52 protein-coding genes and 7 tRNA genes (1 of these 59 only partly in view) are annotated in these 56,350 nt (G+C 45.0%); 20 read left to right on the top strand and 39 right to left on the bottom strand.

The window, feature by feature from the left end; genetic code table 11:
* Nucleotides 1–5: 5 nt before the first annotated feature.
* The 7 genes from E5672_RS11200 to E5672_RS11170 all read right to left on the bottom strand — a co-directional run bounded on the left by E5672_RS11200 (nt 6) and on the right by E5672_RS11170 (nt 899).
* Nucleotides 6–90 (bottom strand) — tRNA-Leu (locus tag E5672_RS11200).
* Nucleotides 91–97: 7 nt separating this feature from the next.
* A tRNA-His gene (locus E5672_RS11195) sits at nt 98–173 on the bottom strand.
* 173 nt (nt 174–346) lie between these two features.
* Nucleotides 347–423, bottom strand: a tRNA-Pro gene (locus E5672_RS11190).
* A 42-nt stretch (nt 424–465) separates the two neighbouring features.
* Nucleotides 466–550: transfer RNA gene (locus tag E5672_RS11185), tRNA-Leu, on the bottom strand.
* 7 nt (nt 551–557) lie between these two features.
* A tRNA-His gene (locus E5672_RS11180) sits at nt 558–633 on the bottom strand.
* Nucleotides 634–721: 88 nt separating this feature from the next.
* Nucleotides 722–798 (bottom strand) — tRNA-Arg (locus E5672_RS11175).
* 24 nt (nt 799–822) lie between these two features.
* Nucleotides 823–899, bottom strand: a tRNA-Pro gene (locus tag E5672_RS11170).
* Nucleotides 900–1,416: 517 nt separating this feature from the next.
* On the opposite strand from E5672_RS11170, the gene folD reads away from it, so the two are divergent.
* From folD to E5672_RS11140, 6 genes are all read left to right on the top strand, one after another.
* Complete coding sequence (gene folD, locus E5672_RS11165) at nt 1,417–2,271, top strand: bifunctional methylenetetrahydrofolate dehydrogenase/methenyltetrahydrofolate cyclohydrolase FolD (protein ID WP_136782260.1); 855 nt, start codon at nt 1,417–1,419, stop codon at nt 2,269–2,271.
* A gap of 105 nt (nt 2,272–2,376) precedes the next feature.
* The gene (locus E5672_RS11160; RefSeq protein ID WP_136782259.1) at nt 2,377–2,955 is read left to right on the top strand and encodes a DUF1415 domain-containing protein; all 579 of its coding nucleotides are present in this window, start codon (nt 2,377–2,379) and stop codon (nt 2,953–2,955) included.
* A 235-nt stretch (nt 2,956–3,190) separates the two neighbouring features.
* Nucleotides 3,191–3,910 carry a tRNA (N6-threonylcarbamoyladenosine(37)-N6)-methyltransferase TrmO gene (tsaA, locus tag E5672_RS11155; protein ID WP_136782258.1) on the top strand — a complete coding sequence of 240 codons (720 nt, stop codon included), beginning with the start codon at nt 3,191–3,193 and terminating at the stop codon, nt 3,908–3,910.
* A 182-nt stretch (nt 3,911–4,092) separates the two neighbouring features.
* A complete protein-coding gene (locus E5672_RS11150) occupies nt 4,093–5,811 on the top strand; it encodes a proline--tRNA ligase (RefSeq protein WP_136782257.1) in 1,719 nt (572 codons plus the stop codon).
* Between the two features lie 38 nt (nt 5,812–5,849).
* Complete coding sequence (locus E5672_RS11145; RefSeq protein WP_136782256.1) at nt 5,850–6,692, top strand: MBL fold metallo-hydrolase; 843 nt, start codon at nt 5,850–5,852, stop codon at nt 6,690–6,692.
* 35 nt (nt 6,693–6,727) lie between these two features.
* A complete protein-coding gene (locus E5672_RS11140) occupies nt 6,728–7,744 on the top strand; it encodes a phospholipase A (protein WP_136782255.1) in 1,017 nt (338 codons plus the stop codon).
* Nucleotides 7,745–7,823: 79 nt separating this feature from the next.
* On the opposite strand, the gene E5672_RS11135 is transcribed toward E5672_RS11140, so the two are convergent.
* From E5672_RS11135 to guaB, 4 genes are all read right to left on the bottom strand, one after another.
* Nucleotides 7,824–8,726: a histone deacetylase family protein gene (locus tag E5672_RS11135; RefSeq protein ID WP_136782254.1), complete on the bottom strand. Its 903-nt coding sequence runs from the start codon at nt 8,724–8,726 to the stop codon at nt 7,824–7,826.
* A gap of 131 nt (nt 8,727–8,857) precedes the next feature.
* Nucleotides 8,858–10,480: a methyl-accepting chemotaxis protein gene (locus E5672_RS11130; protein ID WP_136782253.1), complete on the bottom strand. Its 1,623-nt coding sequence runs from the start codon at nt 10,478–10,480 to the stop codon at nt 8,858–8,860.
* A gap of 203 nt (nt 10,481–10,683) precedes the next feature.
* Nucleotides 10,684–12,261 carry a glutamine-hydrolyzing GMP synthase gene (gene guaA, locus E5672_RS11125; RefSeq protein WP_014950157.1) on the bottom strand — a complete coding sequence of 526 codons (1,578 nt, stop codon included), beginning with the start codon at nt 12,259–12,261 and terminating at the stop codon, nt 10,684–10,686.
* Nucleotides 12,262–12,331: 70 nt separating this feature from the next.
* A complete protein-coding gene (guaB, locus tag E5672_RS11120) occupies nt 12,332–13,801 on the bottom strand; it encodes an IMP dehydrogenase (protein ID WP_136782252.1) in 1,470 nt (489 codons plus the stop codon).
* A gap of 100 nt (nt 13,802–13,901) precedes the next feature.
* On the opposite strand from guaB, the gene xseA reads away from it, so the two are divergent.
* Both xseA and E5672_RS11110 read left to right on the top strand, forming a co-directional pair.
* Nucleotides 13,902–15,254, top strand: a complete 1,353-nt coding sequence (gene xseA / locus E5672_RS11115) for an exodeoxyribonuclease VII large subunit (protein ID WP_136782251.1) — start codon at nt 13,902–13,904, stop codon at nt 15,252–15,254.
* A gap of 16 nt (nt 15,255–15,270) precedes the next feature.
* Nucleotides 15,271–16,419 carry a hypothetical protein gene (locus E5672_RS11110; RefSeq protein ID WP_136782250.1) on the top strand — a complete coding sequence of 383 codons (1,149 nt, stop codon included), beginning with the start codon at nt 15,271–15,273 and terminating at the stop codon, nt 16,417–16,419.
* Between the two features lie 489 nt (nt 16,420–16,908).
* Here E5672_RS11110 and der read toward each other — a convergent pair whose 3' ends face one another.
* The 22 genes from der to trmJ form a co-directional block, all read right to left on the bottom strand.
* On the bottom strand, nt 16,909–18,354 hold the full coding sequence (gene der / locus E5672_RS11100) for a ribosome biogenesis GTPase Der (RefSeq protein WP_136782248.1): 1,446 nt from the start codon (nt 18,352–18,354) through the stop codon (nt 16,909–16,911).
* Nucleotides 18,355–18,642: 288 nt separating this feature from the next.
* Nucleotides 18,643–19,902: an outer membrane protein assembly factor BamB gene (gene bamB / locus E5672_RS11095; protein WP_136782247.1), complete on the bottom strand. Its 1,260-nt coding sequence runs from the start codon at nt 19,900–19,902 to the stop codon at nt 18,643–18,645.
* A 44-nt stretch (nt 19,903–19,946) separates the two neighbouring features.
* Nucleotides 19,947–20,567: a YfgM family protein gene (locus E5672_RS11090; protein WP_136782246.1), complete on the bottom strand. Its 621-nt coding sequence runs from the start codon at nt 20,565–20,567 to the stop codon at nt 19,947–19,949.
* A 12-nt stretch (nt 20,568–20,579) separates the two neighbouring features.
* Nucleotides 20,580–21,863 (bottom strand): histidine--tRNA ligase, encoded by a 1,284-nt coding sequence (gene hisS, locus E5672_RS11085; RefSeq protein ID WP_136782245.1) that lies wholly within the window; start codon nt 21,861–21,863, stop codon nt 20,580–20,582.
* Between the two features lie 82 nt (nt 21,864–21,945).
* The gene (gene ispG, locus E5672_RS11080) at nt 21,946–23,064 is read right to left on the bottom strand and encodes a flavodoxin-dependent (E)-4-hydroxy-3-methylbut-2-enyl-diphosphate synthase (RefSeq protein ID WP_136782244.1); all 1,119 of its coding nucleotides are present in this window, start codon (nt 23,062–23,064) and stop codon (nt 21,946–21,948) included.
* A gap of 8 nt (nt 23,065–23,072) precedes the next feature.
* Nucleotides 23,073–24,104: a RodZ domain-containing protein gene (locus tag E5672_RS11075; RefSeq protein ID WP_136782243.1), complete on the bottom strand. Its 1,032-nt coding sequence runs from the start codon at nt 24,102–24,104 to the stop codon at nt 23,073–23,075.
* A 6-nt stretch (nt 24,105–24,110) separates the two neighbouring features.
* Complete coding sequence (gene pilW, locus E5672_RS11070) at nt 24,111–25,295, bottom strand: type IV pilus biogenesis/stability protein PilW (RefSeq protein ID WP_136782242.1); 1,185 nt, start codon at nt 25,293–25,295, stop codon at nt 24,111–24,113.
* A 24-nt stretch (nt 25,296–25,319) separates the two neighbouring features.
* Nucleotides 25,320–26,438, bottom strand: a complete 1,119-nt coding sequence (gene rlmN, locus E5672_RS11065; RefSeq protein ID WP_014977032.1) for a dual-specificity RNA methyltransferase RlmN — start codon at nt 26,436–26,438, stop codon at nt 25,320–25,322.
* A 324-nt stretch (nt 26,439–26,762) separates the two neighbouring features.
* Complete coding sequence (gene ndk / locus E5672_RS11060; protein WP_012519000.1) at nt 26,763–27,194, bottom strand: nucleoside-diphosphate kinase; 432 nt, start codon at nt 27,192–27,194, stop codon at nt 26,763–26,765.
* Between the two features lie 239 nt (nt 27,195–27,433).
* The gene (locus E5672_RS11055) at nt 27,434–27,787 is read right to left on the bottom strand and encodes a DUF4870 family protein (RefSeq protein WP_136782241.1); all 354 of its coding nucleotides are present in this window, start codon (nt 27,785–27,787) and stop codon (nt 27,434–27,436) included.
* A gap of 230 nt (nt 27,788–28,017) precedes the next feature.
* The gene (locus tag E5672_RS11050; RefSeq protein WP_136782240.1) at nt 28,018–28,428 is read right to left on the bottom strand and encodes a SufE family protein; all 411 of its coding nucleotides are present in this window, start codon (nt 28,426–28,428) and stop codon (nt 28,018–28,020) included.
* Nucleotides 28,429–28,487: 59 nt separating this feature from the next.
* Nucleotides 28,488–29,021 (bottom strand): putative Fe-S cluster assembly protein SufT, encoded by a 534-nt coding sequence (sufT, locus tag E5672_RS11045; protein WP_014999056.1) that lies wholly within the window; start codon nt 29,019–29,021, stop codon nt 28,488–28,490.
* 50 nt (nt 29,022–29,071) lie between these two features.
* On the bottom strand, nt 29,072–29,428 hold the full coding sequence (locus tag E5672_RS11040) for a HesB/IscA family protein (RefSeq protein WP_014979828.1): 357 nt from the start codon (nt 29,426–29,428) through the stop codon (nt 29,072–29,074).
* A 9-nt stretch (nt 29,429–29,437) separates the two neighbouring features.
* Nucleotides 29,438–30,655: an aminotransferase class V-fold PLP-dependent enzyme gene (locus E5672_RS11035; RefSeq protein WP_136782239.1), complete on the bottom strand. Its 1,218-nt coding sequence runs from the start codon at nt 30,653–30,655 to the stop codon at nt 29,438–29,440.
* The gene (gene sufD / locus E5672_RS11030; RefSeq protein ID WP_039228366.1) at nt 30,652–31,908 is read right to left on the bottom strand and encodes a Fe-S cluster assembly protein SufD; all 1,257 of its coding nucleotides are present in this window, start codon (nt 31,906–31,908) and stop codon (nt 30,652–30,654) included. Before sufD ends, E5672_RS11035 begins: the two co-directional genes overlap by 4 nt.
* On the bottom strand, nt 31,905–32,666 hold the full coding sequence (gene sufC, locus E5672_RS11025) for a Fe-S cluster assembly ATPase SufC (RefSeq protein WP_136782238.1): 762 nt from the start codon (nt 32,664–32,666) through the stop codon (nt 31,905–31,907). Before sufC ends, sufD begins: the two co-directional genes overlap by 4 nt.
* Before the next feature lie 3 nt (nt 32,667–32,669).
* Nucleotides 32,670–34,106, bottom strand: a complete 1,437-nt coding sequence (gene sufB / locus E5672_RS11020; RefSeq protein WP_014950176.1) for a Fe-S cluster assembly protein SufB — start codon at nt 34,104–34,106, stop codon at nt 32,670–32,672.
* A gap of 479 nt (nt 34,107–34,585) precedes the next feature.
* Nucleotides 34,586–35,752: an IscS subfamily cysteine desulfurase gene (locus E5672_RS11015; RefSeq protein WP_136782237.1), complete on the bottom strand. Its 1,167-nt coding sequence runs from the start codon at nt 35,750–35,752 to the stop codon at nt 34,586–34,588.
* Between the two features lie 18 nt (nt 35,753–35,770).
* Nucleotides 35,771–36,256: a Fe-S cluster assembly transcriptional regulator IscR gene (iscR, locus tag E5672_RS11010; RefSeq protein ID WP_014950178.1), complete on the bottom strand. Its 486-nt coding sequence runs from the start codon at nt 36,254–36,256 to the stop codon at nt 35,771–35,773.
* Between the two features lie 249 nt (nt 36,257–36,505).
* Nucleotides 36,506–37,417, bottom strand: a complete 912-nt coding sequence (locus E5672_RS11005; RefSeq protein ID WP_136782236.1) for an alpha/beta fold hydrolase — start codon at nt 37,415–37,417, stop codon at nt 36,506–36,508.
* Between the two features lie 102 nt (nt 37,418–37,519).
* Nucleotides 37,520–38,344, bottom strand: coding sequence for a serine O-acetyltransferase (gene cysE, locus E5672_RS11000; protein ID WP_136782235.1), 825 nt, complete (start codon nt 38,342–38,344; stop codon nt 37,520–37,522).
* Nucleotides 38,345–38,349: 5 nt separating this feature from the next.
* Nucleotides 38,350–39,114 carry a tRNA (cytosine(32)/uridine(32)-2'-O)-methyltransferase TrmJ gene (gene trmJ, locus E5672_RS10995; RefSeq protein ID WP_014999064.1) on the bottom strand — a complete coding sequence of 255 codons (765 nt, stop codon included), beginning with the start codon at nt 39,112–39,114 and terminating at the stop codon, nt 38,350–38,352.
* A gap of 255 nt (nt 39,115–39,369) precedes the next feature.
* On the opposite strand from trmJ, the gene suhB reads away from it, so the two are divergent.
* Nucleotides 39,370–40,146, top strand: a complete 777-nt coding sequence (gene suhB, locus E5672_RS10990) for an inositol-1-monophosphatase (protein ID WP_014950183.1) — start codon at nt 39,370–39,372, stop codon at nt 40,144–40,146.
* 138 nt (nt 40,147–40,284) lie between these two features.
* On the opposite strand, the gene secF is transcribed toward suhB, so the two are convergent.
* The 6 genes from secF to E5672_RS10960 all read right to left on the bottom strand — a co-directional run bounded on the left by secF (nt 40,285) and on the right by E5672_RS10960 (nt 46,530).
* Nucleotides 40,285–41,226, bottom strand: a complete 942-nt coding sequence (gene secF / locus E5672_RS10985; protein WP_131136686.1) for a protein translocase subunit SecF — start codon at nt 41,224–41,226, stop codon at nt 40,285–40,287.
* Nucleotides 41,227–41,235: 9 nt separating this feature from the next.
* Nucleotides 41,236–43,080 carry a protein translocase subunit SecD gene (secD, locus tag E5672_RS10980; protein ID WP_136782234.1) on the bottom strand — a complete coding sequence of 615 codons (1,845 nt, stop codon included), beginning with the start codon at nt 43,078–43,080 and terminating at the stop codon, nt 41,236–41,238.
* A gap of 55 nt (nt 43,081–43,135) precedes the next feature.
* Entirely contained in the window at nt 43,136–43,471 is a 336-nt protein-coding gene (yajC, locus tag E5672_RS10975) for a preprotein translocase subunit YajC (protein ID WP_014999069.1), read from the bottom strand.
* A gap of 24 nt (nt 43,472–43,495) precedes the next feature.
* Nucleotides 43,496–44,608 carry a tRNA guanosine(34) transglycosylase Tgt gene (gene tgt / locus E5672_RS10970; protein ID WP_136782233.1) on the bottom strand — a complete coding sequence of 371 codons (1,113 nt, stop codon included), beginning with the start codon at nt 44,606–44,608 and terminating at the stop codon, nt 43,496–43,498.
* 172 nt (nt 44,609–44,780) lie between these two features.
* Nucleotides 44,781–45,827 carry a tRNA preQ1(34) S-adenosylmethionine ribosyltransferase-isomerase QueA gene (queA, locus tag E5672_RS10965; RefSeq protein ID WP_136782232.1) on the bottom strand — a complete coding sequence of 349 codons (1,047 nt, stop codon included), beginning with the start codon at nt 45,825–45,827 and terminating at the stop codon, nt 44,781–44,783.
* 430 nt (nt 45,828–46,257) lie between these two features.
* On the bottom strand, nt 46,258–46,530 hold the full coding sequence (locus tag E5672_RS10960) for a DUF6471 domain-containing protein (protein ID WP_136782231.1): 273 nt from the start codon (nt 46,528–46,530) through the stop codon (nt 46,258–46,260).
* A gap of 268 nt (nt 46,531–46,798) precedes the next feature.
* Between E5672_RS10960 and E5672_RS10955 the strand changes: the two genes are divergently transcribed.
* From E5672_RS10955 to E5672_RS10905, 11 genes are all read left to right on the top strand, one after another.
* Entirely contained in the window at nt 46,799–47,188 is a 390-nt protein-coding gene (locus tag E5672_RS10955; protein WP_014950192.1) for a DUF2170 family protein, read from the top strand.
* Between the two features lie 24 nt (nt 47,189–47,212).
* Nucleotides 47,213–47,893 carry a PspA/IM30 family protein gene (locus E5672_RS10950; RefSeq protein ID WP_136782230.1) on the top strand — a complete coding sequence of 227 codons (681 nt, stop codon included), beginning with the start codon at nt 47,213–47,215 and terminating at the stop codon, nt 47,891–47,893.
* A 148-nt stretch (nt 47,894–48,041) separates the two neighbouring features.
* Nucleotides 48,042–49,097 carry a potassium channel family protein gene (locus E5672_RS10945; protein ID WP_205676487.1) on the top strand — a complete coding sequence of 352 codons (1,056 nt, stop codon included), beginning with the start codon at nt 48,042–48,044 and terminating at the stop codon, nt 49,095–49,097.
* Nucleotides 49,098–49,108: 11 nt separating this feature from the next.
* Nucleotides 49,109–49,753: a YjfK family protein gene (locus tag E5672_RS10940; protein ID WP_014979843.1), complete on the top strand. Its 645-nt coding sequence runs from the start codon at nt 49,109–49,111 to the stop codon at nt 49,751–49,753.
* 16 nt (nt 49,754–49,769) lie between these two features.
* The gene (locus E5672_RS10935; protein ID WP_014950196.1) at nt 49,770–50,186 is read left to right on the top strand and encodes a DUF350 domain-containing protein; all 417 of its coding nucleotides are present in this window, start codon (nt 49,770–49,772) and stop codon (nt 50,184–50,186) included.
* 10 nt (nt 50,187–50,196) lie between these two features.
* Entirely contained in the window at nt 50,197–50,865 is a 669-nt protein-coding gene (locus tag E5672_RS10930) for a DUF1190 family protein (RefSeq protein WP_136782229.1), read from the top strand.
* Nucleotides 50,866–50,867: 2 nt separating this feature from the next.
* Entirely contained in the window at nt 50,868–52,034 is a 1,167-nt protein-coding gene (locus tag E5672_RS10925) for a glutathionylspermidine synthase family protein (RefSeq protein ID WP_136782228.1), read from the top strand.
* Between the two features lie 21 nt (nt 52,035–52,055).
* Entirely contained in the window at nt 52,056–52,595 is a 540-nt protein-coding gene (locus E5672_RS10920) for a rhomboid family intramembrane serine protease (RefSeq protein ID WP_014950199.1), read from the top strand.
* A gap of 46 nt (nt 52,596–52,641) precedes the next feature.
* Nucleotides 52,642–53,343, top strand: a complete 702-nt coding sequence (locus E5672_RS10915) for a VC0807 family protein (protein WP_039218203.1) — start codon at nt 52,642–52,644, stop codon at nt 53,341–53,343.
* Nucleotides 53,344–53,700: 357 nt separating this feature from the next.
* Nucleotides 53,701–54,423, top strand: coding sequence for an ABC transporter ATP-binding protein (locus E5672_RS10910; RefSeq protein ID WP_136782227.1), 723 nt, complete (start codon nt 53,701–53,703; stop codon nt 54,421–54,423).
* A 71-nt stretch (nt 54,424–54,494) separates the two neighbouring features.
* Nucleotides 54,495–56,350, top strand: partial view of an FtsX-like permease family protein gene (locus tag E5672_RS10905; protein ID WP_136782226.1) — the 5' portion only. It continues 1,060 nt past the right edge of the window; 1,856 of the gene's 2,916 nt are visible here — the first part of the coding sequence; its start codon is at nt 54,495–54,497; its stop codon lies beyond the right edge, outside the window.

Genomic DNA, 56,350 nt, shown 5'->3' with positions numbered 1-56,350 from the left:
AAATATGGTGCGGAAGGAGAGACTTGAACTCTCACGCCGTGAAGCACTGGAACCTAAATCCAGCGTGTCTACCAATTCCACCACTTCCGCAAAAAAGTGGGGTGGACGATGGGACTTGAACCCACGACAACCGGAATCACAATCCGGGGCTCTACCAACTGAGCTACGCCCACCACTGTAGTCCTGCATCTGTTTATGTGTGAATTGAAAACACATAAACGCCTATCAAGCGGTCAGGACCTAGCTAGGTCGCTTGATAGTGCTCTTTATTTCAATTCGCAAGCCGAACGTTCGAGACATTAAATCGCTGAACTAGGAGTGACCGCGAAATCGAAAAAAGCATAAATGGTCGGTGAGACAGGATTTGAACCTGCGACCCCTTGTACCCAAAACAAGTGCGCTACCAAGCTGCGCCACTCACCGACAGGAATGCTTACATTAAGCTTTTGATAAAGCTTGAAAATATGGTGCGGAAGGAGAGACTTGAACTCTCACGCCGTGAAGCACTGGAACCTAAATCCAGCGTGTCTACCAATTCCACCACTTCCGCAAAAAAGTGGGGTGGACGATGGGACTTGAACCCACGACAACCGGAATCACAATCCGGGGCTCTACCAACTGAGCTACGCCCACCATAGGGTGTGTTTGCAATTTACACGCTATATTTTAGCAGTGTAAATGTAAAAATTCAGCCTTGCTATCAGGACCTACCTGACTCGCATGGCGCGCCCGGCAGGATTCGAACCTGCGACCCACGGCTTAGAAGGCCGTTGCTCTATCCAGCTGAGCTACGGGCGCTTGGCGAATCTTCGCTGCAAAAAGTGGTCGGTGAGACAGGATTTGAACCTGCGACCCCTTGTACCCAAAACAAGTGCGCTACCAAGCTGCGCCACTCACCGACTGTTGTAGCGACCTAGAAGCATCAGCCTCTGTGCCGTTACGGGGTGCGAATATTACTGACATCCCCCCACCTCGTCAAACACTTTTTTAAATAAAATCATCAACCGCTCACAAAGCATCCATTATCACGTTTTTTTGAACAATCTCCCACATATATACCTATTTTTAGCCAAGGTATTATCGGTTTTAAGGTTGTTTCAGGGTTTTAAGTAAACTATGAAAATTAACGTATAGATAAGCCATAGATCATTTATATACTTGCTAGTTCATTTTATCGGTATTTCTTCTGCCACACACATTTATTGTCTTGCAGTTCTATTTATCAACAGCCAGGTTTTCGTACCTAAGTAGTCACCACAAAGTAACTTTTCTAAAAGACGTTTATATAAGGTGGCTCACTTTGAACATCTGCACGGAATAATTGTTAGGCAATAACTACTAGAGTATTAGCCCTGTTTTATGAAACAATATAGGGCACTTGTTGACCACCCAACCACATAAGAATCGTATAAGACTATGACCGCCCATCTTATTGACGGCAAATTAATTGCCAAACAAGTCCGCCAACACGTCACGTCCTATGTTGAATCGCTTACACAAGCGGGTAAAAGACAGCCAGGTCTTGCCGTTGTGTTAGTAGGCAGCGACGCAGCTTCGCAAGTCTATGTTTCTAACAAACGTAAAGCATGCGAAGAAGTGGGTTTCATCTCTCGCTCTTTCGACCTGCCTGCTGATACAACAGAAGAAACCTTGCTGAGTTTAGTGGACGAGCTAAACGATGATAAAGAGATAGACGGTATTCTGGTCCAGCTTCCCCTTCCTGCTGGATTAAACGCAGAAAAAGTACTAGAGCGTATTCACCCGCATAAAGATGTAGACGGATTCCATCCGTACAATATTGGCCGCCTTGCTCAACGTATACCTGCATTACGTCCGTGTACGCCAAAGGGTATTATGACAATGATTGAGTCAACCAAGCGCCCTGTTAAGGGTTTGGATGCAGTGATTGTCGGTGCGTCGAATATCGTGGGTCGTCCTATGAGCCTTGAACTGCTATTAGCAGGTTGCACCGTAACAACTTGTCATAAGTTTACGCAAGACCTTAAAAGTCATGTCCAACGCGCAGATTTACTCGTAGTCGCAGTGGGTAAACCTAACTTTATACCTGGCGACTGGGTAAAACAGGGGGCAATTGTGATTGATGTGGGTATTAACCGTTTGAGCGATGGTTCATTGGTGGGTGACGTAGATTTCGAGAAAGCGAAAGAGCGCGCTGGCTGGATAACTCCCGTACCTGGCGGTGTTGGCCCGATGACGGTAGCCAGTTTGATAGAAAATACGCTGGAAGCATACGTAAAATATCATTCTTGAAACACTAGTGCTTAACCAAATCCTGAAGGCAGAAATTTAATTTCTGCCTTTTTGCTTTATACTCCCCTTACTTTGAACAAAGACTTACGTAAATCAACACCTTTTATGACAGAATCAACATTTCCGTTGTGCAAACAGCATGTAATTGATGCAACGCTCAAGTGGGTTGATGATATTGTGATAAAACACAATTTCTGCCCCTTTGCACGCTATGTAAGGACCCCCAACCAAATTCGGTGTGTGGTAGTTTCAGGCGATGCAGGAAATGTTATCCAGTCGCTTTACGATGAGTTGCGATATTTAGAAGAGAACGATACCACCGCCACAACGCTAATCGCACTAACCCACTCATCCATTGCTGATTTCAATGAATACCTCGATGTATTAGCAATTAGTGACAATATGCTTCATGACTGGGGATACAGCGGCACTTACCAACTCGCCAGTTTCCATCCCAATTATGTGTTCGACGGAATTGACGAGGATGACGCTGAAAACTATACCAACCGTTCACCCTACCCGCTTTTACATTTAATTCGTGAAGCGGATATCACACGCTATATGAAGAAAGAAGAAGATGCTGAGAAGATATTCAGCCATAACATTGAAAAAGCACAAAGACTTGGCTGCCCTTATTTTGAGGATGTATTAAACGCGCTTAAAAAAGATAAGCCCACTCGCTAGCACACGTGAAGCTTCCTTTCTAAGCCAAGTAAAAAAACTTACACTAAAAACAGAATAGTCACGTGAACAGAGCAGGCCCAAAGGTTTGGATCACTCCAGGGAAACCAATATAAAAACTCTGCTACTAGCAGAATGTTTATTCGGTTCAAGCTTTCACTTGCGACGCCACTTTACTTGTAAATTGTGTGAGTTATATGACACCTTTACCTATTTTTTATTACGTTAAGGCTAAAACGTGAATACCCACAATTCATTTTCTCTCGAGGCTATAGCGACCGTTGCTACACCTTTTAAGCAAAAGTTTGCTATTCCAAGACAGCCCAACTTGGCTAACGCCCAAGGCATTATCACCTTTGAAGATGGCTTTAACGATATCAACATGCTTAAAGGGATAGAAAATTACAGTCACCTATGGCTGCTTTTTATCTTTCACCAGAATATCGAACGCGGTTGGAAAAATACGGTGAAAGCCCCTCGCCTAGGTGGCAATGCTACTATGGGCGTGTTGGCAAGTCGCAGTACTCACCGACCTAATGGAATTGGCATGTCTGTGGTGAAAAACAAAGGCGTAGTTAGTAGTAATGGAAAAACACAATTAGTGGTAGAAGGGGTAGATTTAGTCGACGGTACACCGCTTGTCGATATCAAACCCTATATCGCATACGCTGATAGTGTGCCTAGCGCCAGCGATAACCTTGACGACATTAACCCCATCCCTAATCGCGATGTTTCATTCGCTGATACAATCCAGCCGATGCTTGCTGAAATTGAGAAAAAACACCGTAATTTTTCTGCCTTAGTGATCGCGGTACTATCTCAAGACCCCCGCCCCGCCTATAAACAGCAGCTTGAAAATGACGAAAAAACCTACCGCGTGACGCTATACGACATTGATGTGGGTTTTGAAATAAAAGATGCAATTGTTAAGGTCACGGAACTAGTTCATTTAAGTTAATTGCATTATTAGTGGTAACAGTCTGTGGCGAAATAGCTCACAGTTAATTAGAATACGCCCAAACGTGTGACACCTCGTCTTGGTTCAAGCATTCCGCTATGTTTTGTTTAGCGAATTGCCTTTTGCGAAAGACCATCACACTAACCGTCATAAATACATTTATAACAGGATACCTGCTTTACATGCGCACTAGTCAATATTTGCTCGCCACGCAGAAAGAAACACCTGCAGATGCAGAGGTTATCAGCCACCAGCTAATGCTAAGAGCTGGTATGATCAGAAAGCTTGCCTCGGGTCTATACACGTGGTTGCCATCTGGTCTTCGTGTACTCAACAAAGTAGCCAATATTGTTCGTGAAGAAATGAACAAAGCAGGCGCAATAGAAGTGCTAATGCCCGTTGTTCAGCCTGCAGACCTGTGGGAAGAATCTGGACGTTGGGAAGAATACGGCCCAGAGTTACTTCGCATTAAAGACCGCCACCAGCGTGATTTCGTATTAGGCCCAACGCACGAAGAAGTTATTACTGCACTTGTGCGTAATGAAATTAGCAGCTACAAGCAGCTTCCACTGAACCTGTACCAAATTCAGACCAAATTCCGAGACGAAGTACGCCCTCGTTTCGGCATTATGCGCGGTCGTGAATTTACCATGAAAGATGCGTACAGCTTCCACTTGGAAGATAGCTGTTTAGAAGAAACGTATCAAAAAATGTACGACGCTTACTGCAACATATTCTCGCGTATGGGCTTAGACTTCAGGGCGGTAATTGCTGATTCTGGCTCTATTGGTGGTAATCATTCGCACGAGTTCCACGTACTTGCCGCATCAGGTGAAGACGATATCGCTTTCTCAAGCGAAAGTGACTACGCGGCAAACGTTGAAATGGCTGAAGCTGTGGCGCCTGAAAAGGCAGTTGCTTCGGGTGCGGCCGTTGAGACTAAAGATGCCAAAGGTAAAGATTTCAATGCCATTTTAAAAAGCGTAGAAGCCGAAGTGACAAACGCGGTTAAACTTGTAGTTGTAAAAGCCGCTAATGAAGTAGACAGTAAAGGCGAAGAAGTAATTTCTGATAAATGGGTTGCTCTTGTACTTCGCGCTGATCATGAGCTTAATGATGTAAAAGCAGAGAAGTTAGACGGCGTTGCAAGCCCGCTTGTTGAAGCATCGTTTGAACAAGCAAAAGATATCCTTGGGGTTTCACCATTATTTGCTGACGCCACCAACCTACCTATACCAGCGTTTATTGATGCCAGCGCAGCAGCCCTTGCCGATTTCACTACAGGCGCGGGCGCAGGCGGTAAGGTAAATATCAACGTAAACTGGGCTGACAATATCAATGGCGTTGATATTCGCAACGTTGTGGCAGGCGATGCATCACCAGATGGTAAAGGCACACTTGATATTAAACGCGGCATAGAAGTGGGTCATATCTTCCAGCTTGGCAGCAAATATTCAGAAGCCATGAACTGCGGTGTACTAAGCGAGACTGGTAAACACCAAACCCTTACTATGGGTTGTTACGGAATTGGTGTGTCTCGAATTGTTGCAGCAGCTATCGAGCAAAACCACGATAAATTTGGCATAAAGTGGCCAGATCCAATTGCACCGTTTAAAATTGCATTAATACCTATGAATATGCATAAGTCTCACCGCATAAAAGAAGCAGCAGAGGCGCTGTACGAAGAGCTTGTTGCTCTAGGCGTAGAAGTGTTGTTTGACGACAGGAAAGAGCGCCCGGGTGTAATGTTCAATGACATGGAATTAATTGGCATACCTCACAGCATTGTCATTGGTGAAAGAAATCTGGATAATCAACAGGTTGAATATAAAAATAGACGTACTGGCGAGAAACAGTTATTAGATCTCAGCGCAGCAAAAGATTTTGTAGCCGCACTCTAACACCTGAACTCGCCCATTAGATAATAAAAAGAGGGCGTATGCGGTTAACATTTTATGGCGTAAGAGGGTCAATTCCTACTCCGGGAGCAGCTTACGTCCGTTATGGCGGCAACACCGCATGCGTTCATATTGAGCTTGAGGATGGTACTGATATCATCCTCGACTCAGGCACAGGTATTCGCTTGCTTGGCGATCGCCTTGTAAAAAAAACCTCTCCTATCTACCTCTTATTAAGTCACAATCATTGGGACCATATTCAAGGCTTCCCATTTTTTGCACCTATTTACCAAGAATCACGGGAAATAAACATTTATCCGGGCCAAACATCCCTCAATGAACCGGCACAAATTTTAAACCAAATGGAAGGGTCTTTATTTCCTGTGCCTAAAAGCGCGTTGAAGTCGACGATTACGCTCGTTGAGCTTCCACCTGCGCAAAGTACGTTTACCGTGGGCAGCGCCACTATCACCCGGTTAGCCATGAATCACCCAGGCAGCGGTAGCGCTTACTGTATTGAAGCTGACGGTGCCAAAGTTGCTTACATTACCGACAACGAACTCTATCCTCCCTACAAAAAAGAAACAGACTTTATCGATTTTGCCAAGTTTGCGCAGGGTGCCGACCTACTTATTCATGATGCACAGTACATGCTATCTGACATGCCGGCAAAAAATGGCTGGGGTCACTCTGTTGCGGAAGAGGCCGTAAAACTCGCTATGGCATGTGATGCTAAGCAATTAGCGTTATATAGTCATGATCCAGAACGCACCGATAACGATATAGATGATGTTGTAGACCATTGTAATGAATATGTCACAGTGGCAGAGTCTACTTTATCAATATTTGCATCTTCAGAAGGCCAAACACTGGACTTCAGTTAAGCATAATAACAACCCCTTGCTACGGAGAATTAAAGGTGTCTGTGTTTAAGCCTTTTGTATTTTTGGCAGCGTTTGCTGCTTGTACGTCTGTGTACGCACAACAATCACAAGAAGTGAAAAGCGAACAAACGTCAAAACTCGACAACAGTGAATCAATGGACACTGTTAAACATGGAAACGATCAAACATCTGAGGATGAAAGCGGTATTGAAGTGATTGATATCATAAAACGTGATACGACTACCGAGAGTGCGCTTGATGATCGTTTAGAGGGTGATAAAGAAGCCCTAGACAATGTTTTTGCCATCACTCAGCATAGACAAAACTATTTACTTCCTATCACTTATGTCTCAAACCCAAACACTTTCGGAAATGAAGAATTAACGGAAGAGAATGTTGATAACAAAGAAGCTAAGTTTCAGGTAAGTGCTAAACTACCGCTTTATTTGGAAGATACCGGCTTTGACGGTTTGTATTTTGGTTTTACATTAACATCGTTCTGGCAGTTGTATAATAACGAAGCCTCTAAGCCTTTCCGAGAAACGAATTACGAGCCAGAAGTTTTTTGGCAGGAAACGGCTGATTATTCCATACTGGGCTATAAGTTTAATACCTTTCAAGTAGGTTTTAATCACATGTCTAATGGTCAAAGCGGTCTGCGCTCTCGAAGCTGGAACCGACTTTTTGCGTCCATTGTCTTTAGTGACAACGACGATATTTATTACCTAAAGACCTGGTATCGTATTCCTGAAGATGAAAAAGAAGACCCGCTTGATCCAACCGGTGATGATAATCCTGACATACAAGACTACTACGGCAGAATGGAATTTGGCTACGGTAGAAAAATTGGTGCTTTTAAGGTATTAGCGCTGCTGAGAAATAACCTTGATTTCGACGAAAATCGAGGCAGTATTCAACTTGATTTCACCTACCCTATTTCAGACCGCTACGAAGTGCTTCTGCAATACTTTAACGGCTATGGCGATTCGTTAATTGACTATAACCGCTCGCAAGAGCGTATTGGTATTGGTTTTCAGCTGCACTTTTTGTAATAAATACGTAGACGCAGGATATGCACGCCAGACAGCTTTTGTATAGCGTGCATTTTCCTTTCTGGACTCTACTGTTTTTTTAATCAATTACGCCTGCAGCTCGATATAGCTGAATATGCACATCCACAAGCGCCGCAATATCTCTTTGATAGCCTCCACCGATTACCGCAGCAATCGGAACGCCTAAACGCTCGGCTAACGCAAAAACTTGCGTATCTCTTTCGTACACGCCTTGCGTAGAAATATGCAAATGACCAAGGTCGTCGTTTACATGCACATCAACGCCTGCGTCATAGATGATGGCATCGGGCTGAAATTGTCTCATTACCATCGTTAGCGCTTGTTCTAGCGTAGTTAGATACTCATCGTCTTCGGTGCCCTTATCGAGTCCTATATCAATATCGGAACGCTGCTTTCTGTGAGGGAAGTTTTTTTCACCATGGATTGATAAAGTGAAGATATCACGATCGTTTTCGGCAAGTTTGGCTGTACCATCGCCTTGATGCACATCTAAATCAACAATAAGCACATTTTCAACGTAAGGGGTTTGCTGCATGGTTTTCGCTGCCAAATACAAGTCGTTAAACAAACAAAACCCCGAGCCAAAATCAGCAAAAGCGTGATGATACCCGCCCGTTAAATTCAATGCTTTTCCATGCTCTAGAGCGAGCTTGGCTGTTAAACAGGTTCCTGCAACGGCTGTACGAGTACGCTCAATCAACTGCTGCGACCAGGGAAAGCCTATGCGGCGCATGGCTTTCTTATCTAATGCGCCAGTAATTAGTGCATCAACATAGTTCGCATCGTAATAGGCAGTGAGAAAAGAAAGATCAACCGGTGATGGAGTAACAAAACGCGATGCTTCCACACCGCGATTTATCAATTCATCACGAATACCCACATACTTCTCTATGGGAAATCGGTGTCGTTCGGGAAGGTCTAACTGACTGTATATGGGATGAAAAACGAGTGGCGTGGTCATTATTTTTAGTGCTACTTATTTATTATATTAGTCATGGAACGAGAAATAAGCAGCATGGCTTTAGAGCTATCTTACCTCTTACTCCACGGCATTTTCGTTCCACATTCATCACTAATACTGACAAAGCACACTTAGCGGGTCAAACTCTTCACCACCTTTTCAACGTTTTCTGACATACTTTTCATAGAGCGTGACATATCATCACGCTGAGCAAGCTGATGGTATTTTTCAGATGATGTCACCACGTTACTTATGATTGTTTCTACTTGCTGAAGTACAGCCTCTTGCTCATCTGCGGCTTCGTTAAGCGCCACCACTACACTGGCCGTTTCTTGAATGTCCCTAACTACGTTATTTAGTGTTTCGAGCGCTGTTGCGGCTTCAGCCGCATTAGTATCGGATAACTGCTTGCCAGAAGACATAGCCGCAACGGCTCCTTTCGCTTCCGCTTCAAAGCTGCTTAAGATGTCGTTAATCTCTTTTGTAGACTGTTGTGTTTTAGCCGCAAGTGCTCGAACTTCGTCGGCTACTACCGCAAAACCACGGCCATGCTCGCCTGCCCTAGCGGCCTCAATTGCTGCATTTAAAGCTAGTAGGTTTGTTTGGTCTGCTATTTCATTGATTACATTTACTACTTTTAGAATATTGGTACTGCGGCTTTGCAGTTCTGACACAATATTACTAGATTCGGTTACCGTTTTAGCTAGCTGCTTAAAGCCAGCATTCGCGCTTTCAAACGTGGCATAACAACTCGCCACATTCTTTTCAGAATTATTGGTAGCGACAGCAACTTGGTCAGTAATAGCCACTAAATTCTGTACAATCTCTTTCAGTTTATCTGTGCTGCTATCAAGTGAGCGCGACGCATCACGCTGTCCATTGGCGCCCTCCATAATGGATTGGCTGACGTTACCAAGGGTGCCGAAAGCCTTTTCCATTTCTCGTTCCGCCTGTTGAAGCTGCGCAACCGAATCTTTCAGCTTGTATTGCAACGCGCGAGCGGAATCAGCCAACATACCCAGTTCATGATCACTTGAATATGTTAGGTCATAGTCATAGCGGCTATTGGCTAAGTTGGATATGCACGCAGCAACCTGTTTTGTTGGTTTAATAACTTGAGAGCGCAAGCGAGCAATAACATACACCACTGAAAGTACAGACAATGTAATAGCCGCCAGCAGAATAATCCAAAGCATAGTTCGCGTATTTGCTTTAAGCTCAGCTATTGCATTCGCTGAGTCTGCTGCAATTTCGGTCGCAATACTTGTGAGGAGTTTTGCAGGTTCTCTATCAATACCTCGAACGAAGCTATCACCAACCTTGGGATCAAAACCTGAATTGATGAATGCGTCGTATCCTTCGCGATATTTTTTCGCCATTATAGCATGGGCTTTTTGAAACTCCCTGATATCAGACTTCACGCTTTCACTTATCACATTACTCGATAGCATCAGGTCAAATTGACGAGTAATATCAGCCTCTCGTTGTTTGAATCGCCCCCAGTATTTTTCTCTGTCTTCTTCTTTGTGGCCACGCAGCAGTACATTTTTCCACTCTTGGACTTGGGTTTTGAATGTACTTAGCGTGGTATTGACATCGCGTTCTGATTGAACAAGGGTATTTTCTAACTCATCAAAAGCATTGAGCAACGAGAAAGACTTTAGAATTGAGGCGCCGTTTAGTAGTACAAGAATTAATAAACTGGCGAGAACAGGCGTCATCACCAAACGGCTGATGCTTGTGTAATTTAACACGTCTTAACCTTTAGTATAAGTTTGAAGAAGGACGTCGCCATTAAATGATATTTTTATGACGGTAAGGTTACAAATTTGGTATGAATCAACATACTAATATATGCGAAAATATACACTTTCATAGCTACAGACTTATTAACTTACTCTTTTTTAAGTAGATACAAAAAAAGAGCCCGAAGGCTCTTTTTAGTATATTTACCCGTTTATTCCCACTCAATCGTAGCAGGCGGCTTACCAGAAATATCGTAAACCACACGACTAATGCCGTCGATTTCATTGATAATGCGATTCGACACTTTACCTAGGAAGTCGTAGGGTAAATGTGCCCAGTGAGCCGTCATAAAGTCGATAGTCTCAACTGCACGAAGGCTTACTACCCAGTCGTATTTACGCGCATCACCCATTACGCCTACCGAGCGCACTGGAAGGAATACGGTAAACGCTTGGCTTACTTTTTGGTATAGGTCAGCTGCATATAGCTCTTCAATGAAGATAGCGTCTGCACGACGCAGCAAGTCACAATATTCTTTCTTAATTTCACCAAGTACACGAACACCTAGGCCCGGACCAGGGAATGGATGGCGGTACAGCATGTCGTACGGTAAACCTAGCTCTAGGCCGATTTTGCGTACTTCGTCTTTAAAGAGTTCACGCAGTGGCTCAACAAGACCTAGCTCCATATCTTCCGGAAGGCCGCCAACGTTATGGTGCGATTTGATTACGTGCGCCTTACCGGTTGCTGAACCCGCTGATTCAATAACATCTGGGTAGATAGTACCCTGTGCTAACCACTTTGCGTTTTCACGCTTACCCGCTTCTTCGTCAAATACACGAACGAACTCATTACCAATAGCTTTACGTTTAAGCTCTGGGTCTTCAATGCCTTTTAAGCGATCAAGGAAACGCTCTTCAGCGTCTACCCGGATGATGTTTAGGCCAAAATGGTCACCAAACATTTCCATAACCTGATCAGCTTCATTTAAACGAAGCAGGCCATTGTCTACAAATACACAGGTAAGTTTGTCACCTATCGCGCGGTGAAGCAGCATTGCTGTTACTGAAGAGTCTACGCCGCCTGAAAGTCCAAGGATGACTTCTTCATCACCCACTTTTTCTTTTATACGCTCAATGGCATCGTCAATAATGGCGCCTGCTGTCCACAGTTTTTCACACTTACAGATATCCATAACAAAGTGAGTTAATAGACGCATGCCTTGGCGAGTGTGAGTCACTTCAGGGTGGAACTGCACGCCATAGAATTGCTTCTCTGCGTTATACATTGCAGCATGTGGGCATGAAGCAGTTTGCGCGATGGTTTCAAAACCTTCAGGAATTGCCGCCACTTTATCGCCGTGGCTCATCCATACGTCAAGCAGCGCCGCGCCGTTATCACCTATGGCATCTTCAATTTTATCTAGCAGCGGGCTTGGCTTTATCACTTCTACTTGCGCATAACCAAATTCACGCTTGTCAGAACCCAGTACGCCACCACCTAGCTGTTGTGCCATGGTTTGCATGCCATAACACACGCCTAGCACTGGCACGCCGGCTTCAAATACGTACTCTGGCGCACGTGGTGAGCCTTCTTCAGTTACTGACTCTGGGCCGCCCGACAGAATAATCCCTTGTGGATTAAATTCGCGGATTTGCTCTTCAGTTACATCCCAAGCCCAAAGCTCACAGTAAACGCCAATTTCGCGAACACGACGTGCTATCAACTGCGTGTATTGCGAGCCAAAATCCAAAATAAGTATGCGTTGGTCGTGGATATTTGTGGTCATGTTTTATTTTTACCCGTTAAATAAAAGAACAAAGGCTGGTGTAGTACCAGCCTCGCAGTCGTGGGTCGCCTTAACCTAAACGGTAGTTTGGCGCTTCTTTGGTAATGCTTACATCGTGTACGTGACTCTCGCCCATTCCGGCTGAAGTTACGCGCACAAATTGAGCCTTGGTATTGAGCTCTTCAATGGTGGCGCAGCCCGTTAAGCCCATGGCTGAGCGCAAGCCGCCCATTTGCTGATGGATAATATTAGCAATTGGACCTTTGTACGCTACGCGACCTTCAATACCTTCCGGTACAAGTTTCTCAGCATTATCAGAATCTTGGAAGTAACGGTCTGATGAACCGTGGCTTTGATCCATAGCGCCTAGCGAGCCCATGCCGCGATAAGACTTGTAGTAACGACCTTGGAAAAGTTCAACTTCCCCTGGCGCTTCTTCGGTACCCGCTAGCATGCTGCCAACCATTACGCAGCTTGCGCCAGCAGCCAATGCCTTAGCGATGTCGCCAGAAAAACGAATACCGCCGTCAGCAATAACTGGGATATCTGTATCTTTTAATGCTTCTACTGCATCAGATACCGCAGTAATTTGCGGCACACCGCAACCGGTCACAATACGGGTAGTACAAATTGAACCTGGGCCAATACCTACTTTAACTGCATCGACGCCTGCATCAACAAGTGCTTTCGCGCCGTCGCCCGTTGCAACGTTACCCGCAATAATTTGTACATCAGGGTAGTCGGCACGTACTTTCTTAACGCGGTCAATAACGCCTTGTGAGTGACCGTGAGAGGTATCGATAAGCAGAACATCAACGCCTGCATCTACAAGTAGTGCAATACGTTCGTCAGTACCAGGACCAACACTTACCGCAGCGCCTACACGAAGGCGGCCAAGCGAATCTTTACACGCATTTGGCTTGTTTTCTGCTTTTTGGAAGTCTTTAACGGTGATAAGGCCTGTAAGCTTAAACGCGTCGTCAACCACAAGAATTTTTTCAATGCGGTGTTCGTGCATTAAATCTAGCACTACGTCAGAGCTTGCACCTTCTTTAACGGTAACCAGATCATCCTTTTTGGTCATCACGTTGCTAATAGGAAGGTTTAAGCGCTTTTCAAAGCGAAGGTCACGGCCTGTCACAATACCAATTAGGTTATTGTCTTTGTCAGTTACCGGGAAACCAGAGTAGCCTAGACGCTTAGAAAGCGCGATAACTTCACCAATGGTCGCGTTCTCTTCTACCGTTACCGGGTCAGATACCACACCACTTTCGTATTTCTTAACTTCACGTACGTGTTTGGCTTGCTCTTCGGGCTTCATATTTTTATGAATGAAACCAATACCACCCTCTTGGGCTAGCGCAATGGCTAGACGGGCTTCAGAAACCGTGTCCATGGCAGCAGACACCATTGGAATATTTAACGTTACTCCACGCGTAAGGCGTGTTTGTAGGTTGGCTGTGTGAGGGAGGACGGTCGAGTGGCCGGGAACCAGCAACACATCGTCGAACGTCAGGGCTTCTTGGATGATACGTAGCATGCAACAACACCTATTCAGTTGAGGGTTAATTGCGGCGCAATTGTAGTGTTTTTTAGTTTTCAGGTAAACTCTAAATGTATTAAACCCAGTGATTTTTTTTATGTTTACAAATTCGCCATCTACGTCTCGACAAATTTTAACAGTCACCAAGCTGAATCGCTTAGCCAGAACCGTATTGGAGGGCGAAATTGGCCTTATTTGGCTATCTGCCGAAATATCCAACTTTGTGGCAGCAGCATCAGGGCATTGGTACTTCACGCTGAAAGACAACAAAGCCCAAGTCCGCGCGGCCATGTTCAAAGGTTCAAACCGAAACGTTCGCATTCGCCCGAAAGAAGGCGATAAAATTTTAGTGCGGGCGTCGGTAGGGCTTTACGAAGCACGCGGCGACTATCAACTCGTCGTTGAGCATATGGAAAGCGATGGTGAAGGTGCACTTAAGCAAGCGTTTGAAGCGCTGAAGTTCAAACTTCATAATGAAGGCTTGTTCGACGCCACTAACAAACGTCCGCTGCCCGAACGTATTAATCGCATTGGCGTAATAACCTCATCAAGCGGTGCAGCACTTCACGATGTATTGAGTGTATTAAAACGCAGGAGTCCGCAAACTGAAGTCATCGTTTATCCGTCAATGGTTCAAGGCGAGACTGCTCCTCAACAATTAATCAATGCATTGAGTACGGCTAACAGACGCGCTGAAGTCGATGTGCTATTACTTACGCGCGGCGGAGGTTCGTTGGAAAACTTGTGGTGTTTTAATGATGAGAACTTGGCGAGAGAAATCGCTGCAAGTGACCTGCCCATCGTTAGCGCCGTGGGTCATGAAGTAGATTTCACAATAAGCGACTTCGTCGCTGATGTTCGCGCCCCTACCCCATCTGCAGCCGCAGAAATCTTAAGTCAGGACTCTACAGCTCTGCATCAAACCTTACATCAGCAAAAACAACGGTTAGCAAGGGCAATACATCAATACCTTCAAGCTAGTAAACAGCAGCTTGTCTTAAAGAAACAACGGCTAAATGCATTGCATCCACAAAGTCGCATTCAGTCACAGTGGCAAACGTTAGACAGACTACAACTTCGCTTGACCCATAAAATGACAAGCGATTTAGCAAAAGCAGAGAAGCAATGGCATGCACTTGATTACAGGCTAAGCAAACAATCACCGTCAGCAAAGGTGACTCGAGCAAAAGACAAGCTGAATTATGCGAGCACCAAACTTTTATCGAGTATGAATTCTCTGATTAAAAGTAAAAAAAGTGAACTTGGCGGTAGGGTCAGCCTCTTACAATCTGTAAGCCCTCTTTCGACACTAGCCCGTGGCTACAGCATCACATTTACCGACCAAACAGCCATTAACAGCGTGGACAAAGTAAATGTAGGCGATGAAATAAAATCTCGGGTGACTGACGGCGAAATAACCAGTACAGTGACAAACATTCAGCGCCAATAGGTAGCCTATTAGTATTATGCCCGTTCAAGTAACTTCATTTTGCTTTTCCAGTTTTCACAAGCGGGCTACTGCATTTTTTTATAATCTATTTGGCGAATTGGCAGCGCCTGCGCTTTCACTCTTTTTTATCTGTATCAGCCTTGGTGGTTTTTCTAACTTAGCTTTAGGCTCTACGGTTAATCAAGGTGTATCCGTTTTCTCAACTTATCCGAGCGATAGTTTATTAGAAGCTTGTACTGCGCAACAAAAGTCAACTGAGATAATGCCAGCTCATGAAGCATTCGTTGATTTATGCTCCGAGGATGCCATTTCTCCAGACAGTTTCATTAAAGAACTTAGCGAGTCAGGTGAATTCAACAATCTGCTGCCGTATGGTGAAGGCAATGATTACGAGCTGCTTATTGCTAATGTAGGCGCTGCGCCAGGTAAACGACAGCATCATACAAAGCAGTTTGCTGAATTTACGCTGCAATGGCGAGGCATTGAAATCGATTCTTCAGCGTATGACGTCGGCGCAGAAATCGGCGATAGCAGTAGCAAAGAAAACGAAGCGCAGCTACTGGTCTCTCGTTGGCTTGAGCACGTTAGAAAAGCAGAAATATTTACTAGTCAGTTCTTATTTGATGCTCTTGAAGCAAGCAATTATGACCTTGCTCTACAGGTTCCGGACACTGTGGGTGGCTTTACTAAATTGGACACCCAGCTTTTTTCAGACCCTTTTAGCGGTGCGATTACTCGCTATACACATCCTGACTTTGAAGACGCCCTTGTCGATGTTGTTGTTTATCCATTTTTAGCTCAGCTTTCTTCACAGGAAAGTGAAATTTTGCCCATGCAGCTAGAAACCGACTTGCAAAAGGCTTCAGCTACTGCAGAGCTGCAGCGTTTAACCTTATCTCAAGTTAGCCCTACATCACCTTACACTGTGAACGATAAAGTATCTGGATGGAGGCTAGGATTAAGCGCAACATCAGAAACATCACCTACAATCTTTGCAACTACGTACGTATTTAGGCAGCAAGATAAGATTATAAAAGTGTCTACCACTTTCCCTCCTGATTTTTCCGACACTATCATCAATCAGTTGATCGTTAAGATTGAAGTGCCACAAGAATCAGAATTGATGAAAAAAGTTCGAGCATTACTTTTAGAGAGTCAGAACTAGGCTTTTTTCACTCTGCGTCGCTTGATCATCGAAAGATTCAATATTGTCCTTTGTTCCATTTCACTGCTGAGTATATAAACTTTTTGCTGCTCCTGAGGTTTGTACCTATCATACCAGTTATACATTTGATTTTTTTGTAGTGGCGAAGCATTTTTAAATAATTTTTCTACTGACAAAGTAACTCCAAAGCGCCGCTTAATGCTGCTAGTAGCTTGCTAAACCAATTTTGTTTGCAAAAAAAGCACCAATGAAAGAATTGGAGTAACGCTTCATTTTTTAACGGGTAGGAGGCGGAAGTGAGCAGTAGTATGTTTCTATATAAATTCTAGGCTGGGTAAATGCTACAACGTGCGTGTAATAATGACTCACCTGTTTTAGTAAAAAATACAGAGAGTTACTGAGATGAAACAGCGGCTTAATGGTGTAGATTACGAAGGGAGATAAGACGCTATTTCAGCTGAGTTGGAAATAGCGTCAACGCCTTTAAGTCTATTTCTTATCTTTGTAATAAGACATCATTCGGCGGCGCTTGCGTTGCTGCGCCAGTGTCAGATTAGCCTTTTTACCTTCAAATGGGTTGTTACCCTCTCTGAACTCTATCTTGATAGGCGTACCCATAATCTCTAGTGCTTTTCTAAAATAATTCATTAAGAAACGCTTATAAGAGCTTGGTAAGTCGTCTACCTGGTTACCGTGAATGACGATAACAGGAGGGTTGTACCCGCCTGCGTGGGCATACTTCATTTTTACTCGTCGACCACGTACCAGCGGGGGTTGATGGTCATCCTGCGCCATTTCCATAATTTGTGTAAGCAGAGCGGTATTAATGCGCTTGGTCGCACTCATATACGCTTCTTGTACAGACTCAAATAGGTTACCCACGCCAGAGCCATGAAGTGCAGATATAAAGTGAATTCTTGCGAAATCTATGAAGCCCAGACGGCGGTCCATCTCACGCTTAATATCATCTTTAATGTCTGTACTCAGCCCGTCCCATTTGTTGACGGCAACGACCAAAGAGCGGCCTGAATTAAGAACAAAGCCAAGCAAGCTTAAGTCTTGATCGGTAATACCTTCTCTAGCATCGATAACAAGCAAAACAACGTTTGCTTCTTCAATAGCCTGTAGAGTTTTTACAATCGAAAACTTCTCTACGGCTTCGCTGATCTTTCTTCGTTTTCTTACACCAGCTGTATCAATGAGAATATATTCACGCTCATCCCTTTCCATAGGAATGTATACGCTATCACGGGTGGTGCCAGGCATATCAAATACGACCACGCGCTCTTCACCTAAAATCCGATTTGTGAGTGTCGACTTACCTACGTTGGGTTTACCTACAATCGCAAGTTTGATAGGCAACTCCTGTAAGCGTTGGCGCTGCGTTTCAGCATCCTCTTCTTCTTCAGGCTCCTCATCGACAATTTCCATGTCAGGAAAATCAGTTTCAAGTGGCTTTAAGGCATCTTGTAGCAACTGACTAACGCCGCGACCATGGGCCGCTGCAATTTGCTTTATTTCACCTAAACCTAACGAGTAGAATTCTGCGCTTTCGCTATCGCCATCAATGCCGTCAACTTTGTTCGCTACTACAAATACTTTTTTATTTATGCGTCTAAGGTGATCAGCTATGCCTTGGTCAGCCGGTAACATACCTGCCCTTGCATCAACCAAAAACAGCACTACATCAGCCTCTTCAATAGCAAGCAAAGACTGCTGCGCCATTTCAGCATCAATGCCCTCTTCATCACCTGTAATACCGCCGGTATCAACAACAATAAACTGGCGCTTTTCAAACTTCGCTTGCCCGTATTTACGGTCGCGAGTTAACCCCGGATAGTCTGCAACGAGTGCGTCGCGGGTATTGGTAAGGCGATTAAACAAGGTTGATTTGCCAACATTAGGGCGGCCAACCAGAGCAACAACGGGTAACATTTATCAGATCCTAAGGGTCATGAAAGCGAAAAAAGCACAAGCCACATACACCAAGCACTACAAATTACGTTAAAGAAACTTATTCTCTAACGATTGGTGGATTTTTATGAGGCTGTTGAGAATGGGCGCATTATACCTTGTTCACTATCTAATACCAATGAGTTCAGTACGACGAAGAAAGTACGCTTTGGTAACGATGTTACATTCATTGATAAGTGAAACAGATTATAAAAAAGGCGTTACAAGCCACACTTGTAACGCCCATAAAATTTTAAATATTGTGTATAACTACTTCGGAGTACGAACCGAAACAACTACCCCATTTCGGGTTACGGCAATAATATTGCCGTCAACATTAAGCGGCTCTGCGAAAATAGCATCGTCTTCGTCATCACCACCAACATCTAATCGGGCAACGACTTGACCAGATTCCTGTTCAATCCAGTGCAAGAAGCCCCAGTTATCGCCAACTACGATGTACTCTCCCACTGGCGTTGCTGCGGTGAGTGAACGCTGTTTAAGTAACCCTTGAGACCACAGCTCTACACCGTTTCGTCTATCAAGGGCATAAACATTAGAGTTATTATCTACAACGAAAATTTTATTTCCGTCAATATTCAGGTTACGAAACGATGCGTATTCACGCTTCCAGATAACACGCCCCGAGCGAAGCTCTACAGCTGCCAAGGTTCCATTGTATGAAACCGTATAAATCGTGCCGCCATATAGCACTGGCGTAGTATCGATATCAACAATTCGTTCAAGCTCGGTTGCACCAGAGGGCGTTGCAATAACTGTTTCCCATGCAAGCACACCAGTTTCAATAAGGTTTACTTGAATCTTACCAGTAGGTGTACCCACGATAGCACCACCGTTCGACGCAATAGGGCCAGAGATACCACGAAGCGTTAGCGGAGGCGTATCACCTTCGTGTCGCCACATTTGTTCACCGGTACGGGTATTAAAACCAAACAAGCTGCCTGCACCTGTGTTAACCACTAAGATACCTTCATCTGCAGCCGGAGCGGCAAGAATTTCCCCAGGCACTGTCGCTTCCCACACAAGTTCGCCAGTTTCTGCGTCCATTGCGGCTATGTAGCCATTTTCAGTACCAATAAATACGTGTCTATCGGCAACAGAGATACCGCCGATACGTGCTGTTTCACCACTACGCCAAAGTTTAGTTACCGAACTTAGCATGCCTTCAGAACGAAATTGTGCGAAATCTTTTTCCCACAATACCTTTCCTGTTTCCGGCTCCATCGCAACAACCACGCCGTGACGATCAGCGGCAAAAAGCTTATTGTAGGCGTACACTGGACGAAGACGAGAGAAGTAATGGTCAACACCATCACCAATATCACGGTCCCATACTAATTCAGGCGTAAACTTAGCTTCAATTGGCTTTAAACGACGAATTTCTAATTCCTCGTCATCAGCAAACCAGTCTGAAATAGTAGAGCAGCCAGACATTGTGATAGACACCGCGAGTGCCATACCTATCGTGCGAGCAAATCGACCTTTACGGCCACACGTGTTGTGAAACAAATTGCGTACCTCTTTATTATTTATACCAGCCCTAAGGCTTTCGCTTACTGCGCAGCAGATACCGATAGGTTATCTAGCTTCATTTGTAAAAGCGGATTATTGGCATTTTTTTCTAACGCATTTGAATAAGCTAAGCGAGCATCGTCAAACTTGCCTTGTTTTTGATACACATCGCCTTTTAATTCAGAAACTTCTGCTGCAAATGCGTCGTTTGTTACATTGCTAAGCGTAGACAACGCCGCGTCCAGCTGGTTCATTTCAATTTGCACGCGAGACAAACGAAGTGAAGCAAGCACTTTCAATTCATCATTTTCGGCAAAGGTTACAACGCTATTTAGGTGAGAAGCTGCGGCATCTAAATCACCGGCATCTACCGCTTGCTTAGCAGCAAGAAGACTCGCAATGCTCGCATAACCGCTGTCTTTGTTCTCTTCAATAAAAGCTTTAACTTTTGCATCGCTGCCATCAGTACCAAATGTTTCAACGGCATTTTGATAGGCAACCGATGCTGCTTCTTTAGTTTCAATTTGCGCTTCTGAATACGCTCTCCAGCCCCATAGGCCACCTAGACCAAGCGCTGCACCCACGATAATTGCAGTACCGTGCTCTTTCCAAAAACGTTTAATCGCTTCTACTTGTTGTTCTTCTGTTGCGAACTGTTCCATGATGTCCTCTTTTTATTTTGCACCCAGCATCTCTGCAACCTTATCAGATAAGGTATCGAAGCTGACTGTCACTTGTTCTTGACCATCGCGTAGTGGTTTAACACCGACTTCGCGAGACTGCATTTCGTCATTACCTAAAAGCAGCGCTAAACGTGCACCTGTTTTATCTGCACGCTTTAGTTGTTTTTTAAAGTTGCCGCCGCCACAGTGCATCATTATGCGTGTATTAGGAAGCGTATTTCGAAGATGTTCTGCTACTTCAACAGCGTAAGACTGTGCCTCTTCGCCCATCGCCGTTACGTAAACGTCTGCGAAACTTGAGTCCTGACCTTCTTCGGTTAACGTGGTTAACAACAGTACCAAACGTTCAATACCCATAGCAAAACCAACCGCAGGCGTTGCTTTACCGCCTAGTTGCTCTACCAAACCATCGTATCGACCACCGGCACACACTGTACCTTGGGCTCCCAGGCTGTCTGTTACCCACTCAAACACTGTACGGTTGTAGTAATCTAATCCGCGCACTAGTTGAGGATTAATTTCAAACTCAATACCTGCTTGCGTTAAGCGCGAACACAAGGTTTCAAAATGTACTTTAGATTCTTCGTCAAGGTGGTCAATTAGCGCTGGCGCGTCGGCTATAGCGGCCTGAACGTCAGGGTTCTTTGAATCAAGTACGCGAAGTGGATTCGTTTCAAGTCGACGCAGTGAATCTTCGTCGAGCTGGTCTGCACGCGCTTTTAGGAATTCAACCAGCGTATCGCGATATGCAGCGCGAGCTTCATTTGAACCTAAGGTATTTATTTGAAGTTTGACGTGTTGCTCAATACCAAAAGCTTTCCAAAAGCGTGCACTAAGAAGGATGACTTCTAAGTCGATGTCAGGGCCGTCCATTCCATAGGTCTCTACACCGAACTGATGGAACTGGCGATAGCGACCTTTCTGTGGGCGTTCATGACGGAACATTGGTCCCATGTACCATAGGCGTTGCTGCTGGTTGTACAATAAACCATGTTCGTTACCCGCGCGCACGCAACTTGCCGTACCTTCTGGACGCAGCGTTAAACTGTCGCCATTTCTATCTTCGAAGGTATACATTTCTTTCTCAACGATATCGGTCACTTCTCCGATAGAACGTTTGAATAAGTCGGTGCTTTCAACGATGGGTGTGCGTATTTCTTGGTAACCATAACTCGCCACAACCTGACGAAGTACAGATTCTACCTTCTGCCATGTACCGGAAATCTCCGGTAGGCAGTCATTCATGCCTCGAATTGCCTGAATAGTCTTAGCCACGTGAAATTCTCATACTGCTAAATAGTGAAAAGCCCCGCATTATAGGGGCTTTGGGAGTAAACAACAATGAACAAAAAATGCCTTAGTCTTTGACTGATACCTGAATTTTATTTTGTTCACTCATACGCGATGCCTTGGCACGAATTTTAGCTTCTAGCTTATCAACCAAATCGTCATTAGGAAGACGCTCTTTAACGCGCTTACCGTCTTCGTATAGGCCACTCATATTACGTGCCCCGGTAAGGCCCAAATCAGACACTTCGGCTTCACCTGGGCCGTTAACCACGCAACCGATGATAGAAACGTCCATTGGCGTAAGAATATCTTCTAATCGCTGCTCAAGAGCATTCACTGTGCCGATTACATCGAACTCTTGTCTTGAACAGCTTGGGCAAGCAATGAAATTGATACCCCGTGAGCGAATACGCAGTGACTTTAATATATCGAAGCCTACTTTAATTTCTTCCACTGGATCGGCCGCTAACGAAACACGAAGTGTATCGCCAATACCTTCAGCTAATAGCATACCAAGCCCCACTGCACTCTTCACGGCGCCGGCACGCTGGCCGCCAGCTTCGGTAATACCGAGGTGAAGCGGCTGGTCTATTTTTTGAGCCAATAAACGATAGGCGCCAACGGCTAAGAAAACATCTGACGCTTTTACGCTGACTTTGAATTGATCAAAGTTGAGCTTGTCGAGGATGTCCACATGACGCATTGCGGATTCAACTAGCGCTTCAGGCGTTGGCTCGCCATACTTTTCTTGTAAATCTTTTTCTAACGAGCCACCGTTTACACCAATTCGGATAGGGATGTTTTTGTCTTTTGCACAATCGACAACCGAACGTACTCGCTCCATGTTACCGATATTTCCCGGATTGATGCGCAGGCAGTCCACACCGTATTCCGCTACTTTAAGCGCAATGCGATAGTCGAAGTGAATGTCAGCCACAAGTGGCACAGCCACCTGCTTTTTAATTTCTTTAAATGCTTCCGCTGCTTCCATAGTAGGAACAGATACGCGAACGATCTCGCCACCCACAGCAACAATACGGTTTATTTGATCGACAGTCGCCGCTACGTCTGTAGTGCGAGTATTGGTCATTGATTGAACGGCAATGGGAGCACCATCACCAATGGGAACATTACCTACATTAATACGCGTTGACTTTCTGCGCTTAATAGGGCTTTCTGCAAACATCTAATTACCTATAAAGGAAGTACAAAGCGAGCTGTTTTACCATTTTGATATGAAGAAATATCTACAGCGTCGCCGTTAACTGATATGCGCACATTATCCGGTGCACCGAGCGTAACTTCAACAGGCGGAACGCCTTGAATTTCCATCACACGGCCTTTTTGCTTCACACCGTAGGCTATCGCTTCACCAGACGCGTCTTTTATATTAACCCAACAGTCATCGTCGAAAGTGAATACCATAGCAATTGGCGCGGCATCTGCCTGACTAGTTACATTAAGGCTGGATGATAATTCGTTACTATTGGTATCATTAACAAGAGCAGTAAGGTTGTTACTATCATCGACCTCTGTATCTGGTGCTGAAATTGCGCCGTCATTCAAGCTCCCGTCTTGGGTAAAGCCGTTGTCTTGTTCGCTGAATGCGCCGCTGGTCGCTGAGTCTGTGCTTGCGCTAGTATCTAGCGGGTCGCTTTCGGCTGAGTCGTTTGCAGATGATAATAAATCATTGGTGTCACTGCTTGTGCCAGTATTCGAAGAGGGAACAGGTGTATTAGCAGCTTCTCGCTTGACGGCTTCATTTAACGGCAGGTCAGAAACCGCATCGTCACTTGGCTGTTGATACCACCACACTACTACGCCAGCAATAATAAGAAATAAGATTACGTATGTAACCATCATCCAACGATCATCGTGTGTCTGTTTTGCGACACGCTTTGAAAAACTTTGTAGCTTCTCAGATGAAGGCACGGATGTTTGATTATGAAAGCGTTCAAACGCTTCAATAACCTCATGAGAATTCATACCCAATTGTTTAGCATAATTTCTCACGTATCCTTTCGTAAAAGTCACCGAAGACTTTTCATCAATGACATCACTCTCTAAATCATTGATTTGTTTAGCTTTCAAAAATAATTTATCAGCAATATCTTGTTGAGACAAACCTAGCGTTTCACGGCGCGCTTTAAGCATTGCCCCTGGACTTGGCGTGTTTTCTTGTTGTTGCGAAGTAACTTCTTGATTCGCTTTTTCTTCTGACACCATTAAACCTTATTCCTCCTGCATACTAGGTGGTACTAACCAAAGCGTCTGACCAGCAATAATAGCGCCAGTATTTTCTAGGTTATTCCACTCTTGCAGTGTCGCCATTTTGATATTGTGCAATAAAGAAATACGATATAAGTTTTCACCTTCTTTTACTACATGGAATTTATCACTTTGCGCAGATAATTCAGCATTTTGCTTTTTATCATCGGCTACAACATTAGCGGACAGTGTTTGTCCGTCGCTAGAACCTTCGTTCTGTTGTTCTATAGTGTCTTCACTAGAAGTCGTTGGCTCAGCTACTTCCATCTTCGCTTCTTGTTGAGCAGTCGCCGGTTCGCTGCGGTCGCTAGTGGCTTGTTTAGGCGTTTGATCAGAAGAAGACTTAACCGTTTTAACCATTTTGCTTTGCAGATTATCGCGCTGAGCTAAATAGCGTTTCGTTAATTCACTCTCGGGAAACAGAGATACCAACATTTCGCCATATCCCGTCGCCGTTTCCACATCACCTTTGCCTTTAGCTATTTCATAGGCCAACCATAAGGAATCAGGCGTTACTTTGGAGACCCGCTCATATTTACGAAGCGTAGATTCAGCTAGCTCCCACTGTTCTGAAACAGTATAAAGTTCGCTTAGCAAAAATAAGCTTTTGCCACGGGCTGGTTGATGCTTTAGCGCATCCTGAAAATAGCTGATTGCTTCATCAAGCTTACCTTGGCTTTGCGCACACAACGCTAGGTTTTCATACGTTTGCGCTGCGTTTGCATAGAGGCGATTATTTATGGCATTAAAGAAATACGCTTTGGCTTTTTCATATTCGCCGTTTTGGCATTTAAACGCACCGTAACTATTAGCAATATCACCATCGTTCGGCGCTAGGTCTATAGCAGTTTCGTAGTACTCTTCCGCTCTAAGATTATCGCCTACCAATTGATAGTAATACGCCATCGCGTATTGCACATCAGCGGAACGTGGGTTGAATGCGAGCGCCTTGTCGAGGTTCTTCTTAGCTTGGGTATAGTTGTTGTTTTGCAGGTAGGTAAGACCGAGAGACATGCGTGTTTTGGCGGCTTCTTCATGATCGAAATTACCGCCATACAGTCCTGACTGGCTGTTGCTGACACAGCCAGACGTTAAAATAATTATGCTTAATACGCTAATTTTAAGTGAAGTTCGCAATCCCGCAACCATAGTCTTACCCTAATATCTTGATGATTATTGGGCCATTTTTACTGAAATTGCTTCGCCCTTCACCTGTTTTTTTAACATTCTTTTCGTTCTATCTACCACATCACCCACTAATTGACCGCATGCTGCATCAATATCATCCCCGCGAGTTTTACGCACAACGGTTGTAAACCCGTATTCCATAAGCACTTTTGCGAATCTATCAATACGCGAATTGCTTGAACATGTATAAGGCGAACCCGGGTATGGATTAAATGGTATTAAGTTTATTTTACTAGGTGTGTCTTTCAATACCTTTGCCAACTGGTGCGCTTGTTCAGTGCTGTCATTGATGTTTGAAAGCATAACGTATTCTACCGTCACACGGCCTTGGTTCGCTTTAGATTTGGCCAGATAACGACGTACGCCTGCTAAGAAGGCTTCAATATTGTACTTCTTATTGATAGGCACGATCTCATTGCGCAACTCATCGGTGGGTGCATGTAGAGAAATAGCTAACGCTACGTCAATTTGGTCACCCAACATATCTAGCGCTGGAACCACGCCCGATGTACTTAGCGTAACGCGGCGTTTAGACAGACCGAAACCGAAATCGTCGAGCATAATATCCATGGCTGGTACAACGTTTTTAAGGTTAAGCAGTGGCTCACCCATACCCATCATTACTACGTTGGTGATAGGACGTTTGCTAGAGTCTTTTGAAAGACCAAGGAAAGTAGCTACACGCCATACCTGACCAATAATTTCACTCACACTTAGGTTACGATTAAAACCCTGTTGCGCTGTTGAGCAGAAAGTACACTCTAAGGCGCAACCTACCTGTGATGACACGCAAAGCGTTGCACGGTCAGTTTCTGGGATCCAGACAGATTCAACTTCCTGACCACCTTCAAGGGTTAGTGCAAACTTAATAGTGCCGTCGCTCGCTTCTTGAAAGTATGCAATTTCAGGCGCTTTAATTTCGCAATTTTCAATGAGCATCGCGCGAAGGTTTTTATTGAGGTTACTCATTTCCTCGAAATCGCTGATACCGTGTTGGTAAATCCACTTCATTACCTGATCGGCACGAAACGGTTTCTCGCCCATTTCTTTGAAGAAATTGCGCAAGCCTTCGCGATTTAAGTTTAATAAGTTAGTTTTTGCCATGAATAAGATGACCCTTTTACCTTCGAGGGATGCCCCCTCTTACTGCTGAAAATGGTGTAAAAACCAGCGATTCGACTATGTCCTGAGGGACATTTAAGAAAAAGAAAAGCGCTGATTAAAATTTGCGCGGATTTTACCACAGATGAGATTTGAGAAAAAGCCGATTTAACACAGAGAAACGTTAAGTTTGGCGATGCGCGAGAAGCGTGGTTTAGCTCGCCTAAATGAGCGCCGAGCAAAGCAGCATAAAGCGTGCTCAGACACTAAGAAGGGCTTAGAAACAAAAACGGGGCCCTAGGGCCCCGTTTACCTACCTTCGTAATCTTAGCGAGTACGTGGGCAGATTTCTTCTTCAGAGAAGAAGTAAGCAATTTCACGTGCTGCTGACTCAGGAGCGTCTGAACCGTGAACTGCGTTTTCGTCGATTGACGCAGCGTAATCTGAGCGAAGTGTACCTGCAGCTGCATCAGCTGGGTTAGTTGCGCCCATGATTTCACGGTTAGCTAGAACTGCGTTTTCGCCTTCTAGAACTTGAACCATAACAGGACCAGACGTCATGAAGTCTACAAGTGCGCCGAAGAAAGGACGCTCTTTGTGTTCTGCATAGAAGCCTTCTGCTTGCTCTTTGCTCATGTGGATCATCTTAGATGCCACGATGCGAAGACCTGCAGATTCGAAACGGTTGTAAATTGCACCGATTACGTTTTTAGCTACCGCATCAGGCTTGATAATCGAAAAAGTACGCTCAAGAGCCATGTTTTCTCTCCAAACAAATAGTATGTATCTTAAAAATTTTGGTCGCGAATTATAGGCAATAAATACTTGCTTGACCAGAGTCTTTATAAAATCTGGCTTATTCTATTCAAATATTAAGCATAGACTGTTAAACGTGACATCAGGATGACAATACTTTTAATAATTATTCTGAGCATCGTAAGAAGGGACGGCGTAGACACAAAACAAAGCACGCTCTCTTGCGGAGCGTGCTTAATATTTTAGAACATCCAGGTTGTTGGGTCAGGGTGAGGCTGATTCGCATCTAAAGATTTCATACCTTTAATACAGCGAATTACTAACCAAACTACCCAAAATAGAATAATAAACCAACCAATAACAACTAGCGACAAGAGGGATCCTATAAACAAGTAAAGGAAACCAATCCAAAATGTTCTGATTTGAAACTGATAATGACTTGCTAGCCAGTCTGGTGAATCTGACTTATTGACGTACGCCATAATAACGCCGATTAGACCAGTAATGCCGAAGAATATCCCTATTATGTACAAGATATATACGACTTTTGCCGTAGAGTTAGATACAGGCGCTGCAGAAGTTTGCGCTTCGTTCATCTTATTTCCTTAACGAATGTATTATTTTATTATGAACTTCGGTCTTAAGAAGGGAGTGATTAGTGAAGTGTAGCTTCTGCTAGTCTGTTCCTTCAGACCTTGTTTTATGGTGTGAGTTGACAATATCACCTGCAACTCACACTCAAATATTGCGGTTAATTCATAATAAAATCAATCTATAAAACACCACTAAGGGCAAAAATAGACTAATTCGCACACAAACAAGATTCTTATTGGTTGGCTCTTGCTAATTCTTGAATTTTACCCACAATGGCGCGTAAGCCATTACCGCGGGTTGGCGTTATATGACGCTCTAGGTCTAGTGCTTCAAAATAGCCGTCGATATCAAACGCCAAAATATCTTTTGGTGCTTTGTCATTATAAGCGGCAAGAACTAAGGCAAGTAAGCCTTGAACGATTACTGCGTCGCTGTCCACGTCAAAGTTGATTTTATTGCCGTCGTAAGACTCCACCAGCCAAACGCTGCTTTGACAACCTTTAACCAAACGCTCTGGGGTTTTAGCATCTTCAGGCAAGCCCGGAATAGATTTCCCTAAATCAATGATGTACTGATAACGCTGTTCCCAATCGTCGAAGAACGCTAAATCATCAATAATTTCGTCACTGCTAGGTAGTTGCATTGCTATTTCCGCTTAATTTGTTTGAAAAGTTGTGTGATTAAATTTCACTGCGTGGATGACTAGAAGAATAGACCTGCTTCAAGCTGTGCTTCTTCACTCATCATATCACGGGACCACGCAGGGTCGAATACAAGCTCTACGTTGACGTTTTTAACATGGGGAACCATGGCAACGCGGTATTCAACATCACCAACCAATACTGGGCCCATACCACAGCCTGGTGCCGTCAGGGTCATATCAATATTAACGCTGCCTGTGCCTTGGTCAATTTCAACTTTGTAGATAAGACCAAGGGATACAAGGTTGATAGGGATCTCAGGGTCAAAGATAGTTTCTAACGCGTCCCACACTTGCTGTTCGCTAATGTTGCCATCTTCTGGCGCGTCAAAGCTTAATGTCATCGCCTTACGGCCAATAGCACCTGCATCAGTACCGTCAATGCGGTACATGTTGCCACGCCACGTTACCGTATAGTTACCACCGAGCTCTTGGGTGATATTCACAAACTCGCCTTCAGGGATCACGGTAGGATTACCCGCGGGAACTAAGCGCGCTTTACAGTCGCGCTCGGTGGTCACCATTTTTTGCTTCATAAACTACTTAGTACTCTCTGTTCTACCACTGACGGCCTTTGACGTGGCAATTAGCCTACGTTAAAGCTTTCACCGCATCCGCACTCATCAACCACGTTGGGGTTGTTGTATTTAATGACGCCGTTAACACCTTCTGTAACGTAATCAATTTCAGTATTACGCAGTAGGTCGGTGGCATCTGCAGCCACGGCCACGTTAAGTACTGGCGAAATTTCAACAATTTCGTCATCGGCTTGCGCACTATCTGCGAAATCAAGCACATAAGCGTAACCTGTACAGCCGCTTACTTTTGTCGATAAACGAATTAACTGACCAGGCTTGTCTTTAAGCTTACTTTCGAAATGCTTAACGGCACTGTCAGTTAGCGAAATGAGTTTTGTACTAGGTACGAAAGTTTCAACACTCATAATGCCTCCTTAGGCCAACATCATTTTTGCTTTTTTAAGCGCAGCAAATAGGCTGTCTACTTCTTCAAGCGTATTGTAAATTGAGAACGACGCACGGGCAGTACCCGGTATACCGAAGCGCTTCATTAGCGGCTGTGCACAGTTGTCACCGGTGCGGATCGCAACGCCTTGTCTATCGAGAATGAAGCCCACGTCTGCCGGGTGCGCACCTTCAAGTAGAAAGCTCAGCACGCCTACCTTGTTAGGTGCCGTACCGATTATCCGCATACCATCGAACGCTTCGGCCTGCTCTGTAGCATAGGCAAGCAACTTTTGTTCATGTTCATGTAAAGCATTAACATCAAGGGCACTAAACCAATCTACTGCAGCGCCCATACCAATGGCACCTGCGATGTTTGGCGTACCGGCTTCTAGACGATTTGGCAACGCACCCCATGTGGCTTCATGGTAGGTCACGTCTTTAATCATCTCGCCGCCTACCTGCCAAACAGGCCAGGTTTCTAGCACCTCTTTTTTGCCCCACAGACAGCCAATGCCTGTTGGACCGAATAGCTTGTGTCCTGAAAATGCGTAAAAATCACAGCCAATGTCTTGTACGTCAACACCGCCGTGAGCAATGCCCTGTGCGCCATCAACCAGCACCCATGCGCCAACCGCTTTCGCTTTTTCAGTAAGCAGTTTAATTGGGTTCACCGTACCTAGTGCATTCGATACGTGAGGAAACGCCACTAGCTTTGTGTTTTCAGACAGCAGTCTATCGAAAGCGTCTACGTCTAACTCTCCGCTGTCGAAAATAGGTACAACATTTAGCGTTGCACCAGAACGGCGACACGCTTGTTGCCAAGTAACCAAGTTTGCGTGGTGCTCAAGCTCGGTCACCATCACTTCGTCACCTTCGCTTAATAGCTGGCCAAGACCATTGGCGACTATATTGATGGCTTCTGTGGTGCCCGACGTCCAAATAACTTCTTCACGAGCATTTGCGTTAATGAACTTTGCAACGCTGGTACGTGCATTTTCGTAACGGCGCGTGGCTTCATCCGATAAATGGTGCGCACCGCGGTGCACGTTTGCATTCGTACCCGTGTAAAAATCTACTAAGGCGTCGATAACGGCCTGAGGTTTTTGTGTTGTTGCCGCATTATCTAGGTAGACCAGCGGCTTGCCGTCTACCGTTTTAGATAAAATAGGAAACTGGGCACGAAGTGCTGCAACGTCTAAGCTCATTTCACCTCCATTTGGGCGAAGCGCTCACTTAAAATTGGTGCTAGCCATTCACGGACTGCCGCATTAGGCACGTCATTTATAAGCTCTTGAATGAACCCAAAGTTGAGCATTACCAGTGCTTTACTGCGAGAAACGCCGCGGGTTAGCATGTAATACAAGGCTTCTTCTTCAATTTCAGCAACCGTTGCACCGTGAGCACATTTTACGTCATCAGCATAAATTTCAAGCTCAGGCTTGGTGTTGATTACACCACGACGAGATAGCAACAAGTTGCGGTTGTTAAGTTCAGCCAATGTCTTTTGCGCGTCGCGATGAATATGAATGCGACCATTAAACACAGCACGTGCTTTATCGCCTACAATCCCGCGCGCGTTTTCTTCTGTCGTACCATTAGGCATGGCGTGCTCAATGGTAGAGTGAAGGTCAAATAACTCGCCTTCCGCGAGAAGATAAATGGCGTTCATTTTCGCATCGGCAAATTCGCCGGCGTGATGAATATCTACATCTAAACGGGAAAGCTCACTTCCATAGCCCACCATGGTGCTGTTAAGCGTAGTGCGGTTATGTAGCTTAAAGTGGCTACCACCTAATTGCTTAGCTTTGCCGGTAAACATAGCAAAACGATAGTGTTCTAGATGTGCATCATCAGCTAGGTCATATTCAGCAAACGCTGTGGTTAAGCTTTCCGTATCGCCAAAACCTTGCTCGATAACAGTAGCACTTGCGCCTTCAGCGACCTTCACCACCACACGCGTATGAGCATCAACATTTTGTGACGCCATGTTCACAATGCGCACTGGCGTGTCGATTTTCGCGCCTGCTTCAACATTAATAAATATACCGTGTTGGCACAGCGCATCGTTAACTAGGCCAAACATATGACGGGTTGGTTTAACCTGACCGTATACACTGCTAATCGCTTGCTGCGTGGCAGTATCATCATTATTAAGCGACGTGATGCTCATGCCCGCTGGTACATTTAGCGTGTTAACCTGCGTGACCAAGACACCGTCTACAAATACAAGGTCGATAGCATTTAGGTTATCGATAGCGGGTACCGGTAAACTATCTGCCTGAACCGCTTGCTTAGCTTCACGCTTTTCAACGGGTGTTAACGGCGTAAAACGCCAGCTTTCGTTTCTACGGGCTGGCCAACCATCGGCTTTTAACTTTTCTAAGGCCTGCTGACGCACGGGCGCTAGGTAATCGGAGATTTGCGCCGCATCAATGACCTGTTCTAGCCATTGACTCATGCTTCAGCCTCCTCGTACGCTTTACCTAGGAACGCGTATCCGCTCTTCTCTACTTCTAGCGCTAGTGACGCGTCACCGCTTTTCACAATTTTGCCATCGGCAAGAATGTGTACAAAGTCAGGTTTGATGTAGTCTAGAAGACGCTGATAGTGGGTAACAACGATGAAGCTTCGCTCGCCATCGCGCTGGCTGTTAACGCCATCGGCAACAACCTGAAGTGCGTCAACGTCAAGGCCAGAGTCAGATTCATCAAGAATACAAAGCTTTGGCTCTAGCAAAATCATTTGCATGATTTCGTTACGCTTCTTCTCACCACCAGAGAAACCTTCGTTTACACCGCGTTTCAAGAAATCCAATGGAAGCTGTACTTGCTTGCACGCTTCTTTTGCTTTCTTCAAAAACTCAGCAGCAGTTAACGGCGCTTCGCCACGCTGTTCGCGCATAGCGTTAACTGACTCTTTCATGAATTCCATATTGCTTACGCCAGGAATTTCAACTGGGTACTGGAACGCAAGGAAAAGGCCTTCACGGGCACGCTCTTCTACTTCAAGCTCTAATAGGTCTTTACCGTTAAGCGTGGCTTCGCCTTCGCTTACTTCGTAGCCGTCACGACCAGATAGGACGTAGCCTAGTGTACTTTTACCGGCACCGTTGGGGCCCATGATAACGTGTACTTCACCAGGTTTAACTTCAAGGTTAAGACCTTTAATGATGTTTTTCTCTTCCACGCTGGCATGTAAATTCTTGATACTAAGCATTGATTACCCCACTGAACCTTCAAGACTAATTTCGAGCAGCTTGCCGGCTTCTACGGCAAATTCCATTGGCAGCTCTTTGAATACTTCTTTACAGAAACCGTTAACAATCATAGAAACGGCCTTTTCTGTGTCTAAGCCACGTTGCTGACACAGGAATAATTGTTCGTCGCTCACCTTCGACGTTGTTGCTTCGTGCTCAACAATGGCTGAAGGATTACGGCTTTCGATATACGGGAATGTGTGCGCGCCACATTTGTCACCGATAAGTAGCGAGTCACACTCGGTGAAGTTACGTGCTCCGTCTGCGCGAGGGCCCATTTGAACCAGCCCGCGATAGGCGTTATTGCTATTACCCGCTGAGATACCTTTAGAGATAATGGTCGACTTGGTATTTTTACCCACGTGGATCATCTTAGTACCGGTATCAGCCTGCTGGCGACCGCGTGTTAGCGCTACTGAGTAGAACTCACCTACACTGTTGTCGCCTTTAAGTACACAGCTTGGGTACTTCCACGTAACCGCAGAGCCGGTTTCAACCTGCGTCCACGAGATTTTGGCATTAGTATGTGCTACACCACGTTTTGTCACGAAGTTGTAGATACCGCCTTTACCGTTCTCGTCACCTGGGTACCAGTTCTGTACCGTTGAGTATTTAATTTGCGCGTCGTCCATTGCCACTAGCTCAACCACTGCCGCATGCAGCTGGTTTTCATCTCGCTGTGGTGCAGTACAACCTTCAAGGTAGCTTACGTAGCTGCCTTCATCAGCAACAATCAAGGTACGCTCGAACTGACCGGTGTTCATTTCGTTAATACGGAAATAAGTAGAAAGCTCCATTGGGCAACGTGTGCCTTTTGGAATATAAACAAATGAACCATCAGTAAATACCGCGCTATTAAGCGCAGCAAAATAGTTATCTGTGCGCGGAACTACCGAACCGATGTATTTCTTTACAAGGTCTGGGTATTTCTGTACTGCCTCAGAAATTGGGCAAAAGATCACTCCCGCTTCTTCAAGCTTATCGCGAAACGTAGTTACAACCGATACCGAGTCGAATACCGCATCGACTGCTACGCCTGCCAGCATTTCCTGCTCGTGCAGTGGTATACCCAGCTTTTCGTAGGTGCGAAGTAGTTCAGGGTCAACTTCATCTAGCGACTTAGGCTTGTCTTTCATACTCTTTGGTGCCGAGTAATAAGAAATGGCCTGATAATCGATTTTCGGATAGTCGACATGCGCCCAATCTGGCTCTTCCATTTCTAGCCATGCATGATAAGACTTCAAACGCCATTCAAGCATCCATTCAGGCTCGTTTTTCATTGCTGATATGCGGCGGATAACCGACTCGTCCAGGCCGCTTTCAAATGTTTCCGATTCGATTTCTGAATAGAAACCCGCATCGTACTTTCTTTCTAACGCCTGTTCGATCTGTTCACTCATGTTGGGATCTCACTTGTTTGCCTGCATTTGCTGCCACTAACCTTTCTATTTAACTGGCAAATAAATCACCCCACGGTCTTGGTAATTTATATCGACTTTCAACTTCAACAACGTCATTTATTTGGGTTTACGCCCAAAAGAGTTGCCAAAACTGCCAGTTACATTGGGGACAGCCTAAAATTTTGGTGCCGTAGTATATAATACCCGACTATTTCACTCAAATATTCAGCCATTAATTTATGGCCACTTACGCGTTTTAAACGCCGCTTGAAAGACTATTTCCTTCAAACGCGCATTAATTTTCATCCACGTTCACGAAAATCAATAAATTGTTTTTACACAACCTACGTTTCCCCAGAACAAAAACACGCGCTAAAATCTTGGTTTCACTGCTTGGTCGGACACTACACTTAACGCTTTTTTAAGCGCTCTGGTGTAATATTCCAGTCAATCACCAAGCTACACAACTTTTTAAGCGGCTATGCTGAAACCGCTTGGCGCAGTCGCGTTGTTACATCCACTACTTTTTTTACTACGTAATCGATGTCTTCTTGGGTCGTAAAGCGCCCTACGCTAAATCTAATACCTGCATGAGCCAATTCATTACTGCGGCCAATCGCTTTTAGCACATACGAGGGCTCTAGACTCGCTGACGTACATGCCGACCCTGAAGATACAGCAATATCATTTAAGCCCATCATCAAGCTTTCACCATCTACACCCGCAAAGCTCACATTTAAAATACCCGGGATACGCTGTGTTGCGTGCCCATTTAAATAGATATCGTCGAGCTGTTGAAGGCCTTGCCATAGCGATTCACGCAGCGCTAATATGCGCGCACTATCCTCTTCCATTTTTGAAGAGGCTAGCGCGATGGCTTTACCCATTCCAACAATTTGGTGGGTGGCTAATGTACCCGACCGCATGCCGCGCTCGTGGCCCCCGCCATGAATTTGTGCGACCAGATTGATTTTAGGACGGCGACGCACATAGAGTGCCCCCATACCTTTCGGGCCGTATAATTTATGTGCCGATATAGACAGCAAATCTATAGGAAGCTCAGCTAAATCAATGGCAATTTTGCCCACACTTTGCGCACCATCCACATGAAAAAGAATGCCTTTGTCACGACACAGCTGGCCAATAGCTTGAATGTCTTGGATAACGCCAAGTTCATTGTTAACGTGCATCACCGACACCAAAATAGTGTCGTCGCGCAACGCATTTTCAAGCGCATTTAAATCAATTAACCCGTTCGGCTGTACTTCAAGATACGTAACCTCAAAGCCTTGGCTTTGTAAGTACACACAGGTATCTAACACCGCTTTGTGTTCGGTATTAACGGTAATGATATGTTTGCCTTTATTGGCATAACCTTGGGCAACGCCTTTTATTGCAAGGTTGTTCGATTCAGTGGCCCCAGAAGTAAAAACAATTTCTCTAGGGTCGCAATTAAGCGCGTCGCTGATTTGATTTCTAGCAACATCAACCGCTTCTTCTGCCATCCAGCCGAAGCGATAACTACGAGAAGCTGGGTTACCAAAGTTGCCATCCAGCGTTAGGCATTTTGCCATTGCCTCGGCCACATTCGGGTCTACCGGTGTTGTTGCTGCGTAATCTAAATAAATGGGTGTTGATAAAGCCATGCGTTACTCAATACCAATTTAAAGTTGAATACTAACTTCGATATCTTTGGTGATATGACGAAGTGATGCATTACCGTCTTGGCGGTCGGCTACTTCTTGCACATCACGCTTTGCCATTAATTCGCCAAGCGTGATTGAATTTAGAAACGCCGCAATACGGTCACTTAAGTCTTGCCACAAGCTGTGCGTGAGACAGCGATCACCACCTTGGCAGTCTGCTTGTCCTTGACAGCGTGTGGCATCAATAGACTCGTCGACGGCGCGAATGACTTCGCCAATCGCAATTTTGCTTGCTTCACGGCCTAATAAATAACCGCCGCCAGGCCCGCGAACACTGTCTACTAATTGCTCTTTACGCAATCGAGAAAAAAGCTGTTCAAGGTAAGATAAAGAAATTTCTTGTCGTTCTGAAATGTCGGCAAGAGGCACTGGACCACGCTTTGAATGCAAAGCGACATCAAGCATTGCGGTAACCGCATAGCGCCCTTTCGAAGTGAGTTTCATTGGATTCTCCCGCCGTTTTATAGTGCGGGAATTTTCACATACCCGACTAAAATGGTCAAGTATAAGACCTAGTAAACTAGTCAGGTATTATTGATTCGATTCATCGCTTTTTTGTATCAGGACTATCGTTTCGTTTAAGCACCACCCTAGTAAGCACTATTAGGCGCAGAAATTTACGCGGAAAGGTCTGCTGATAAATGGTGATGAATGGCTTATTTGTAAGGTAAATAATACTGGCGACCATCAGCGCTATTTGTTTGCATTTAAGTGAATATGAGCAAGAATACTGTCTGCTATCCGATGTGATTGAATGGTATCGATTTGATGGCGCAGACCTCGTAGTACTTGATGTTTAGCTCCTGGTATAGCTCTAGCAGTAGCAACACCACCACTGGGGTGCACCATGTGATCAACATCTCCGTGTATCACTAGTGTTGGGGCTTTAACATTTTGAAGCATTGACGTTCTGTCCCCGGATTTCATAATAGCGCCAATTTGCCGAAACATCGCTTTTGCATCACTTTTGCCACCATTGCGCTGCCATGCCAATCGTGCATATTGATGCCATTGGTTCATAGCATCTTCAGCCGTAATATCGCCAATATGAGTCATCATAGCTTTATAATTTCTAACCGCGTCGTTTTCATTTAGTGGAGCTTTTGCTCTTGCTAAACGCCATAGCGTAGAATATGACGGCTGGCCGACTTTTCGACTTCCTGTGGTAGAGAAAATAGACGTCATGGATTGCACTTTCTCCGGGTGTAGGCTTGCAAGGGTTTGTGCAATCATTCCCCCCATAGACATCCCAGCAACATGCGCGCTTTCAATGTTTAGCGCCTCTAAAAGCTGCGCTGTGTCATCTGCCATACACTCCAGTCCATATGCACCTTTCGGCGCTTTTCCTCTCAACTGCTGCAATAGGCTGGGGTGAGGTGTGTCGCTGCGTACTGACCTTCCTGCATCACGGTTATCGAAGCAGATCACACGAAAGCCGCTGGCAACTAAACGCTCAATAAGCGCGTTTGGCCAATAAACCAACTGAAGACCTAAACCCACAATAAGTACAATGGTATCGGTATTTCCGACACCATGTTCGGCATAGCAAAACCTATCACCGCTTTTGAGCGTTACGTATTGCTCATGATGCTGGGCTAAACTCATTTAAAGCTCTCGTTTTTTATTGGCTTTGATGAAGTATCGTCATTCACCATATTGAAAACGCCCCCTAGACACATGAAAAGTGACTGGGGCAGAGAAACGATATTAAATAGCTGGGTCGAAAGAAGAATGAGCCTTCTCGCGCTCTTGGGTTTCCGTTAGGTCGAAACCCGTTTCTGCGAAATCTTCAGCACTAATATTGTGTAAATTATCAGTGCACACATCGCCACCTAGCGACTGAATGACCTTGCACATTTCTTCCACTTTGGTGTCCATTTGGTGCATGTGCTCTAACATTATGCCCATAGCATTGGCCACGGGATCAGGGTTATCTGGCGCGACAGCATAGGCATCAAAACCATATTTTTGGGCAATTTTATCTCGCTCGGGGTTTACCGACGCATTCATCTCTTTTTGCTTAGATATTATAATTCGACCGGGGATCCCCACCGCCGTTGCGCCATCAGGAATATCTTTAACGACCACAGAGTTAGACCCTACTTTAGCATTTTCACCTATAACAATAGGCCCCAACACTTTGGCACCAGCCCCAACAACTGCGCCTTTTTTAAGGGTTGGGTGGCGCTTACCTGCTTTCCAGCTAGTGCCTCCCAGAGTAACGCCGTGGTAAAGGGTGACATCATCGCCAATTTCTGCTGTTTCACCGATGACCACACCCATACCGTGGTCGATAAATACCCGTCGTCCTAACGTGGCACCGGGATGAATTTCAATCCCCGTAAGCCAGCGGCTAAAGGTTGATAAACTGCGTGCCAACCATTTCCATTCAGCCTTCCATAGCTTGTGACTAATGCGATGCAGCCACACTGCATGAAGGCCTGGATAGTTGGTTAGCACTTCAAAGGTGTTTCTGGCCGCTGGGTCGCGATGAAAAACCCCTTGAATATCATCTTTTATACGGGCGAACATAGTGTTTACTCTTTTTCTTCTATCGCTGGTGCAGGGTCTGCATCGCCAGAGTTAGCATTCTTCACCGATTTATCGATAGACGCCAATATACCGCGTAATATATTAAGCTCTTGAGACTCAGGGCGTGCTCGGTTAAACAAGCGGCGCAGCTTAGTCATAACCACCCCAGGGTGACTTTTGCGAATGAACGACGTGCCTTCCAGCGTGGTTTCCAAATGCTTATAAAAACGCTCTAAATCGTCATTTAGTGGATATTCTTCCTCAACACTTGGATAGGTTTCGCGATTTAGATAGGCCATGCGAATTTCATAACAAAGGGTTTGCACTGCTGCTGCTAAATTAAGTGAGCTATATTCAGGGTTGGCTGGAATACACATATGGAAGTGACACTGCTGCAGCTCTTCATTAGTTAAACCACTGTTCTCACGCCCAAACACCAAAGCTACCGGGTATTTTTCTACTTCTTGGACCAGCTTTTCGCCACAGTCGCGCGGGCCTAACATAGGCCATGAATGAGTGCGAGAGCGTGCAGACGTCCCTACTACCAAGCCACAGTCTTTAACTGCCTCTTCCAGAGTGCTTACAATTTTCGCGTTAGCAAGCACATCACCAGCCCCTGCAGCCAATGCACTGGCTTGGCCGTCTGGCTCATTTACTGGGTCGACAAGATATAAGCTGCTCAGTCCCATGGTTTTCATAGCTCTTGCTGTCGAACCGATGTTTCCCGTGTGAGACGTGTTAACTAAAATAATGCGAATATTCTCGAGCATGCGTGTAATACCTACGTACTTATTTGGATAGCGTCTTTAATTCGATAATACGCGGTTTTGGCGTACTATCTTACAGACCTTAATAGCGTGAAGTTTAACACAGCGGCAGTATAGATGGCTATTCACGCAATTGTGCTGGGAATTCATTTGCATCGCGCATAGATTCTGGTAGACTCCGCCCGTTTTCGAAAACAACTAGCTATTTTTTGTACAGTTAGTTTGTTTCATTGGTCTTTTACAATTGGTGGTTTATCTATGCATCCTATGCTGAATATTGCGGTGCGCGCTGCGCGTGCGGCTGGAACAGTTATTGTTCGTGGTTTTGAAAAACATAATGAAGTAGCAACAGAGTCAAAAGGCTTAAACGATTTCGTTACTCAAGTTGATAAAGAAGCAGAACAAGCAATTATTGCCAAAATTCAGCAGTCTTACCCGAACCATTGCTTCCTAGGTGAAGAATCGGGTGAAGTTTTGGGCACAGAGACTGATTATCAGTGGATCATCGATCCACTAGATGGCACCACTAACTTTGTAAAAGGCATTCCTCACTTTGCCGTTTCAATTGCACTTCTTCACAAAGGTCGCTTAGATCAAGCGGTTGTTTTCGACCCAATTCGCAGCGAACTATTCACCGCTAGCCGTGGTCAAGGCGCGCAGCTTAACGGTTATCGTATTCGTGCTTCTAAGCCTCGTGACCTTTCTGAAACCATTATTGCTACTGGCTTACCGTTTAAGAACAAATCTCAATTTGGCGAGTACGCACTAAGCTTAAACAAGATTTTCCACGAAGTGGGTGACATTCGCCGCGCAGGTAGTGCTGCGCTAGACCTTGCTTACGTTGCAGCTGGCCGTCACGACGGTTACTGGGAGCGCGGCATTAAATCTTGGGATATCGCAGCAGGTGAGCTTATTGTTCGTGAAGCTGGCGGTTTGGTAACAGACTTTAAAGGCGGTAACGACCCACTTCACAAAGGCGAAATTGTTGCGGGTAGCGTGAAGGTTGTTCAAGGCCTAGTGAAGCACCTTAAGTAAGATATTGCTCACTAGGTTGGGCTTAAAGCCACCCTAGATTATTGAACGAGGCGCTGTTAAAGGCGCCTTTTTTATGCCCAGCGGGAATAAAAAAACCGCATCGTAGATGCGGTTTTTGTACGTTTCAAGCGTGAAAAACTAAGGCATAGGATCTAAATCTGCGCCTTCCTTTTCCACTTGTGGCGGCATTAGGTCTTCTTTACTAATACCCAATGCAAGTGCCACTGAACTTGCGATATACACCGATGAGTAAGTACCTACCACTACACCAAACAGCAATGCCGTTGCGAAACCGTGAATAAGCGCACCACCCTTGTAGAACAATGCAACTAATACCAACACCGTGGTTAATGAAGTGATGATAGTACGGTTTAGAGTTTGCGTTAGCGAGATATTGATAATCTCAACAGGCTCACCTTTACGAATTTTGCGGAAGTTCTCACGAATACGGTCACACACAACGATGGTATCGTTAAGTGAATAACCAATTACCGCTAGTACCGCTGCAAGTACCGTAAGGTCAAATTCGATTTGAAGTACTGAAAACAAACCTAGCGTAAGTATAACGTCGTGAGCTAGTGCCGAAACTGACCCTAGGGCGAATCGCCATTCAAATCGCATCGCGACATAAACCAGAATACACAAGAGTGCGACTAGCATCGCAAGGCCGCCCTGCTCAGTAAGCTCTTCACCTACGTTAGGGCCTACGAATTCGATACGACGCATATCAACCTTAGTACCATCAGCGCGCAGCGCAGCTAGTACCTGCTCACCAATAGTCACGGCTTTAACGCCATCACGAGGAGCAATACGGATAAGTACATCTTGGCTGCTGCCAAAATTCTGCACTATAGCATCTTCAAAATTTGCTTCGTTTAGCTGGGCGCGAATACCTTCTAAATTAGCGGCATCTTCATAGCCAACCTCAATTAGCGTACCGCCAGTGAAGTCTAGTCCCCAGTTAAGGCTATTAACGCCTAACGACACGAACGAACCTAAAATGAGTACCGTTGATAGCACCATCGCAGGAATGCGAAGGCGCATAAAATTGACGGTATCGGATAGTTTTAATAATTGCATGTTACTTCCTTAAATCGCCAATTTCTCTACGCGTCGACCGCCCCATACAGCGTTAACAATAACGCGCGTAACTAGGATTGCGGTAAACATCGAAGTTGCTATACCAATCATCAGTGTAATCGAGAAGCCTTTGATTGGGCCTGTGCCCACGGCAAACAGGATTAAACCTGCAATGAAGGTGGTAATGTTTGCATCTAGAATGGTAGAAAACGCACTATCGTAACCCTGGTGAATAGCATGTTGAGGGCTGCGGCCATCGCGCATTTCTTCTCGTATACGCTCAAAGATAAGTACGTTTGCGTCCACCGCCATACCAACGGTTAGTACGATACCTGCCATACCCGGTAGCGTAAGCGTTGCACCAGGGATCATCGACATAATGCCTACAATCATAACCAAGTTTGTGATAAGTGCGATGTTAGCTACCACACCAAAGGCTTTGTAGTAAATCAACATGAAAACAAGCACCGCTACCAGACCATACATAATAGCCTGCATACCCAGCTCAATGTTTTCTTTACCCAAGCTTGGTCCAACCGTACGCTCTTCAACAATTTGAATTGGCGCAATCAATGCACCTGCGCGAAGTAGCAACGCTAAGTCACGGGCTTCCTTCGGTGAATCAAGACCTGTGATTTGGAACTTGCTACCCAGTTGCGCACGAATAGTCGCAACCGAGATCACTTGCTCGTGTTTTTCAAACACTAGCTTGCCGTCTTTGTTACGTTCGCCAGTCGACTTATATTCGATAAACACCGTAGCCATTGGTTTACCAATATTGCCACGGGTTGAGCGAGACATCTTATTACCGCCTTCAGAATCAAGCGAGATGTTTACGTTCGGAAGTCCGTACTCATCAACACCGCTATTCGCATCAATAATATGGCTACCGGTAAGCATAATACGCTTTTCAAGTAGCTGAGGAATGCCTTGCTGATCTTCAATCACTTGAGAGCCAGGAGGAACGCGGCCGTTCAATGCATCACGGATATCGTTCTTCTGATCTACCATGCGAAATTCTAGTGTTGCTGTGGCATTAAGAATTTCTTTCGCACGAGCAGTGTCTTGAATACCTGGAAGCTGTACGACTATGCGATCAGCACCTTGCTTTTGTACAAGCGGCTCAGCCACACCAAGTTGGTTTACACGATTACGAATAATGGTAATGTTTTGCTTAACCGCGTTGTCGCGAATTTCCTGAAGCTTGCTTTCAGCAAAAATAGCGCGAAGTGTTAAGTCGTCCACCTGGTTAAAGGTTAGGTCGCGACTTTGGTTGCGCAAAAAGAACTCTGCCTTGTCTAGCGCATCTTCATCACGGAACGTAATGTCGATATGATCGTCAACCTGTTTTACACCGCGATAACGAATGCCCTCTTCACGCAGAGAAGTACGGAAACCACCCTCTGCGTCTTCTAGCGACTTAGCAATCACTTCGGTCATATCCACTTCCATCAAGAAGTGAACACCACCGCGAAGGTCAAGACCTAGCTTCATTGGCGCGCCACCTAGGCCTTCAAGCCATTCTGGCGTGTCAGGGGCAAGGTTCATAGCCACGTAGTAGTCATCACCAAGCGCCTTTTCAAGCGTTTCGCGCGTTACAAGCTGGGTGTCAGAATCCGAAACGCGAACTAATATTTGTTCGTTCTCAAATTCAACACGTTTTGGAGAGATATTCTTTTCACTTAGCGCGGCTTTTACTTGTTCCACAGTGGCGTCAGTTACCACAGCGTCACGGCCTGCTGAGATTTGTACGGCGTGATCTTCACCGTAAATGTTAGGAAGCGCATAAAGTGCACACATTGCAACCACAATGAGTGCACTCAGTACTTTCCAAATAGAGTTTTTGTTTAGCACTGGATAATCCTTTCGTGCCAGTACCGGGAAGCGTCCCGGCCCCGGCTTTTGTTACTTACAGTGACTTCATCGTGCCTTTAGGCAGCACAGCAGTTACTGAAGACTTCTGAACAACGATATTGTTTGAATCGTTAAGTGCAACTTCAATGAAGTCTTTTTCTTCTGACACTTTAGTGATTTTTCCAACCAAACCACCTTGTGTTAACACTTCATCGCCTTTGCTAAGTGACGATACTAGGTTTTTATGCTCTTTTACACGCTTAGCCTGTGGACGGTAAAGCAAGAAGTAAAAGATTAAACCAAATACAGCTAGCATGATGATCATTTCCATGCCGCCACCTTGCGGCGCACCAGCAGACTGTGCGTAAGCGTTAGAGATAAATAGGCTCATAAAATTCCCCAAATATTATCGTTGTTATAGTGCCGGAACCGGCAACCCTTTTTGTTCATAAAATTCTTGTACAAACTCATTAAGCGTACCTGCATCAATCGCATCGCGAAGACCCTGCATAACACGCTGATAGTAACGAAGGTTATGGATGGTATTTAAGCGCGCACCCAATATTTCGTTACACTTGTCCAAATGATGTAGATAAGAGCGAGAATAGTTTTTACAAGTGTAGCAATCACAATTCTCATCTAATGGCGAGGTGTCGTTTCTGTGTTTCGCATTGCGAATCTTCACTACGCCTTCTGTCACAAATAGGTGACCATTTCGCGCATTACGCGTAGGCATAACACAGTCAAACATATCGATACCGCGGCGCACAGACTCAACCAAATCCTCTGGCTTACCAACGCCCATTAAGTAGCGCGGTTTGTCTTCCGGAATTTTTGGTGCGGTATGATCGATAATGCGGATCATGTCTTCTTTTGGCTCGCCTACAGAAAGACCGCCAATGGCGTATCCATCAAAGCCTATTGCTTCAAGACCAGCGAGTGAAACATCGCGCAGACCTTCGTACATACCGCCTTGAATGATACCAAACAGTGCCGCTGGGTTATCGCCATGGGCTTCTTTACTACGTTTGGCCCAACGTAGCGACATTTCCATCGAAACGCGCGCTTCTTGCTCTGTAGCCGGGTACGGCGTGCACTCGTCAAAAATCATCACGATGTCAGAGCCCAAATCGCGCTGAACTTCCATCGACTTTTCAGGCGTAAGTAAGATCTTTTCGCCGTTTATCGGAGAACGGAATGTTACACCTTCTTCGGTAATTTTACGCAAGTCACCCAAACTAAATACTTGGAAGCCGCCCGAATCAGTAAGAATTGGCTTGTCCCAATTCATGAAGTCGTGCAGGTCGCCATGCTGACGAATAATGCCAGTACCAGGGCGTAGCATTAGGTGAAAGGTATTTCCAAGACAGATGTGTGCACCACTGTCTTTTAATTCTTCAGGGGTCATTCCCTTTACGGTACCGTATGTACCTACGGGCATGAACGCTGGGGTCTCAACAACACCGCGTTCAAACACCAAACGACCGCGTCGTGCTCGGCCTTCGGTTTTTAACAACTCAAATTGCATGTGAAAGCATTCCCACTTTGGTGCGCTTTTGCGCTGGGTATAAAAATAAATTGGCGGCGATTATACCAGTAATTTGACTGAGATCATGCCCCGTCGCTATGTTTATCTGTAACTAAGCCGGAAAGGCCTGTAAAACACCGATTTACACGCCTTATATCTTGGCCGAATGTACTTAGGCGCGCTCAATAAACATAGAATCACCATAGCTAAAGAATCGATATTCATTCTCTATCGCTTCTTGGTAGGCATTCATCACATTGTCTTTACCGGCAAATGCGCTAATTAACATCATTAGCGTGGACTCTGGAAGGTGAAAATTAGTGAACATGGCATCTACCACTTTAAACTCAAAACCAGGGTAGATAAAAATCTCAGTATCTTCGTTAAATGGCGCAATGACTTCCTCGTCACCGCGCTCTGCACTTGCCTTTGCCGCTGACTCCAAAGAGCGTACAGAGGTTGTACCCACTGCAATAACCCGTTTACCGTTGGCCCTTGTGGTTAGAACAGCGTCAACGACTTCTTGGGGGACTTCGGCAAACTCTGCGTGCATTTTATGCTCTAGAATATTGTCAACGCGCACAGGCTGAAACGTTCCGGCACCAACGTGCAAGGTAACAAACGCTAGGTTTACGCCCTTGTTTTTTAGCGCTTCTAAAATAGCGTCATCGAAATGAAGCCCAGCTGTAGGTGCAGCAACGGCACCTGGCTTTTGGTTGTAAACGGTTTGATAGCGCTCTTTGTCTGAATTTTCATCGGGACGATCAATATAAGGAGGTAGCGGCATGTGACCATGCGCTTCAAGCAGCGTAAGTACGGTTTCATCGTGGTCAAACTGCAGAATAAATAGCGCATCGTTTCGTCCTGTCACCGTCACATTCACTTTCTCTTCAAGAATAAGCTTAGTTCCAGGTTTAGGCGCCTTGCTCGCACGCACATGCGCCAAAGCAGTATTGTCTGACGTAATACGCTCAATCAACACTTCTACCTGTCCGCCAGTTTCTTTCTTACCTAGCAAGCGAGCAGGAATAACTCTTGTATTATTGAAAACCAGCAGGTCGCCCTCTTCTAGAAGGTTAACCATATCAGCAAACATACTGTGGCGTACTTCGCCTGTTTTACCATCTAGCTGCAATAGACGACTGGCCGAGCGGTTTTCGGTGGGATATTTGGCGATGAGGCTTTCTGGAAGCGTGAAGCTAAATTCAGATAATTTCATAGATAATAAATTCTTAAGTTTGACGCAATTTAGGTTGCTTTCTTTATGGTTTAACAGATTTACTAGAGGAAGGAATGATACTAAAGTAGCGAAGTTTCATAAAAATCAACATCGACCAAAGTCTTAGAAATCCTACCTCTCAAGCCATAAGTATAGATATCCATACCCACTTATCGCCCAAAATACGCACAAGTTGATTTTAATACTAGCGGGCAAAAGCTTAAACGATTAATATTTGCTCCAGATAGTGATGATGTTCTCCCATAAACATTCCTTATCATTTATACCCAGCACCTGCTGGGTATTTTTTTATCTACGCATTTTCCCTGCCTAACCTCATTTACTGCGACGCTTATTACGAAGCCTCGACGCCTTATCATAGAGGTTAGTTATATCACTATCTTAAGGCGGCAGTATTTTACGCTGTTTATCACTGAAGATCAGTTAAGATTTCTTCTAAAAGCGCAGCATCTAATGGACGCGCCTTTAACACGTACAATATTTGTAGAAGTAGATCGGCGCCCATAATACCTTTATTGACCTTATTTCTGAGATTATCTGCGCTTTGCTCCACGCCAATCTCTTCTAGCCTTTGGCTTAACGCTTGATATTTCACGCCGCGCACAGACATTTCGGATTTCACTACTCTTGCAACCGTTTGCCGCCACGCATTCTTAGCACCTTGCGCATTTCCTGTGTTCACACAGCCTCCAAAACCACACAAATGTGATGTATATTTTACAAAAACACACTTTTTTACACTTATAGCATGTATTTAATGTTGACGATTATGGCACAACAGGTCTACACTGCAAGTCAAGATATTGGCGAAGATGAAAATAGTCGTTACAGTAAACTTGGTTGTATGTAGCACAAGGCACTTGTTCTTTATCTAAGTGCAGTTGTATAACACACCTCGTAAACGACATTCATTTTCACAACTATCGCTTCAATAATTAAAGGAGAAAGGTATGAGCTGGGAACTAGAAAGCATCGAAGCCTTATTTAAAGAGCATGATGACTTTGTGGTAACACGTGAGGAAAACTGCTTACTTATCGCTAATCAAGACGGCATAGATGCCTGGCTTGCTATTAGCGGAGAGCAGATCTTAGTAGAGAGTCTTTTGTTTGCAGCGTCGGAAGTAAAAGATAAACCAGCGCTAGATCATGAAATTTTGTCTACTCATATGGTGTTCCCTTTGACCACGGTAGGCATTTCAAATATTGGTGGTGAAGAGTACTACACTGCCTTTGGTGCGCTAAGTGCCCAGTCAAAAGCCGAAAGCATTGTTATTGAAGTAGAAACCCTGTTTCAGAATGTTGCATCTTTCTTAGATGCCTACGAAACACACCTTAACTAAAATTTACTTCTTAAGGAGAAGCGAATGTCAGTGTGGAAAAAACTAATTACTGCAGTAAAAGGTGGTGCTACCGAAGCTGCTCAGTCTGTTGCAGACAGTCAGGCTATTCGAATTCTGGAACAAGAAATTAGAGAAGCCAAAGAAGAACTGCGTAAGTCAGACCATGCACGTACCCAAATTTTGGCAAAGTGCAAACTTTCTCAGCAAAAAGTGGACAGCTTCAATTCGTCAATTGCGGAATACGAAGCCCACGCGCGTAAGGCCATCGATAGCGACCGCCAACTAGCGCTAGACTGTGCTCAAAAAGTGTCTGAACTTAAAGAAGAACGAGACCAAGAACAAACTTATCTTGATCAGTTCCAGCAGTCAGAAAAGCAACTGGCACAAAATATCCAACAGGCGAAAGCGAATTTACGTCGCTTAGAGCAGCAAGTGGATATGGTAAAAGCCACTGAAAGCGTTCAAAAGGCACAAGTAGCGGTTTCTTCACGCCATATGGGCGCGAATAGTAAAATGAAAACGGCGACAGAATCACTGTCACGTATTCAAGATAAGCAAAAGATGCGCAACGCTGAATTGCAAGCTGCAGAAGAGTTAGCGAACAACGAATCGAGCAGCGATTTAGAAAAACGCTTAGCCGAAGCAGGCATTAAAGGGGGTAAAACCTCGGCCGATGACGAGCTAGCGCGAATTCTAGGCAAGTAAGTTAGAAAAATGGGAGCTACGCGCTCCCATTTTTAATTCTTGTTACAATAATTTCCTGCGTAAATTACTGTTAAGCAAAGCGCTAACCTAGACAAATCAAGTACTTCAAGGCAGAGTAAGGGCACGCATAACAAGGGCTGTTTCTTTTATGTCTCCATGGATAAAACTGCGAAAAATAATGCTGCAATATTTTGCAGAATCACGTTGGTACACCATTGTCGGTGCCACCGCCTTTTACGCAGTAACAAGTTATTGGCTGCTATACGCTGCAGACGAGCACGATTTAATTACCAACGCAGACTTTGTTTACTGGCTGGCGGTCACCGCCTCTACAGTGGGCTATGGTGATTTATCTCCCGTAACGCCAGCGGGAAAACTGGTTGTAGCGCTTTACGTCATACCGCTTGGTTTGAGTATCTTCGCCATGGTAATTGGCCGGATTGCAGCTTGGGTTTCATTAACGTGGAAGAAAGGATTGTTGGGTATGAACAGCTTGATGCTAAATGAGCATATCTTGGTAATTGGGTGGAATGAGCAGCGTACTATGCTGCTGCTTGATTTAATACTGCAAGAACGCGATGCCATGCCAGAGCGCCCCGATATTGTACTGTGCGTGAAGGCTGATATCACTAATCCCATGCCTGGCGTGATTGAGTTCGTGAAGGTAGATTCGTTTAACAAAGACGAAGATATGGATCGCGCTTGCGTGTCCAGCGCCCGAACTATTCTTATCGATAACCCACAAGACGATGTCACCATGACTACCGCGCTGTATTGTACTAAGCGTAATCCTGATGCACATCAGGTGGCTTATTTTGATGATGATAGCCTAGTCAGCTTACTTCAAGATCACTGCCCTAAAGTGGAGTGTACACCGAGCGTGGCAATAGAAATGTTAGTTAAAGCCGCTTTTGATCCTGGTTCTAGCATGCTTCATCACGACTTACTAAGTATTGATGAAGGTCAGGCGCAGTTTTCAGTAAAAATACCAGAAAGTAGCCACGCCATTTCTGTTGCTAAGTTATTTATTAATTTGAAACGTAAACACGATGCCATCTTTATTGGTTATGCGCCAAATGGTCTTGTGAAAGAAATGGTGGTAAACCCACCGTTGGACGTTACATTAAACCCGGGAGACACCTTGTTTTATATTGCTGAGCGCCGCATTAATGCAATTAACTGGTCTTCTCTGGACGCTGATTAAGAGGCGTAAACATGTTTAGTAAACTATTTAAAAAATCAGAACCTAAAAAACCTAAGTCGCCAGAAATAATGGGGCTTTATTTAGGTGGCTCTTTCGAGTTAGATAACTTGAAACTTTCGCTATTAGAACCGGAGCTCACTATTGAAGGCGCAGCCCGTTCTCAATTAATTCAAGCGGTAGGAGAAGCGCCCTTAGATACAGGTGGCACTCTGCTTCGCTTTTACACCGACGACGATGGGTTTTTACAGGTGGTCACCGACGGCGGCTTGTCTGAGAATCATATTACCGATGTTAAGCTGTGGCATTTTTACGAAACAAAAACCATCGGTAATACTGCTCAGTGGAACGAATGCTTGAAAAACGTTATCAGCCAGCCCACCTATGAGCTTGACGGCAAGGTCTATACCCGCGTGTGGGGTGCAGTGGGCGATGAGTCACCGCCTGTTGCCGTCACTGAAACTACCTATGAAGAAGATGGTGATGTGAGTACCACTGATCAGTTTATGATGCTGTACGAACGCCCTATCAGTAATGACAGAGTTGAAACCCTGCTTGTTGTGGGTGAAGAAAAGCAAGTAGGTAATAATTTAGATAGATGTTTGGTGATTTCAACGGGGTTTGATGTTGAACCTGCAGATATTACTATAAACGGTTAATAAAAAGGGAATAACTATGGATACGATCATGCAATCTTTGGCTGGCCTGGACAACTTTGCGCTTTACTTCGGCTTGTCGATTGTTTTTTTGTTTATCTTCAAGTTGGTGTACGCCTTGGTTACACCTCACGATGAATGGAAGCTGGTAAAAGAAGAGAAAAACGTCGCCGCTGCCATCGGCTTTGGTGGTGCTATTATCGGTTTTGCTATTGCCCTGGGAAGCGCAGCCTCAAACTCTGTCGCTGTAGTAGATTTTGCTATTTGGGCGTTGGTAGCTGTGATTGCACAATCCCTAGCGTTTGCCATTTTGCGCTTCAGCTTTATGCCGAAAATCGCCGAGCGCATAAACAATAACGAAGTTTCTGCGGGTGTAATGCTTGCTAGCATGTCTATTGCCGTAGGCTTACTCAATGCCGCTTGCATGACCTATTAAGGGGGCAGCGATGACTGATAAACGAAATACTCTGCTTGATGTTATTGATAGCGTGCAAGGTGAGAAGCCCGCATTGAAACGCACCAAACATATTGACCTTAGTCGCATGCGCAAAGGTTTTTGCGTGAAGCCTTTAGCATTAGGTGTGGCCAGCGTTATTTTAAGTGGTTGTGGCGGCGAAAAAGAAGACGCCACCATTTACACCTCGCTAGAAGACTGTAAACAGGATTTTCCTGATGCAGTAGAGCGCTGCGAAGCTGCCTACCAGACAGCGGTCGACGAGGCCATGCGCACCAGTCCGCGCTTTAGCTCTGAGTACGACTGCGAACATGAATTTGGCCCTAACCAGTGCCAATATGTGAATAATAGTAGCGGCAGCTTTTTCATGCCATTCATGGCAGGCTACATGGTGAGCTCTCTGCTATCGCCAAATCGCTATTACTCACAGCCCTTATATACTTCCTATTCATATAATTCACCGTTTCGTTCACGCTGGATAACGGCAGACGGCTATGTGTTCGACGGCGACATTCGCAAAAGAAAATATCGCGTAAACAAAGACGTTTATAAGCCTAAGCCTACCGTGAACCGCACAATGAAACGAGGCGGGTTTGGTAGCAGCGTTCGTGCAAAATCGTCTTGGGGTAGCAGCAGCCGTAAAGGCGGCTGGGGCGGATAACTATGTTTAGAATGCCTTGCCAGCCTCGCAAGGGCTGGCAGCAGTTGGCTAACGAGTTTGGTTTTCATTTCCACACCATGTATGGCGAGCCTTATTGGGATGAAAGTGCCTACTACCAATTCACGCTAGCGCAAATTGAAAACGATATTGAAGACCCCACAGCCGAGCTACATCAAATGTGCTTGGCAGTGACCGAAGATGTGGTTAATAGTGAGGAATTACTTACTCGTTTTCGGATCCCAGAGCAACATTGGGACTTAGTAAGAAACAGCTGGCAGGAAAGAGCCCCCAGTTTGTATTCACGCCTTGACCTTGTCTATAGTGGCAAAGGGCCAGCTAAGCTGCTAGAAAACAATGCAGATACGCCCACCAGCTTGTATGAATCTGGGTTCTGGCAATGGCTGTGGCTTTCACAAAATGTGGATGCCGGCAAACTAGCCCTGCACGCTGATCAGTTCAATAGCTTGCAAGAAAAACTAGTTCATCGCTTTCGCGAAATAGCATTGCACTACAACATTAATCAACTGCACATGGCGTGTTGTAAAGATACCGTAGAAGACCGCGGAACAGTACAGTACCTACAAGACTGCGCTACAGAGGCCGGGCTTTTAGCTGACTTCGTTTTTATTGAAGACATTGGGTTAGCGGACACAGGCGTTTTTACCGATCTTCAAGACGCGCCAATTACAGACTGCTTCAAGCTTTATCCTTGGGAATTTATGCTGCGCGAAGAATTTGGCGACGTGTTAGAAGATGCCCAGGTTAATTGGATAGAGCCCCCATGGAAATCGATAATTTCCAATAAAGCCTTGCTTCCTCAGCTTTGGAAGAAATTTAAAGGCCACCCGAACCTGCTTCCCGCTTATTTTTCAGACGAAATAAACACAAACACACTATCAGGAAAGTGGATTAAAAAGCCTCTGTTTTCTAGGGAAGGCGCGAATGTTTCTATCATTGAAGGTGGAATTGAGAATAAGCTTAGCGATGGTCCTTACGGCGAAGAAGGCTATATTGTTCAAGCGTTTGAACCTTTACCCGTTTTTGAAGGTAACCATACACTTATTGGTAGTTGGTTGGTGGATGACATGCCCGCAGGTATTTCAGTAAGGGAAGATGCATCTGCTATTACCCAAGATCTCTCTCGCTACCTTCCCCATATTATTTTGTAATTTATTTAAGGGGGCCTTTTTATGAAGCCGCTTTCTTTTCAAATTCGCGTTCTGCTAACGTTAGGTGCACTATTAATCGTAATAGAAGTAGCAAACTTACTTACCGGCAATGCACTTAATCAGTTTGGTGTAGTGCCTCGCACCCTGTCAACCTTGCCATATATATTCACAGCCCCGTTCCTTCACGGTACACCCACCCATTTAATGGCTAACTTGGTGCCTCTTTTGCTGTTCATGTGGCTTACTATGCAGTGGGGAAAACGCACGTTTCTCATCGCTACGCTAAGCGCACTGCTTATTGGTGGTTTAGGCGTGTGGCTATTCGGTAGAAGCGCTACGCATATTGGCGCGAGCGGCATGGTATATGGCTATTTTGGTTTCCTTGTATTAGCAGGTTTTAGAAGTAACAAAGTGCGGTATTTACTTATTTCACTTGTAGTTGCGGCGCTATACGGAGGAATGCTGGTTGGTGTGCTTCCCACATCCAAATTTATTTCCTTTGAATATCATCTGTTTGGCTTTATTGGTGGCTTATTTGCCGCATGGCACTGGGCACGCTAATTAGTTTACGTATAATTAGCCTCAAGATAAGACGTTTTAGTTAGATATGTCAGCAGTACAAGAACCTACACAAAAGAACCAAGGCTTTTTCGGCAACCTCGCGTTTAACATTGTTATTCCTGTGGTGCTAATGAGCTATGCAAGTTCAGAAGATTACCTAGGCCCTGCGTGGAGCATTGTGGCGGCACTCAGCTTTCCTATTGGTTATGGCCTTTGGGATTTAAAAGAGTCGGGAAAGGTCAATGGCTTTTCCATTTTAGGTATTATAAGCGTACTACTTACTGGTGGGTTTAGCTTACTTAAACTGCCTGCCGAGTATATTGCGATAAAAGAAGCCGCTATTCCGGGCATTATCGGTATCGCAGTACTGGTCACCCAGTACTCTAATAAACCCTTGGTCAAAATGCTTATTTTGAACGACCAGATCATAAACTGGCCTCACCTAAACCAAGTTCTTGATGCGAAAGGCAAGCAACCAGAATTTAAAAAGAAAGTTGCGGTGAGTTCTTATATTGTAGCCAGTTCGTTTTTCCTCTCTTCTGCACTAAATTATATCTTGGCAAAAATGATATTGGTCAGTGAGCCTGGCACAACGGCCTACACTGAAGAACTTGGCCGAATGACTGCGCTTAGCTACCCAGTTATTGTGATCCCGAGCATGATTTTGCTTATTGCAGCGCTCTGGTATTTGTTTGCTCAAATCAAAAAAATTACTGGCGAAGAACTCGATAACTTTATTAATCAGTAAAAAGACAGTTGATAAGGGGCTTAACGCCCCTTTTTGTATTTAACATGCCCTTCCCCACAATTAAGGCTGTTACATATCTATTATCCTAAGCCACCAAAGCAATCCCTTAGACGCATAAGAGTATCAGCCCATCAAATTTTTGCACCGCTTTTAACCAAAAAGCGTGGGTATTACGTATACTCTCAAATATAAAAATAACCCGTTCTATTAGAACATGTAGGCGCTAATTTAAAGCGCGCATAGCACCTCTAGCATTACGCCATAAGCGCTGCGTATTGCGTATAACGTATAGCGTATTGCGTGCGTTCTCGCTCCTTCGTGTTCACAAGAAAACGGCTCACAACAAAACGGCAAACTATGCTGACAATAAAAGACTTAAAGAAATCTTTTTCACAGACAGGGGCTCCGCTCATCAACAACCTTAACCTTACTGTAAAGGCAGGTGAATCGGTGAGTATTCAGGGGGCTTCTGGCTGCGGTAAATCTACCTTGCTGTCGCTTATTGCTGGGTTTGAGACGCCCGACGGTGGAGATATTGCGGTAAATGGATTGTCGATTGCCAGCAACAGCAAACTCGATAACACATTTAAAGCGAGGGATATCGACAATTTTCGCAAACAGCATTTAGGTATTGTGTTTCAAAGCTTCAATTTATTCGACTGTTTTAATGCGTGGGACAACATTGCCTTTACTGCAAGGCTAAAAGGTAATGTAGATAACGACTACCAATTAGCGTTAATGGAGCAGCTTGGGATATTACCCCTAGCGCAAAAGCCCCTAAGTCAGTTATCTGGCGGTGAACAGCAGCGCTGTGCCATTGCTAGAGCACTTGTACATCGCCCCTCGCTTATCTTGGCCGACGAGCCCACCGGCAATTTAGACGAGACCACCAGCGAAACCGTGTCTGACTTACTCTTTAAAACCTGTAAAGAGGCCAACACTTCTCTTGTTGTGGTTACTCATAGCCAAGACGTCGCGGTAAAAGCAGACGCCGCTTTGCGGCTACACAAAGGGGTATTAGAGAGTGTGAATTGTGAAAGTCCAGAGCAAACCTTGTCTTCACCAATAGCAGCAAGCTAATTACAGGTGAAAGACGTTAGTGATATGAGCCTTGTGAAAAACACATCGAAAACATCAAGTAGGAAGATAACGTGCTACGCACTTTATTGTTAACGCTTTCTAGCTTACTAGCAATGGCAAAGCAAAGGCCGTGGGAGCCTCTGCTCATTATGACCGCGATTGTACTGGCCAATGCTGGCTTAGTTACCGTTTTATTGATAAACGAAGGCGCTACACAAGGTGAACTGTTACAGTCGAAGCAAGGGCTTACCTTGGGCAGTATCATAACTCCAGCAGACAGTAGAGCTCGCTTTACACAAAGCGATTATGCCACGCTTCGCAAGCAGGGTTTTACCCAGCTTGTTGCGATAGCTGAAAGAAACGTTACCCTATCGTGCAATGGCAGCGAGCCCACAGCAACAACTCTCACATTACTTGGTGTTGATACTCAGCCTCTTTTAGGAAGTACATTTGGAGCGAGAGGTTTTGAGGCGCCTGCCCAAAACGATAGCGCTGTTTCACTATCCTATTTATCGCAAAATGCGGGGAAATCTAGTGAAATGGAAAACCGCCAGACGTCAGCAGGAATTGTATTACGCTCAAATTCTGGGGTCGACTTCGCTGTAAATGGGCTTATTCACCCCTTAACGAACGCAAAACTAACCTGTCACGACACGCTCAATGAAGCCGATAAAAAATCCGCGCCTAGTCCCTATTGGCCTGCAACGGTTAGCGCGTATGTGAGCAGTTTTGCCCCGCAAAATACAATTTTGATCTCTATTGATGAGTTTTACAGAGGCGGGGTAACGATTAGAAATGATAAACCTGTTTTACCTGTTAATCTGGACAATGCTAAACGCGCGCAAGAGAATCAAGCAAAGCAACATAAAGCTTACGTTCCACTTTCCGGGTTTATTGCACTTTCACCGCTATCACAGCAGCATTTAAGCCAAATAGAAACCCTACTTGGAATACCTGTAAAGCAAACCACTAGTAATACAGACAATGACACCGGTTCGTTGCCAGATAGTTTTAGACTAAATCTTTGGGCAATGAGTGGACTGATGGGCGTTGTGGCGCTTTTTATAGTACTGAACGCGCTAAACTTGATGTACCGAACGCGGCTACCCAATATCATTCGTTTACGTCAGCTGGGCATATCTCAGCGAATTTTAAGTGTTGCCCTATTCACCGAGTTGCTTGTTTATTGCGTAATAAGTATTCCAATTGGCATGTTCATCGGTTTTCAAGCGGCGTCATGGTTGTCACCTGTGATAAACAGTACGTTTACGTCATTGTTTAACGCTGTATTTGTTAACCCAGACGTTAATCTGCTTTTCACCTTCGGCTTCGCTTTAACAACGACCTTAATATCGCTGGTTGTTTTTTCGTTAGTTTCTATCATTAAGCTTTCAAATGCCCTAACCGTAGCGCCTGCCAAAAAAGAAAACGCGTTAGGTCAATTTGCCGTAGGTCTTATCTCATTATGTGCCCTACTACTGTTATTTATCGCTGAGAAGTTCGTATCTTCTACTGCTTCAGCACTTTTCTTTGTTGCATTATTACTTCTTACCAGCTGCGCACTAGTACTTCTTTGGTTACCCACTTTGTCTAAGCTGCTGACTAGATTTGTACCAAAACAGTGGCCCGTGTTTCACTACGTCATTGCTAACATGCATTTACTGTCTAGTAAAACCCGTCTTGCCGTTTGTGCATTCTTTATCGCGCTTACCGCAAATATTGGTATGAATACCATGACGGACAGCTTTAGAGACGCCACTGAACAGTGGTTAACGCAAAGGCTTTACGCGCCTTTCTATCTGTACACCGACGCGCCACTTAGACGTATTGAAACGTTATCTACCAAATCGTTACCACCGCTTGTTTTAACTCCTTTACTTAAGGCAGAGGGAGCTGTCATTGGCTCACATGCTCAAGAAGAAACACA

Origin of the sequence: Alteromonas portus, from assembly GCF_005117025.1 — a bacterium.
GTDB lineage: Bacteria > Pseudomonadota > Gammaproteobacteria > Enterobacterales > Alteromonadaceae > Alteromonas > Alteromonas portus.
Note: the sequence above shows the minus strand (reverse complement) of the source record. Positions and strands in the feature narration are given on the sequence as shown.

Bases quoted from the DNA above. Each gene is read 5' to 3' on its own strand.
- folD (WP_136782260.1), top strand. From the start codon at position 1,417: ATGACCGCCCATCTTATTGACGGCAAATTAATTGCCAAACAAGTCCGC.
- E5672_RS11160 (WP_136782259.1), top strand. From the start codon at position 2,377: ATGACAGAATCAACATTTCCGTTGTGCAAACAGCATGTAATTGATGCA.
- E5672_RS11150 (WP_136782257.1), top strand. From the start codon at position 4,093: ATGCGCACTAGTCAATATTTGCTCGCCACGCAGAAAGAAACACCTGCA.
- E5672_RS11145 (WP_136782256.1), top strand. From the start codon at position 5,850: ATGCGGTTAACATTTTATGGCGTAAGAGGGTCAATTCCTACTCCGGGA.
- E5672_RS11135 (WP_136782254.1), bottom strand. From the start codon at position 8,726: ATGACCACGCCACTCGTTTTTCATCCCATATACAGTCAGTTAGACCTT.
- guaA (WP_014950157.1), bottom strand. From the start codon at position 12,261: ATGACCACAAATATCCACGACCAACGCATACTTATTTTGGATTTTGGC.
- guaB (WP_136782252.1), bottom strand. From the start codon at position 13,801: ATGCTACGTATCATCCAAGAAGCCCTGACGTTCGACGATGTGTTGCTG.
- xseA (WP_136782251.1), top strand. From the start codon at position 13,902: ATGTTTACAAATTCGCCATCTACGTCTCGACAAATTTTAACAGTCACC.
- E5672_RS11110 (WP_136782250.1), top strand. From the start codon at position 15,271: ATGCCCGTTCAAGTAACTTCATTTTGCTTTTCCAGTTTTCACAAGCGG.
- der (WP_136782248.1), bottom strand. From the start codon at position 18,354: ATGTTACCCGTTGTTGCTCTGGTTGGCCGCCCTAATGTTGGCAAATCA.
- E5672_RS11090 (WP_136782246.1), bottom strand. From the start codon at position 20,567: ATGGAACAGTTCGCAACAGAAGAACAACAAGTAGAAGCGATTAAACGT.
- ispG (WP_136782244.1), bottom strand. From the start codon at position 23,064: ATGTTTGCAGAAAGCCCTATTAAGCGCAGAAAGTCAACGCGTATTAAT.
- E5672_RS11075 (WP_136782243.1), bottom strand. From the start codon at position 24,104: ATGGTGTCAGAAGAAAAAGCGAATCAAGAAGTTACTTCGCAACAACAA.
- pilW (WP_136782242.1), bottom strand. From the start codon at position 25,295: ATGGTTGCGGGATTGCGAACTTCACTTAAAATTAGCGTATTAAGCATA.
- rlmN (WP_014977032.1), bottom strand. From the start codon at position 26,438: ATGGCAAAAACTAACTTATTAAACTTAAATCGCGAAGGCTTGCGCAAT.
- ndk (WP_012519000.1), bottom strand. From the start codon at position 27,194: ATGGCTCTTGAGCGTACTTTTTCGATTATCAAGCCTGATGCGGTAGCT.
- E5672_RS11055 (WP_136782241.1), bottom strand. From the start codon at position 27,787: ATGAACGAAGCGCAAACTTCTGCAGCGCCTGTATCTAACTCTACGGCA.
- E5672_RS11050 (WP_136782240.1), bottom strand. From the start codon at position 28,428: ATGCAACTACCTAGCAGTGACGAAATTATTGATGATTTAGCGTTCTTC.
- sufT (WP_014999056.1), bottom strand. From the start codon at position 29,021: ATGAAGCAAAAAATGGTGACCACCGAGCGCGACTGTAAAGCGCGCTTA.
- E5672_RS11040 (WP_014979828.1), bottom strand. From the start codon at position 29,428: ATGAGTGTTGAAACTTTCGTACCTAGTACAAAACTCATTTCGCTAACT.
- E5672_RS11035 (WP_136782239.1), bottom strand. From the start codon at position 30,655: ATGAGCTTAGACGTTGCAGCACTTCGTGCCCAGTTTCCTATTTTATCT.
- sufD (WP_039228366.1), bottom strand. From the start codon at position 31,908: ATGAGTCAATGGCTAGAACAGGTCATTGATGCGGCGCAAATCTCCGAT.
- sufC (WP_136782238.1), bottom strand. From the start codon at position 32,666: ATGCTTAGTATCAAGAATTTACATGCCAGCGTGGAAGAGAAAAACATC.
- sufB (WP_014950176.1), bottom strand. From the start codon at position 34,106: ATGAGTGAACAGATCGAACAGGCGTTAGAAAGAAAGTACGATGCGGGT.
- E5672_RS11015 (WP_136782237.1), bottom strand. From the start codon at position 35,752: ATGGCTTTATCAACACCCATTTATTTAGATTACGCAGCAACAACACCG.
- iscR (WP_014950178.1), bottom strand. From the start codon at position 36,256: ATGAAACTCACTTCGAAAGGGCGCTATGCGGTTACCGCAATGCTTGAT.
- E5672_RS11005 (WP_136782236.1), bottom strand. From the start codon at position 37,417: ATGAGTTTAGCCCAGCATCATGAGCAATACGTAACGCTCAAAAGCGGT.
- cysE (WP_136782235.1), bottom strand. From the start codon at position 38,344: ATGTTCGCCCGTATAAAAGATGATATTCAAGGGGTTTTTCATCGCGAC.
- trmJ (WP_014999064.1), bottom strand. From the start codon at position 39,114: ATGCTCGAGAATATTCGCATTATTTTAGTTAACACGTCTCACACGGGA.
- suhB (WP_014950183.1), top strand. From the start codon at position 39,370: ATGCATCCTATGCTGAATATTGCGGTGCGCGCTGCGCGTGCGGCTGGA.
- secF (WP_131136686.1), bottom strand. From the start codon at position 41,226: ATGCAATTATTAAAACTATCCGATACCGTCAATTTTATGCGCCTTCGC.
- yajC (WP_014999069.1), bottom strand. From the start codon at position 43,471: ATGAGCCTATTTATCTCTAACGCTTACGCACAGTCTGCTGGTGCGCCG.
- tgt (WP_136782233.1), bottom strand. From the start codon at position 44,608: ATGCAATTTGAGTTGTTAAAAACCGAAGGCCGAGCACGACGCGGTCGT.
- queA (WP_136782232.1), bottom strand. From the start codon at position 45,827: ATGAAATTATCTGAATTTAGCTTCACGCTTCCAGAAAGCCTCATCGCC.
- E5672_RS10955 (WP_014950192.1), top strand. From the start codon at position 46,799: ATGAGCTGGGAACTAGAAAGCATCGAAGCCTTATTTAAAGAGCATGAT.
- E5672_RS10950 (WP_136782230.1), top strand. From the start codon at position 47,213: ATGTCAGTGTGGAAAAAACTAATTACTGCAGTAAAAGGTGGTGCTACC.
- E5672_RS10945 (WP_205676487.1), top strand. From the start codon at position 48,042: ATGTCTCCATGGATAAAACTGCGAAAAATAATGCTGCAATATTTTGCA.
- E5672_RS10940 (WP_014979843.1), top strand. From the start codon at position 49,109: ATGTTTAGTAAACTATTTAAAAAATCAGAACCTAAAAAACCTAAGTCG.
- E5672_RS10935 (WP_014950196.1), top strand. From the start codon at position 49,770: ATGGATACGATCATGCAATCTTTGGCTGGCCTGGACAACTTTGCGCTT.
- E5672_RS10930 (WP_136782229.1), top strand. From the start codon at position 50,197: ATGACTGATAAACGAAATACTCTGCTTGATGTTATTGATAGCGTGCAA.
- E5672_RS10925 (WP_136782228.1), top strand. From the start codon at position 50,868: ATGTTTAGAATGCCTTGCCAGCCTCGCAAGGGCTGGCAGCAGTTGGCT.
- E5672_RS10920 (WP_014950199.1), top strand. From the start codon at position 52,056: ATGAAGCCGCTTTCTTTTCAAATTCGCGTTCTGCTAACGTTAGGTGCA.
- E5672_RS10915 (WP_039218203.1), top strand. From the start codon at position 52,642: ATGTCAGCAGTACAAGAACCTACACAAAAGAACCAAGGCTTTTTCGGC.
- E5672_RS10910 (WP_136782227.1), top strand. From the start codon at position 53,701: ATGCTGACAATAAAAGACTTAAAGAAATCTTTTTCACAGACAGGGGCT.